Here is a 54635-nt window from a genome sequence, read left to right as displayed (position 1 = left end):
TACGCCTTGGCCTCACCGCCGAACTTGGTCGACAGCACGGTGGTGATCGCCGCCGTCAGGGTCGTCTTGCCATGGTCCACGTGGCCGATGGTGCCCACGTTGACGTGCGGCTTGGTCCGCTCGAACTTACCTTTTGCCATTGAGAAATCTCCAGAAAGAGCAATGCCCGTGATGGGGTTTTACGTCTGCACCCGGCTCCTGGGTCCCACGCCACGGGCAGCGTGAGGGGTCGGGTCGCAGACGACCGGCTTTCGCCGGCGGTCTGGATCCCCGCCTGCGCGGGGATGACGATGCTTTTACTTCGCGCGAGCCGCGACGATCGTCTCGGCGACGTTCTTCGGAGCTTCGCTGTAGTGCTTGAACTCCATCGTGTACGTCGCGCGGCCTTGCGACATCGAGCGCAGGGTGGTGGAGTAGCCGAACATTTCAGCCAGCGGAACTTCGGCCTTGATGACCTTGCCGCCGCCGGGCATGTCGTCCATGCCCTGCACCATGCCGCGACGGGACGACAGGTCGCCCATCACGTTGCCGGCGTAGTCCTCGGGCGTCTCGACTTCCACGGCCATCATCGGCTCGAGGATCACGGGCTGGGCCTTCTTCGCGCCTTCCTTGAAGCCGAAGATGGCGGCCATCTTGAACGCCAGTTCGTTCGAGTCCACGTCGTGGTACGAGCCGAAGTGCAGCGTCACCTTGACGTCGACCACCGGGTAACCGGCCAGCACGCCCTGCGTGACGGCTTCGTTGATGCCCTTCTCGACCGCGGGAATGAACTCGCGCGGCACCACGCCGCCCTTGATGGCGTCGACGAACTGGATGCCCTTGCCCGGCTCGTTCGGCTCGATCTTCAGCACGACGTGGCCGTACTGGCCCTTGCCGCCCGACTGGCGCACGAACTTGCCTTCCGCGTCTTCCACGGTGCGGCGGATGGTTTCGCGGTAGGCCACCTGCGGCTTGCCGACGTTGGCTTCCACGCCGAACTCGCGCTTCATGCGGTCGACGATGATTTCCAGGTGCAGCTCGCCCATGCCGGCGATGATGGTCTGGCCGGATTCCTCGTCGGTGCGCACGCGGAACGACGGGTCTTCGGCGGCCAGGCGGTTCAGGGCGATGCCCATCTTTTCCTGGTCGACCTTGGTCTTCGGCTCGACGGCCTGCGCGATCACGGGCTCCGGGAACACCATGCGCTCGAGCATGACGATCGACGCCGGGTCGCACAGGGTTTCACCGGTGGTGACGTCCTTCAGGCCCACGCAGGCGGCGATGTCGCCGGCGCGGATCTCGTCGACTTCCATGCGGTTGTTGGCGTGCATCTGCACGATCCGGCCGATGCGCTCCTTCTTGCCGCGGATCGGGTTGAACACGCTGTCGCCCTTCGTGAGCACGCCGGAATAGACGCGCACGAAGGTGAGCTGGCCCACGAACGGGTCGGTCATCAGCTTGAACGCGAGCGCCGAGAACTTCTCGGTGTCGTCGGCCTTGCGGGTGACCGGCTGCTCGTCCTCGTCCAGGCCCTTGACCGGGGGAATGTCCACCGGGGAGGGCATCAGTTCGATGACGGCGTCGAGCATGCGCTGCACGCCCTTGTTCTTGAAGGCGGTGCCGCACAGCATCGGCTGGATCTCGCCGGCGATCGTGCGCGTGCGCAGGCCCAGCGTGATCTCCTGCTCGGTCAGGTCGCCTTCCTCGAGGTACTTGTTCATCAGTTCCTCGTTGGCTTCGGCGGCGGCCTCGACCATCTTCTCGCGCCATTCCTTGGCGGTTTCCACCAGGTCGGCCGGGATGTCCTCGAAGGTGAACTTCATGCCCTGGGACGCTTCGTCCCAGACGATGGCCTTCATCTTGCGCAGGTCGACCACGCCGGTGAAGTTCTCCTCGGCGCCGATCGGGATCACGATGGGCACCGGGTTGGCCTTCAGGCGCAGCTTCATCTGGTCGTAGACCTTGAAGAAGTTCGCGCCGGTGCGGTCCATCTTGTTGACGAACGCGAGGCGGGGCACCTTGTACTTGTTGGCCTGGCGCCAGACGGTTTCGGACTGCGGCGGCACGCCGCCCACGGCGCAGTACACCATGCAGGCGCCGTCCAGCACGCGCATGGAACGCTCCACCTCGATGGTGAAGTCCACGTGGCCGGGGGTGTCGATGATGTTGATCCGGTGCTCGGGGAAGGACATGTCCATGCCCTTCCAGAAGCAGGTCGTGGCAGCGGAAGTGATCGTGATGCCACGCTCCTGCTCCTGCTCCATCCAGTCCATGGTGGCGGCGCCATCGTGCACTTCGCCGATCTTGTGGTTCACACCCGTGTAGAACAGGATGCGCTCGGTGGTCGTGGTCTTGCCGGCGTCGATGTGCGCGGAGATACCGATGTTGCGGTAGCGCTCGATGGGCGTTTTGCGGGCCATGATGAGTCTTTCTGGAAAAGGGCGCAGGCCCGCTCGTGGCGGGCCCGCTCCGTTAGATGGGGACGATTCTTAGAAGCGGAAGTGGCTGAAGGCCTTGTTGGCCTCGGCCATGCGGTGCACTTCGTCGCGCTTCTTCATGGCGCCGCCACGGCCTTCCGTGGCTTCCATGAGTTCGTTCGCCAGGCGCAGCGCCATCGACTTCTCGCCGCGCTTCTTGGCGGCTTCCTTGATCCAGCGCATGGACAGGGCCAGGCGGCGGACCGGACGCACTTCCACCGGCACCTGGTAGTTGGCGCCGCCGACGCGGCGGGACTTCACCTCGACCATCGGCTTCACGTTGGCGATGGCCATGGTGAAGGCTTCCAGCGGGTCGCGGCCGGGGTTCTTCTTCTCGATCTGCTCGAGCGCACCGTAGACGATGCGCTCGGCGACCGCCTTCTTGCCGCCTTGCATGATGACGTTCATGAACTTGGCAAGCTCGACATTGCCGTACTTGGGATCCGGCAGGATTTCACGCTTAGGGACTTCGCGGCGACGTGGCATTTCTAACCTCTCTATTTGCTTCAGCTGGCCCTCGAGGGACCCAGGGAGCCATCCGGCTTCCCGCTTACTCGACCCGAAAGTGGGTCACTACGCTCTTTCAGCCTGCCAGGGCCGAACGAGCACCGACAAACTACGACTGGCTGTTAGGCCTTCTTCGGGCGCTTGGCGCCGTACTTGGAACGGGACTGCTTGCGATCCTTCACGCCCTGCAGGTCCAGGGAACCGCGGACGATGTGGTAACGCACACCGGGCAGGTCCTTCACGCGGCCGCCGCGCACCAGGACCACGGAGTGTTCCTGGAGGTTGTGGCCTTCACCGCCGATGTAGGAGATGACTTCGAAACCGTTGGTCAGGCGCACCTTGGCGACCTTGCGCAGAGCGGAGTTCGGCTTCTTCGGCGTCGTGGTGTACACGCGGGTGCACACGCCCCGACGCTGGGGGCTGTTCTGCATCGCGGGGGACTTCGACTTGGTCTTTTCGACCTCGCGACCCTGACGCACGAGCTGGTTGATGGTTGGCATTGAAAAACGTCCCTAAACGTTTGTGAAATGGGAAAGCTTCTCCCGCCCCAAATTGCGGGAAAGCCCGCGAGTATATCCCGGCTGGTGGAAGCCCGCCATGCCGGAGCTCCGTCACCCCCGCGAAGGCGGGGGCCCAGGGCGTGAAAACGCCCGCCGGCGGCGGGCTCTTCCGGATCCCTCCCTGCGCAGGGATGACGCTGCGGCCCCGCTACGCGGGCGCGAGCCTCACTTGATCCACAACCGGATCGAATCCCAGGCCCGGCCGAAGACCCCGGCCTGCTCCACGCCTTCCAGCGCCACCAGCGGCACCTCGCGCAGCACCTGGTCGCCCGAGAGGATCTTGAGCGTGCCGACCTGCTGGCCCTTGGCGATGGGCGCCACCAGCGGATCGGGCCGCGCCACCTGGGTCTTGATCCTGGAACTGCTGCCCGCCGGCACCGACAGCACGATCGGCTGCGGCTGGCCCAGCTTGACCGCATCGGCCGTGCCCTTCCAGATGTGCGGGGCGAGCACCGCCTGGTTGCCGTCGAACAGCTTCAGGCCTTCGAAGGCGGTGTAGCCCCAGTTCAGCAGCTTCTGGGCCTCGTTGGCACGGGCGGTCTCGCTGCTGGCCCCCAGCACGATCGCCAGCAGCCGGCGGCCCTGCAGGTTGGGGAAATCGCGCTTGGCGGTGGCGATCAGGCAGTAGCCCGCCGCGGCGGTGTGGCCGGTCTTGAGGCCATCCACCGTCGGGTCGCGGAACAGCAGCAGGTTCCGGTTCGTGTCGTTGGCCGTCGGCGTGCCCTGGTAGCGGTACTTCTGGATCTTGTAGAAGTCCAGGTACTCCGGGAAGTCCTGCAGCAGCCGCGTGGACAGGATGCCCAGGTCGCGCGCCGTGGTCGTGTGGCCCGGCGCGGCCAGGCCCTCGGGATTCTTGTAGCCGGTGTTCTTCATGCCCAGCGCCTTGGCCTGCTGGTTCATGAGCTCCACGAAGTGCTCCACCGTTCCGCCGACGCCTTCGGCCAGCGCCACGGTGGCGTCGTTGCCCGACTGGACGATCATGCCCTTGATCAGGTCCTCCACCGGCACCTGCATCTTCGGATCGATGAACATGCGCGAACCGGGCATCTTCCAGGCGCGCGTGCTCACCGGCAGCGTCTGCTGCAGCGTGATCTTCCTGGCCTTCAGCGCGTCGAACACCAGGTAGCCCGTCATCAGCTTGGTCAGCGATGCGGGTTCGACCGGCGCGTCCGGATCGCGCGCGGCCAGCACCTGGTTGGCGCTGACGTCCAGCAGCAGGTAGCTGCGGGCGGCGACTTCGGGGGGCTGGGGAACCTGGGCCGCGGCGGCCAGGCAGAAAAGGGCGAGCAGCGGCGCCAGCAGCGCCTGCTTCCAACGAATCGTCATCCCTGTGTGCGCAGGTGGCGGACCACCAAGTTCTTCAAGAGCGGCAATTGTCCGTGAAAGAAATGCTCGACCCCGGGAACGACCGTAACCGGCAGTGACTGCGGCCGCGCCCAATCGAGCGCGGCGGCGAGCGGCACCGTCTCGTCCCGCTCGCCGTGGATGACAAGCGTGCGGTCGTGGCTTTCGGGCGGCAGCGCGGGCACCGGGAAGCGCGCCGCCGCGGTGCCCACCAGCACGACGAAGCGGATGTCGCGCTGCGTCCAGAGCGCCTCGACCGCCTGCGCGGTCACGTAGCCGCCGAAAGAGAAGCCGGCCAGCGCGAGCGCGCCATCCGGCGCGAGCTGCGCGATCAGCGACTGCAGGTCGGCCGCTTCGCCGATGCCGTTGTCGTGCGTGCCCTCGCTGGTGCCGACGCCGCGGAAGTTGAAGCGCACGGCGGTCCAGCCGCCCTGGACGAAGGCGCGCGCGAGCGTCTGCACCACCTTGTTGTCCATGGTGCCGCCAAAGAGCGGGTGCGGGTGCGAAATGAAGGCGGTGCCGAGCGGCGTGCCCTGCGGCTGGTCGCGCAGCACCTGCATGCGCCCCGCCGGCCCGGAGACTTCCAGGCGCTCGGTCTGGGCGTTCATGTCAACGACCCAGGTGCGGCGGCGTCAGGAGGCGCTCCACCACCTTGCCGTTCTTCAGGTGCGACTCGACGATCTCGTCGATGTCGTTTTCGTCCACGTAGGTGTACCAGGTGCCTTCCGGGTACACCACCGCGATCGGCCCGCCCTGGCAGCGATCGAGGCAGCCCGACTTGTTCACGCGCACCTTGCCGGGCCCGGCGAGCCCCAGCGCCTTCACCCTGGACTTGCAGCGATCGAACGCTGCCTGCGCGTCGTGGTCGGCGCAGCAGGCCTCCCCGTTCTCGCGCTTGTTCAGGCAGAAGAAGACGTGGTGGCTGTAGTACTGGTTCTCGGGCGCGCTCATGCGGGGATTGTAGGAGTCGCTTCCCGGCGCGAGAGCCGCAGCAGCACATAGACCAGCACCACGTAAGGCCAGAGCCATCCGAGCCACTGCGCCAGGCCGTGGAAGCGGATGAAACGGCCCTGCTCCCAGGCCTGCAGCGTGTCGGTGAAGTAGGCGCTGGCCGGCGCCTGGTTCAACACGCTCAGGTGAACCACCAGCGCCATCAGCAGCATGGCAGCGCAGCCGCGGCGCGGCACCGCCAGCATCAGCATCGCGAGCACCAGCCCGAACAGCAGGCCGATGCGCACCGGCAGGCTGAGCCAGGCCCAGGCATGCGTCGGCCCCCAGCTGAGCGCCGCCGACAGCGCCGTCACCGCGATGCCCAGCGCCACCGCGACCACGGCGAACACCGCGCGGCGGCCCACGCTGCGCAGGATCGTGTAGCCGAGCAGGCAGGGAATGAACGCGCCGAGCGCCACGCACAGGAGTTCCGCGGCCGGCACCAGCGGCTGCAGTTCGATCTCGCGCATCGGCAGCCACTCCAGGAAGGGCGTCTCCAGCAGCCACTCGGCGATCGCCTCTTCCAGCCGCTCGAGGACCTGGCCCAGGCCGAGCGGCACCGCCGCGGGGAACAGCAGGGCGAACGGCCACAGCGCCAGCAGCACCAGCGCGCCGCGCGCCTCCGGGATGAACCAGCGTTCGCGAAAGCGGCTCCAGTGGTCGATCGCGCCGCCCACCTCCAGCGCGGTCGCCGTGACGGCCCCGAGCAACGTGCCGAAGACGTTCAGGCCGAAGTCCACGTTGGAGGCGACGCGCGAAGGCAGGTAGTTCTGGAAGCCCTCCATCACCAGCGACAGGCCGGTGCCGGCGAGCACCGCCACCGCGATCGCCGCCAGGTTGGGATGGCTGGCGACATAGCGCACGTTGCCGCGCCGGATGAAGCTGAGCGCCAGCAGGAAGCCGAGCGGGATGTAGCCCACCACGTTGGCCGCGAGGTCGAAGCCCGTCCAGTACTTGGGCCAGCCGGCGAACAGGAAATCCCAGGGCGGGATCTGCTGGTTGCGCCAGCCCGAGAACGGGTACAGGCTGGCGTACACCACCAGCAGCGCGTAAGCACCGGAGAGCGGCCAGGCCGACGTCTTGTGCATCGTGCTCAGAAGGGCTTGACCACGACCAGGATCACCGCGCCGAGCAGGAACAGCACGGGCAGCTCGTTGAACCAGCGGAACCAGGCGTGGCTGCGGCGGCTCGCTCCCGAGGCGAGCTTGCGCAGCAGGACGGCACAGGCATGGTGGTAGCCGATCGTCAGCAATATGACAGCCAGCTTGGCGTGCATCCAGCCGGCGCCGCGGCCGATTCCGTAGCCGAGCCACAGCCACAGGCCGAGCGCCACCGCGGGCACCGCCAGCATCGTGGTGAACCGCAGCAGCTTGCGCGCCATCAACAGCAGGCGCTCACGTTCGGCCTCGGAGCCGGGCGGCACCATCGCGAGGTTGACGAAAATCCGCGGCAGGTAGAACAAGCCGGCGAACCAGCTGGCCACGAACACGATGTGGAAGGCCTTCACCCAGAGCATGGGGGACGAGTGTAAGGACCTGCTGCCGAGCCGGGTGGCGGCTCGGCCGCGCCGCGACAGGCAAAAAAAAGCCCCGGCTCCAGGGAGCCGGGGTGGGAAGCCTTTTTGCTGTCACACATCAAGGCGCCCGCTCAGGGAGGAAAAGCGGGGGACGGCAAGCCGTCCGGGGCGTAATTTAACAGCGCCGAGTTTGCCTTTCAAGGCTAAAGTCTTAAGTTCTCTGACCATCGAGCAAAAGCGCACGATCGGAGGATTGGCAACCCGAAGCGGATGCCGCGGCGCATCGGGCACAATTTTCGCCATGAGCTCCTTCCTCGCCCCCTATCCGCAAGGGCGCCCGCGGCGCCTGCGGCGCGACGAATTCACCCGCAACCTGGTGCGCGAGCACGCGGTCACCCCCAACGACCTGATCTATCCGGTGTTCGTGCTGGAGGGGCAGAAGCAACGCCAGACCGTGGCCTCGATGCCCGGCGTCGAACGCGTGAGCCTCGACCTGCTGCTGCCCGTCGCCGAGGAATGCATGAAGCTGGGCGTGCCGGCGCTGGCGCTGTTCCCGGTGATCGACGCGTCGCTGAAGACACCCGACGGCCGCGAAGCGATGAACCCCGAAGGCCTGGTGCCGCGCGTGGTGCGCACGCTGAAGAAGGAGTTTCCCGAACTCGGCGTGATGACCGACGTCGCGCTCGATCCCTTCACCAGCCACGGCCAGGACGGCCTGCTGGACGAGACCGGCTACATCCTGAACGACGAGACCATCGAGGTGCTCGTGAAACAGGCGCTCACCCAGGCCGAGGCCGGCGTCGACATCGTCGCGCCCTCCGACATGATGGACGGGCGCATCGGCGCGATCCGCAACGCGCTGGAGAACGCCAGGCGCATCCACACGCGCATCATGGCCTACAGCGCCAAGTACGCGAGCGCCTTCTACGGCCCCTTCCGCGACGCGGTCGGCTCCGCCTCCAACCTCGGCAAGAGCAACAAGAAGGTCTACCAGATGGACCCGGGCAACACCGACGAGGCGCTGCGCGAAGTGGCGATGGACCTCGCCGAGGGCGCCGACATGGTGATGGTCAAGCCCGGCATGCCCTACCTCGACATCGTGCGCCGCGTGAAGGACGAATTCCGCGTGCCCACCTTCGCCTACCAGGTGTCGGGGGAGTACGCGATGCTGAAGGCGGCGGCCAACAACGGCTGGCTCGACCACGACCTCGTGATGATGGAAAGCCTGCTGGCGTTCAAGCGCGCGGGCGCCGACGGCGTGCTGACCTACTTCGCGCTGGACGTCGCGCGCAAGCTGCGGGCCTGAGAAAGAGCGCCGTGCAGATCGTCGAGTTCGGCACCAACACCCTTCGCTTCCTCGACCAGCTGCCGGCGCAGGCGCCGCGGCAAGGTTTCATCTGGATCTACCTCGATCGCGAGACGCTCGAGGCCAACCTGCCCACGCTGCAGCGCGCCGCCCAGGCGATCGGGGGCTCGCCGGTGCTGGACCTGCACCTGCGCGACCTCGCGAACCGCTCGCACCCGTCGCATTACGACTACACCTCGATCTACGACCTGGTGATCTTCCGGCGCCTGGCCAACGAGGAGGAAGTGCGCGTGGAACTCGCGGACGAACCCCCGAAGGACCAGCCGCTGGCCACCTTCGGGCGCATCCGCACGCGCGCCATCGGCTTCGTCGTGTTCGACCGGCTGCTGATCTCCGTGCACCCCACCGGCTGCGAAGCCGCGGGCACCTTCGTGCGCCGCTACCTGGGCGACGTCGTGCAGACCGAGGGCACCACCGCCGTCACGCGCACGCGGCTGCCGGTGAGCCCGGCCGACCTGATGCTGCGCATGCTCAACATCTTCGTCGACAGCTACCTGGAGCTGCGCAAGGTGCTGAACATGGAGCTCGACACCTGGCAGAAGGTGCTGCTCTCCGCGGGCAGCCGCGGCGCCAACTGGTCGGCGCTGATGACCGCGCGCAACGCGCTGCACACGCTGGAAGACCTGTGCGAGGAGCAGAACGACGCCGTGCAGGAATGGCTGGACGCGCAGCAGGAACAACCTTCGCCGTGGATCGCCGCCTCGGAACGCGAAGGCCTGCTGGCGCGGGCGCGCGACGTGGTGGAGCACGTCCAGCGCGTGGTGCACCACGTGCGGCGCATGGAGAACAGCGCCGAGACGGCGGTGCAGATCCACTTTTCCGCCGTGGGACACCGCACCAACGAGATCATGCGCACGCTGACGGCGCTCACGGCCATCTTCCTGCCGCTGAACCTGATCGCCGGCGTGTTCGGCATGAACTTCGAGTTCATTCCCCTGATCCACGCCGACAAGGGCTTCTGGTGGACGCTGGCCTCCATGGGCCTGATCGCCATCGCGCTGGGCGTCGTGTTCTGGCGCAAGCGCTACCTGCGCAGCAGATGACATGACCGAAGCGCACCACTCCTCCAGCTACCGCCGGCCGCGCAACGTGGCCGACCTCACGCGCGACAACGTGCAGGCCATGCGCAAGCTGGAGGAGCTCGCGGTCGCCAAGCGCACCGTGGCCGACCGCGTGGCCGAATTCGTGGCGCGCTTCTGCGGCAGCATCACCTTCGTCTGGATCCACGCGGCCCTGTTCGCCGTCTGGATCGCCTGGAACGCGATCCCGCGGCTGCCGCACTTCGATCCGTATCCCTTCACCTTCCTCACGCTGTGCGTGTCGCTGGAGGCGATCTTCCTGTCGTCCTTCATCCTGATCGCCCAGAACTACGAGATGCGCATCACCGAGCGGCGCAGCCAGCTGGACCTGCAGATCAACCTGCTGGCGGAGCAGGAGAACACCAAGATGCTGCAGCTTCTCGATCGCATGGCCAAGAAGATGGGGCTGTACGACGAGGACGATCCGGAGATCCAGGTGCTGGAGCAGGCCACCCGGCCGGAGACCCTCGCGCGCCAGATCGAGGACACGCTCGTCGCGCACGAAAAGCGCAAGGCGCGCAAGTGATCCTGGTGGGCTGCGCCGGCTGGAGCCTGCCGCGCGCGGTGCAGGACCGGTTCGGCGAAGGCGATTCGCACCTGGCGCGTTATGCGACGCGCTTTCCGGTCACCGAGATCAATTCTTCCTTCCACCGCCCGCACCAGCGCTCGCTGTACGGGAAGTGGGCGGCGTCCGTGCCGGCGGGCTTCCGCTTTTGCGCGAAACTGCCGAAGACGATCACGCACGAGCGGCGCTTCGTGGATTGCGACGCGCTGCTCGCCGAATTTCTGTCGCAGGTGGACGGGCTCGGCGACAAGCTGGCGTGCCTGCTGGTGCAGCTGCCGCCCACCTCCGGTTTCGACGCGCATCTCGCGGCCACCTTCCTCGAAGGCCTGCGCGACCGCTTCCCCGGCGCGCTGGCGATGGAGCCGCGCCATGCGAGCTGGTTCGACGCGGAGGCCGACGGCCTGCTGCGCGAGCTGCAGATCGCCCGCGTGCTGGCCGACCCGGTGCGCCATGACGCAGGCCGCTGGCCGGGCGGCTGGACCGGGCGCATCTACCTGCGGCTGCACGGCACGCCGCGCATGTACTACTCGGCGTACGAGGAGGACTTGCTGCGCCGGCTCGCCAAGCGCATGCGGATCGCTTCCGCCGAAGGCGCGGAGGTCTGGTGCATCTTCGACAACACCGCCTCCGGCGCCGCCGTGGCCGACGCGCTGCGGCTGCAGCAGCTGCTAGAAGAAGGGCGCTGAGATCTTTTCGGCGGCGAACACGCGCTGCACCGCCGGCCGTTGCGCCACACGCTGCAGGTAGGGCTCGAGCTGCGGCAGGTCGCGGGCCTTGCGGCCATCGAAGTTGCGCGTCCAGCGGCACAGCGTGAACACGTAGGCGTCGAGCGCGCTGAAGTCGCGCCCCAGCATCCAGGGGCCGCCGCTTTGCGCGAGCAGCGCATCCAGCTGCTCCACCAGGCCCAGCACTTTCTGCTGCGCGACCGCCTTCACTTCGGCCGCCCCGTCGGCATTGCCTTCCTTCACCCAGCGCTCCGGATAGAAGTAGGTCATCAGCGTGGCCTGAAGCGTGTTGGTGCACCACGCGAGCCACTTGTAGAAGTGCGCGCGTTCGGGCGTGCCCAGGGGCGGGGCCAGCCTGGCCTGCAGATGCGTGTCGCACAGGTGCAGCACGATGGCGGCCGTTTCGTACAGCACGAGATCGCCGTCGGTGAGCACCGGGATCAGGCCGTTGGGATTGAGCTTCAGGTAAGCCGGCTGCTTGTGCTCGTTGCGCGTGCGGTCCACCAGCACGCGCTCGTAGGGGACGCCGAGTTCCTCCAGCACGATGTGCGGGATCATCGCCGCCGTACTGGGGTAGTAATGCAACTCCATCCTCATCCCACGTGCTGGCGGAAGAAGGCCAGCGCCCGTTCCCGCGCCAGCTTCGCGGCCTCCGCGTTGTACGAGCCGCGCTGGTCGCAGTTGAAGCCGTGGTTGGCCGGGTACACGTGCACCTCGACGTCCGGGTGCGCCCTCTTGAAGGCCTCCACGCTCTCCAGCGAGATCCACTTGTCCTGGTCGCCGAAGTGCGCCTGCACCGGGCACTTCGGCCTGCGGGCGATCTCGTCCGGCGTCGTGACGCCGCCGCCGTAGTACGGCACCGCCGCGCTCAGGCCTTCGAGCTCGCAGGCGGAGCGCCAGGTGAGCAGGCCGCCGTAGCAATAGCCGACGATGCCGACCTTGCCCGCCTTGGCCGCATGCCCGATCGCGGCCTGGATGTCCTGCATCACGCCCGGCGCGGGCAGCGCCTCGGTGGCGGCCTTCAGGGCCATGCCGGCGCTCATGTCCTCCTCGCCGTAGCCGAGCTCCACGCCCGGCTTGACGCGGTGGAAGATCGCCGGCGCGATGGCGAGATAGCCATCGGCCGCATAGCCGTCGGCGACCGAGCGGATGTGCGAGTTGACGCCGAAGATCTCCTGGATCACCACGATGGCGCCGCGCGGCTGGCCCTTGGGTTCCGCGACGTAGGCGGGGATGGCCTGGCCGTCGGCGGCCTTGAGTTCTATGGATTGGCCCATGGCGAGTCTCCTGAGGGGAATTCGTGAAGGCCGCGAGCTTCCCCCAGCCGCACGCCGCCGTCAACCTGCCTCTTTTGATCTAATGGCGGCAGCCGGCAAGAGCACGGCAATGGAGGCCTGGAGTGGACGAAGTCCTGTTGGTCACCGGCGGCAGCCGGGGTATCGGTGCAGCGACGGCGGTGCTCGCCGCGCGCAAAGGCTATGCCGTGGCGGTGAACTACACCCGCGCCGAGGCGGCGGCGCAGGAGGTGGTGCAGACCATCCGCGCCGCCGGCGGCAAGGCCGTCGCCATCCAGGGCGACGTGGCCGACGAGCAGCAGGTGCTCGCCCTCTTCGGCGAGGTCGACCGCCAGCTCGGTCGCCTGACCGCCCTCGTGAACAACGCCGGCATCGTCGACCGCCCCGGGCGCGTCGACGAGATGAGCCTGGAGCGCCTGAAGCGCATGTTCGACATCAACGTGATCGGCAGCTTCCTGTGCGCGCGCGAGGCCATCAAGCGCATGAGCACGCGCCATGGCGGCCGCGGCGGCGCGATCGTCAACGTCTCCAGCGCCGCGGCGCGGCTCGGCGCTCCCGGCCAGTACGTGGACTACGCGGCGTCCAAGGGCGCGATCGACAGCATGACCGTCGGCCTGGCGAAGGAAGTGGCCGCCGAGGGCATCCGCGTGAACGCGGTGCGGCCCGGCCTGATCGAGACCGACATCCATGCGTCCGGCGGACTGCCGGATCGCGTGCGCGAACTCGCGCACCTGGTGCCCATGCAGCGCGGCGGCAGCGCCGGGGAAGTCGCGCAGGCGATCGTGTGGCTGCTGTCGCCGGAAGCGAGCTACACCACCATGTCGCTGGTGGAAGTGTCCGGGGGCCGCTGATCGCGGCCGACCTCGAACAAGACCGCGCAAGCCGATGGACTTCAAGCCGCTGATCACGCTGCTGGCGATCGTCAACCCGCCGGCGATCATCCCCTTCTTCATCCACTACACGCAGGGCTTCTCGCGCGCCAATCGCCGCCACACGGTGCTGGTCGCGTCGTTCACGGCCTTCCTGGTGATCGCGGGCAGCGCCCTGCTGGGCATCCGCATCCTGGAATTCTTCGGCATCTCGCTGGCGAGCTTCCAGGTGGGCGGCGGCATGCTGCTGCTCACCAGCGCGCTGAACATGCTCAATGCGAAGCCGGCCGAGGTGAAGCCCGCCACCAACGAGATGGAGCAAGGCGCGGAGAAGGCCGCGATGGGCGCCAGCATCGCGGTGGTGCCGCTGACGATCCCGCTGCTCACCGGGCCGGCCACCATGTCCACCGTCGTCATCTACGCCGAGCGCGCCCAGACGGCGCTGCAGCTCCTCACGCTGGTGGGTTACGGCGTGGTGATCGCGCTGGTCACCGCAGTCTCCTTCGCGCTCGCGCACCCGATCGCGCGGGTGCTGGGGCAGACCGGCATCAACGTGCTGACCCGCCTCATGGGCCTGATCCTCGCCGCGCTGGCGGTGGAAGTGATGGCCGAGGGACTGGGCAAGCTGTTCCCCATCCTCGGCCGCGCCGTCGCCGGCGGCTGATCAGAACTCGCGCCACTCCCCGTTCGCCACGCGCGGGGCGGGCGCCTTCCACGCGGGCAGTGCGTCCACCGCCTTCGCTTCGGCGGCGGGTGGCAGCGGCACCACGCGGGCGGCGCGCGCGACGACGATCTCCGCTGACGCGGTGTCGGCCAGGCGAAAGCGCGACACGCCCTGCAGCAGCGCGGCGGCCTGTCCCTTCATCGACTCGGTCGCGGCCGCGGCTTCCTCCACCAGCGAGGCGTTCTGCTGCACCACCTGGTCCATCTGCGTGATGGCCACGTTCACCTGCTCGATGCCGTCGCTCTGCTCCTGCGAAGCGGCGGCGATCTCGGCGATCAGCGCGCCCACCTTCTGCACCGAAGCGACGATGTGGTCCATCTTGCGGCCGGCATCGGCCACCTGCCCGGCGCCCGCTTCCACCTGGCGCACCGAGTCGCCGATCAGCGTCTTGATCTCCTTCGCCGCCTGAGCGCTGCGCTGCGCCAGATTGCGCACCTCCGATGCCACGACCGCGAAGCCGCGGCCCTGGTCGCCGGCGCGGGCCGCTTCCACCGCGGCATTCAGCGCCAGGATGTTGGTCTGGAAGGCGATGCCGTCGATGACGCCGATGATCTCGGCGATCTTCTTCGAGGCGGCGGAGATGCCGTCCATGGTGTGCACCACCTGGCCGACCGCCGTGCCGCCTTCGCGCGCGACCTGCGTCGCCGCCATCGCCAGCTCGTTGGCCTGGCGGGCGTTGTCGGCGTTCTGGCCGACGGTGGAGGTCAGCTCCTCCATCGAGCTGGCCGTCTCTTCCAGCGTGCTGGCCTGTTCCTCGGTGCGCTGCGACAGGTCGGCGTTGCCCTGGGCGATCTGCGCGCTGGTGTCGGCCACCGTGCGCGCGCCGTCGGCCACTTCGCTCACCAGCTGCCGCAGGCGCTCGCTCATCTCGCCGAGGGCGCGCAGCAGCTGTCCCATCTCGTCGCGCGCGTCGCTGTCGATGTGCATCGTGAGGTCGCCCGCGGCCACGCGCCGCGCGGCGGCGACCGCTTCGCGCACCGGCTCGGTGATGGAGCGCGTGATCAGCAACGCCGCCAGCAGGGCGAACAGGACGCCGCCCGCGCAGAACGCCGCCAGCAGCTTGCGGCCGGTGGCCGCGGTGGCAGCGACCATCGCGGCGTCCTGCTGGACCTCCTGCACCACCTCGTTCGCCAGCGACTGGATCGAATTCACGTAGGTTTCGACGGCCGGCAGCATCGAGCCTTCCAGCAGCTGCGCCGCGCGCTGGTGCTCGCCCGCCTTCTTGGCCTCGAGCACCGACTTGCGCAAGTCCAGGTAAGCCGCCCGCCGCGTGCCGACTTCGGCGAACTGCGCCCGCGTCTGGGGAGAATCCAGCAGGCCTTCCACCTCCTGCTGCAGTTCGTTGATCCGCTTGCTGGTCGCTTCCAGCGCCGGCGTCAGCAGCCGCCGCAGTTCGGGATCGTCGGATTGCGTCAGCACCACGGCGCGCACGGCGTTGGACCGCGTGTGCGACAGCCACTCGCCCACCACCCGCTCGGTCTTCAGGTGCACGGTGGCCAGCTCGCTGGTGACGGCGCTCAGCTGTGCCAACCGCCAGGCGCCGACGCCGGCCATGGCGGCCAGCAACACGATCAAGGTCCCGAAAGCGATGGCCAGCCGGACACGGATGCTCATCGCGCGCCACGGGGCGGTGGTGCGGTTCGTCCCTTTTCCCACGACTTCTCTCCTACGACAACCTTGCTGCTTCCCGCGCACTTTCGGGACGTTGCAGTCGAGCATAGAGGAGCAGGGCGGGATCCGCTGTTAGGAGTTCCCGCAACGTGGCGATCGCGACACAAGCCTTGCGCGGTGCGCGGCTCGCACGTTCCGCGGAGATCCTGCTTGCATTGCCGTGCACGCGGGTGTACAAGAATCCCGCGGCGCTCTGGCAAGAGAGCGCCACACGCAACCACGGCGTGTTCTGGGCCCACCGCGTGACGACCGGGCGGTCGCCACGGCACCCACTGCGCCGCGTGCTGCGCTCGACATGAGGGAGGCCACCATGGACACCCTGGTCTTGCGGAGCTGGAAATGGCGTGCGACCGACTGGACCGCCGCGGCGGTGTCCGGTCTCGCGGCAGGCGCGGTGCTGATGGTGCTGGACCTGCTGTGGTCGAGTACCTTCAATCCCGCCGGTCCCTGGCGAACGTCGCACATGATCGCGCCGATCTTCACCGGGCGCAGCGGCGACACCTTCCATTACGCGTTCAGCGTCGGCGTGGTCTCCATCGCGCTGGCGACGCACTACGTGCTGGGCGCCCTGTTCGGCGTCATGCTGGCTGCGATCATGACGCAGCTGCACCTGGACGAAATGCCGGAGCGCGCGGCGGTCGCGGGCGCGGTGCTGGGAAGCTTCCTGTACCTGGTCAACTTCGGATTCCTGGTCCGCTTCTTCCCGTGGCTGATCGACCTGCGAGGCTGGGACACCTATGCGGCGCACGTCGTGTTCGGCGTGGTCGCGGGCCTGCTGTACTGGAGGCTCAAGAGAAGCGGCCCGGAAGCCTGAGCCATGGGCATCGCCATCGCCTTGATCGTGCTCTCGCTGGGCTCGGTGCTGTTCCACTTCCTGAGCCCCTGGTACTTCACGCCGATCGCCTCGAACTGGCACACCATCGACACCACGATCTCCATCACCTTCTGGGTGACGGGGTTCGTGTTCGTCGCGGTCAGCCTCTTCATGGCCTGGGCGGTGATGCGCTACCGGCACCGCGCCAGCGAGCGCGCCAGCTACCAGCCGGAGAACAAGCGGCTGGAATGGTGGCTGCTGGTGGTCACCGCCGGCGGCGTGGCCGCGATGCTGGCGCCGGGCCTGGTCGTGTGGGCGCAGATCGTCGACGTGCCGCAGGAGGCGCAGACGGTCGAAGTGATGGCGCAGCAGTGGAACTGGAGCTACCGCTTCCCCGGCAAGGACGGCCGGCTCGGCACGGTCCATCCGCGCTTCGTGAACGAGGACAACCCGTTCGGCCTGAATCCCGCCGATCCGCACGGCCGCGACGACATCCTGATCGCGAGCCCCGAGTTGCGGCTGCCCCTGGGCAAGCCCGTGAAGCTGCTGCTGCGATCGAAGGACGTGCTGCACAACTTCGCCGTCGCGCAGCTGCGCGTGAAGATGGACCTGGTGCCGGGCCTCGTCACCTACACGTGGTTCACGCCCACCCGCACCGGCTCGTTCGACCTCCTGTGCCAGGAACTGTGCGGCGTCGCGCACTACGCGATGCGCGGCCGCCTGGTGGTGGAAGCGCCGGAGACCTTCCAGGCCTGGCTGGACCAGCAGCCGACGTTCGCCCAGGCGAGCGTCCGGCCGGCGACCGATGTCGCCGCCGGCAAGACGTCGTACGCCACGTGCGCCGCCTGCCACGGCGCCAACGGTGAAGGCAACATCGCCCTGAACGCGCCCCGCCTGAGCGGCCAGGCTTCCTGGTATCTCGCGCGCCAGCTGCGGCAATTCAAGCAGGGCGCGCGCGGCACGCACGAGAAGGACACCTTCGGCAAGATGATGGCGCCGATGGCGGCCACGCTGGCCGACGACAAGGCGATCGCCGACGTCGTGGCCTACATCGCCAGCCTGCCCGATGCGCCGCAGGCCGCGACGATCCAGGGCAACGTCGACACCGGCCGCAGCCGCTACACCACCTGCGCGGCCTGCCACGGCGCCGACGGCCTGGGCATCCACGCCACCAACGCGCCGCGCCTGAAGGGCATGAGCGACTGGTACATGGCGCGCCAGATGCGCAATTTCAGGGACGGCGTGCGCGGTACCTCCGCGCAGGACGTCCACGGCGGCCAGATGGCACTGATCGCCAGCATGCTGGCCGACGACGCCGCGATCGGCGACGTGCTGGCGTACATCAACTCGCGTTGAACCGTCTCCGGGGAGGCTGCGGATGGCTACTCATGTTGCGCACGACGAATCGGACTTCGCGCCACCCGCCGAAGTAGGCGAGGTTGCGCTCTACCACCCGAAGACGTTCGTCGGCAAGTACATCTGGAGCCAGGACGCCAAGGTCATCGCCATCCAGTACGCCGTCACCGCCATCGGCATCGGCCTCGTCGCGCTGGTGTTCTCCTGGCTGATGCGGCTGCAGCTCGGGTTCCCCAACCGCTTCGCCTTCATCACGCCGGCCAGCTACCTGCAGCTGGTGAGCATGCACGGGATGATCATGGTGATCTACCTGCTCACCGCGCTGTTCCTCGGCGGCTTCGGCAACTACCTGATCCCGCTGATGGTGGGCGCCCGCGACATGGTGTTCCCCTACGTGAACATGCTCAGCTACTGGGTATACCTGCTCGCGGTGGTGCTGCTGGTGATCAGCTTCTTCGTGCCGGGCGGGCCCACGGGCGCGGGCTGGACGCTCTATCCACCGCAGGCCATCCTCGACGGCACACCGGGGTCGCACGGAGGGATCCTCCTCATGCTGCTGTCGCTGGCCGTGTTCGTCATCGGCTTCACCATGGGCGGCCTCAACTACGTGGTGACGGTGCTGCAGGCGCGCACCCGCGGCATGACGATGATGCGGCTGCCGCTGACGGTGTGGGGCATCTTCATGGCGACGGTCCTCGCGCTGCTGGCCTTCCCCGCCCTCTTCGTCAGCGCGATCATGATGTTCCTGGACCTCACGCTGGGCACCAGCTTCTTCATGCCCGCGCTCGTCTCCAAGGGCCAGCAACTCAATTACTCCGGCGGCAACCCGCTGCTGTTCCAGCACCTGTTCTGGTTCTTCGGCCACCCCGAGGTCTACATCGTGGCGCTGCCGGCCTTCGGCATCGTGTCCGACCTGATCAGCACGCACGCGCGCAAGAACATCTTCGGCTACCGCATGATGGTCTGGGCGATCCTGATCATCGGCGGCCTGAGCTTCGTCGTGTGGGCGCACCACATGTACGTGAGCGGCATGAACCCGTACTTCGGCTTCTTCTTCGCCACCACCACGCTGCTGATCGCGATCCCGACGGCGCTCAAGGTCTACAACTGGGTGCTGACGCTGTGGAAGGGCAACATCCACCTGAACGTGCCGATGCTGTTCGCGATCGCCTTCATCTTCACCTTCGTCAACGGCGGCCTCACCGGCCTGTTCCTGGGCAACGTGGTGGTGGACCTGCCGCTGTCCGACACCATGTTCGTCGTCGCGCACTTCCACATGGTGATGGGCATCGCGCCCGTGCTGGTGGTGTTCGGCGCGATCTACCACTGGTATCCCAAGATCACCGGGCGCATGCTGGACGACACGCTCGGCAAGCTGCACTTCTGGGTGACCTTCATCGGCACCTACGCGATCTTCTATCCCATGCACTACCTGGGCTTCATGGGCATCCCGCGCCGCTACTACGCGATCGCCGGCACGAACTTCATTCCCGACTCGGCCCACCTGCTCAACGCCTGGATCTCGATCTCGGCTTTCGTGGTGGGCGCGGCGCAGCTGGCTTTCCTCTACAACCTCGTGCACAGCTACTTCCGCGGGCGCCCGTCCGGCGGCAATCCCTGGCATGCGACCACGCTCGAATGGCAGACGCCGCAGACGCCGCCGGTGCACGGCAACTTCGGCAAGGAGCTGCCGGCCGTCTATCGCTGGGCCTATGACTACGGCGTGCCCGGCCTGAAGACCGACTACATCCCGCAGAACGTGCCGCCCTCCGAAGTGGCGGCCGAGGCCTGGGTGAACGATCCGACGCAGAGGATCCCGCCATGACCATCGGCCTCGTCTTCCTGTCGCTGCTGATGGCGGTCATCGTCGGGTGGCTGATGCGCCAGACGTGGAACGTGCAGCCCTGGGAGGCGCAGGCCGTCCTGCCGGAACTGCCCGTCGCGGCACCGGGGCCCCTCATGGCCCGGGCCGCGCTCTGGGTCTTCCTCGGCGTCGCGAGTTCGCTGTTCGTCCTCTTCATCAGCGCCTACGCGATGCGGCTGGCGCTGGCCGACTGGGCGCCCATGCCGCGCCCGCGGCTGCTGGTGCTGAACACCGCGCTGCTGGTGGGCGCCAGCCTGGTGATGGAGTGGACGGCGCGGGCGGCACGCCGGGGCGACGCCGATGCCGTGCAGCGCGGCCTGGCCACCAGCGGGCTCTTCACCTTCGGATTCCTGGCGGGCCAGCTGTTCGTGTGGAAGCAGCTGAACGACGCCGGCTACCTCGTCACGACCAACGCCGCGACGTCCTTCTTCTACCTGTTCACCGCGGTCCATGGCCTGCACGTGATCGGCGGGCTGGTGGCCTGGACGCGTGCCTGGCTGCGGGCGCGGCGCGGCGCGGATCCCGCGCGCGTGCGCCTGGGCGTCGAACTGTGCACCACCTACTGGCACTACCTGCTCGTGGTGTGGGTGGTGATCTACGCGCTGCTCGTGTCGGAAGGCATCGGGCTGGCGATCTGCTCGTCGGCCACCCTGTGACCGGCGCGACATGCAGCAAGGAGCACGCCCCATGAGCCCACCCGACGCCACCCATGCGGCCACCCTGCCCGTGGGCGCCCATGCGGCCAACGTGCCCGGACGCGAGGGGTGGGACAGCATCGTGCGCGACGCCTCCTCGGACCAGCGGCTGTTCAAGGACGTGCCCTGGGGCAAGCCGATGATGTGGATCTTCCTGCTGAGCGACACCTTTATCTTCGGCACTTTCCTGATCTCGTACATGACGGTGCGCGTGTCGACCACCGTGCCGTGGCCGAACCCGAGCGTGGTGTTCGGGCTGCACATGTTCGGACGGGAAGTCCCGCTGCTGCTGATCGCGATCATGACCTTCGTGCTGATCACCAGCAGCGGCACGATGGCGCTGGCGGTGAACTACGGCTACCGGCGCGACCGCCGCACGACCTTCTACCTGCTGCTGGCGACCGCCGCCCTGGGCGCCACCTTCGTCGGCATGCAGGCCTTCGAGTGGACCAAGCTGATCGGCGAGGGCGTGCGGCCCTGGGGCAACCCGTGGGGCGCGGCGCAATTCGGATCGTCGTTCTTCATGATCACCGGCTTCCACGGCACGCACGTGACCATCGGCGTGATCTTCCTGATCATCGTGGCGACCAAGGTGCTGCGCGGCGACCTCGACCACCAGCGCCCGGGCTTCCTCACCGGCCGCCGAGGCAACTACGAGATCGTCGAGATCCTCGGCCTGTACTGGCACTTCGTGGACCTCGTGTGGGTCTTCATCTTCGCCTTCTTCTATCTCTGGTGACACAAGGAGCCGCCATGGACCACACCGCGGAAGACCTCGCGCACCACGCCTCGCCCGGGCACGGGCATGAGCACGAGCCGCCGCCGCTGCCGGACGCCCACGGCCAGCAGCACCCGCTGGGCATCTACTTCAAGATCTGGGGCCTGCTGTTCGTGCTGAGCGCGGCCTCGTACGCAGTGGACTACTTCCACGTGCAGGGCCTGCTGCGCTGGTTCCTCATCGTCGCCTTCATGCTGCTGAAAGCGGGGCTGATCGTCTCGGTGTTCATGCACATGCTGTGGGAGCGCCTCGCGCTGCTGTACGCCATCATCGTGCCGCCCCTCCTGCTGCTCGGCCTGCTGGGCATCGGCGCGCTCGAGGCCGACTACACCTTTCTCACGCGCGGCACCTTCTTCGCGCCGTCGGCGGAGCAACCCGCGGCGCACTGAAGCGCTGGTCATCAAGGAGTACATCATGAGCAGACGTATCTACTGGCTGATCCCGACCCTGGAAGACGCGCGGAGCACCATGGGCGACCTCCTGCTTGCGGGCATCCCGGTGAAGGACATCCACTTCGTGGCGCGCGAAGACCAGGACATGCGCGGGCTGCACGCCGCCAACGTGCTGCAGACCTCCGACGTCGTGCGCGCCGCGGAGATGGGCCTGATCGTCGGCGCCGGAGCGGGCGCGCTGCTCGGCGGCCTGGTGGCGGTGCACTACCCGATCACGGGCGACGAGCCGCAGTGGGGCATCGCGGCCGTGCTGGCCGTCGTCGGCGCGATCTTCGGCACCTGGACGTCGACCATGATCGGCGTGTCGACCCCGAGCAAGCGCCTGCAGCGCTTCGAGAAGCAGATCGAAGCCGGCCAGATCCTGCTGATGGTGGACGTTCCGCTGTGGCAGGTCGAAAGGATCGAGGCGCGCCTGCAGGAACTGCATCCCGAGGCGCACCTGGAAGGGACCGAGCCGGACATCCCGGCCTTCCCCTGAAGCTCAGGGCACGCGCTTCAGCAGCGACGGCGTGACGTCGGCGGCGGAGCCCGCGGTCTTCAGCACGGCGGCTACATCGCGGCGCTCGTCGATCACTTCGACGCGGGTGATCGTGTTGAAGTCGTTGCGGTGGAAGCGCAGCGTGCCGATGTAGACGGCCTTCGCGCCGGCCGGCACGTCGAAGTAGTAGCCGCCGGGGAACCACAGGCGCTCCTGCCTCACGACGTCGAGCCAGGTCATGCCGCCGTTCAGGAAGGTACGCCGGCGCGGCACCTTCACCATGAAGGGCCGGCCCCAGTCGACCTCCAGGCTGCCCTGGAACTCGGAAGCGCGCATCTCGCCCGTCCTGATCGGCTTGAACTCCGGCCCGGTCGCCATCCACATGCGGAACATGCTTTTTTCGCCGATCACGTTCCAGCGCGAGCGCTGTTCGGTCGTATCCAGGCCGGGCACCAGCTCGATCTTGCCGATGACGACGACGTCGTCGCTGCCCGACTTCAGGTCGGTGGCCTCGGGATAGGAGTGCGGCATGGCGCAGGCTTGCAGCAGCAGCACCAGCGCGAGCGAAAGCAGGCGCTTCATCCCAGGCGCGCCAGTTCGCGCTTGATGCGTTCCACCATGACCGGCTCCTCCTGCGTCTCCTTCTCCTTCAGGATCAGTTCCAGCATCTCGCGCTTCGAAGGCGCGTTGTCCGCCGGCGTCACCTGGAACTTGCCTGCCTCGAAGAAGCCGGTCTTCTCGTTCTTCATCCTGAAGGAGCCCAGGTGGTACACGCCCGGCTGCTGGATCACCACGGCGCCGACGTCGTCGCCCTGCTTGCCGAAGTTGTAGCTGTAGAGGGTGTTGCCGCACAGGATGGCCAGGCAGGTCTGCCCCTTGATCGTGTCCAGCTTGTGCGAGCCGACCGGCAGCGCGATCGTCCAGAACACGTAGCCGTCCTTGAGCTTGCGGAAGCCGGTCGTGTAATACGGCGAGTCGGTCTTCGGCCGGTACTGCTGGATGTAGATCGCGCTGACGCGGTTGATCTCCACGTCCTTGATGTCCACCCAGCCGTAGGCGACGGAGCGGTTTTCGAAGTCCTTGACCGTCTCGATGTTCGAGCAGGCGGCCAGCAGCACGAGCGCGAGTAGGGCGGTGATCCGCTTGAGAAGTCGCATGGTTCCCTCCATGTTGTTCGTTCGAGCCCTCGATTACAGGAGAGGGGTGCGCAAGGTCCACGCGCAGGACGCCACGGATGCGCCCGGCGCGGACGGGCGGCCCCGGCGATGGGACGAGCGGCGCCCCGGTGTCCGTGAAAAATTACAGCGCCAGCCCCTGCGCCTTCGCGCCTCGCTTTGCCCCGTCATCCCCGGACTACGCCCCGCTCCGCTTGAAACCGACAGGACGTCCCTTATCATTAGCACTCGTTGGAACGGAGTGCTAACAGCAGAGCTGCCCGGCAGCGCCCCCTCCACGACAGTTCATCAGCGCTAACTTACGTTGGCGCTTTTTGATGTCCACCCCCTGCTTCCGATGAAGGAGATGCAATGAAACTTCGCCCCCTGCACGATCGCGTGATCGTCAAGCGCCTGGAAAACGAAACCAAGACGGCCTCGGGCATCGTGATCCCCGACAACGCCGCCGAAAAGCCCGACCAGGGTGAAGTGCTGGCCGTGGGCCCCGGCCGCAAGACCGACAAGGGCGACCTGATCGCCCCGAACGTGAAGGTCGGCGACCGCGTCCTGTTCGGCAAGTACAGCGGCCAGACCGTCAAGGTCGATGGCGACGAGCTGCTGGTCATGAAGGAAGACGACCTGTTCGCGGTCGTCGAGCGCTGATCCGCCCCTCCCCCGAATCAACTGAATATCCGGAGTAAAGAACATGGCTGCTAAAGACGTGGTTTTCGGCGCTGACGCGCGCCACCGCATGGTCGAAGGCGTGAACATCCTGGCCAACGCGGTCAAGGTCACGCTGGGCCCCAAGGGCCGCAACGTGGTGCTCGAGCGCTCCTTCGGCGCCCCCACCGTCACCAAGGACGGCGTGTCGGTCGCCAAGGAAATCGAGCTGAAGGACAAGCTCCAGAACATGGGCGCGCAGATGGTCAAGGAAGTCGCTTCCAAGACCTCCGACAACGCCGGTGACGGCACCACCACCGCCACCGTGCTGGCCCAGGCCATCGTTCGCGAAGGCATGAAGTACGTGGCCGCCGGCATGAACCCGATGGACCTGAAGCGCGGCATCGACAAGGCCGTGCTGGCCCTGACGGAGCAGCTGAAGAAGGCTTCCAAGCCCACGACGACCTCCAAGGAGATCGCCCAGGTCGGCTCCATCTCCGCCAACAGCGACGAGTCGATCGGCAAGATCATCGCCGACGCGATGGACAAGGTCGGCAAGGAAGGCGTGATCACCGTCGAGGACGGCAAGTCCCTCGACAACGAGCTGGATGTCGTGGAAGGCATGCAGTTCGACCGCGGCTACCTGAGCCCCTACTTCATCAACAACCCCGAGAAGCAGAGCGCCCTGCTGGACAACCCGTTCGTGCTGCTGTACGACAAGAAGGTTTCCAGCATCCGTGACCTGCTGCCCGTGCTGGAGCAAGTGGCCAAGGCTTCGCGCCCGCTGCTGATCATCGCGGAAGAAGTCGAAGGCGAAGCGCTGGCGACCCTGGTGGTCAACACCATCCGCGGCATCCTGAAGGTCGTGGCCGTCAAGGCTCCGGGCTTCGGCGACCGCCGCAAGGCCATGCTGGAAGACATCGCCATCCTGACCGGCGGCAAGGTGATTTCGGAAGAAGTCGGCCTGACGCTCGAGAAGGTGACGCTGGCCGACCTGGGCCAGGCCAAGCGCATCGAAGTGGGCAAGGAAAACACCACGATCATCGATGGCGCCGGCGCTGCTGGCGACATCGAGGCCCGCGTCAAGCAAGTGCGCGTGCAGATCGAGGAAGCCACGTCCGACTACGACCGTGAGAAGCTGCAAGAGCGCGTGGCCAAGCTGGCCGGCGGCGTTGCGGTGATCAAGGTCGGCGCCGCGACCGAAGTGGAAATGAAGGAAAAGAAGGCCCGCGTGGAAGACGCGCTGCACGCCACCCGCGCTGCCGTGGAAGAAGGCATCGTGGCCGGCGGCGGCGTGGCGCTGCTGCGTGCCCGCCAATCCGCTGGCACCATCAAGGGCGACAACGCCGACCAGGACGCCGGCATCAAGCTGGTGCTGAAGGCGGTGGAGTCCCCCCTGCGCGAGATCGTCGGCAACGCCGGCGGCGAGCCGAGCGTGGTGGTCAACGCCGTGCTGGGCGGCAAGGGCAACTACGGCTTCAACGCCGCCAACGACACCTACGGCGACATGATCGAGATGGGCATCCTCGATCCGACCAAGGTGACCCGCACCGCGCTGCAGAACGCCGCCTCCGTGGCGTCGCTGATGCTGACGACGGAAGCCATGGTGGCCGAGGCCCCCAAGGACGAGTCCCCCGCTCCTGGCGGCGGCATGGGCGGCATGGGTGGCATGGGCGGGATGGACATGTGATGTCCGCCTGAAGCCTTCCCTGCTTCAGAAACCAAAAAAAGCCCGCAGCGCAAGCCGCGGGCTTTTTCATTGCGGGCGAGAAAATTCCAGGCTGGCTACTGGTGCTACCGCTGCAGCTGTTCTGTTCGGTGTGTCTGATGTCTGCGACAGGCCCAATGTCAGCCGAGCGAACAGTCAGGCGCTAGCCTTGCTCTGCTGCCTGAGCGACACTTTCAACCAATTGCCAGTCCACGTCGTCGGGAGCACGCTCCAGAACCTTGAGACACTCCTGTTCAATGCCGGCATCAGGGCCATGGTGCGCTTGGAATCGCTTGGCGAACACGAGGATCCAGAAGTAGGCGTTATAGAACGCGATGGACTCAGACACGATATCAACGCCCAACTCGTCACGCAGCTCAGGATCGAGCAGAGCAACATAGCGAGCATACGCCAGCCTTGAGTCGACTTCCAAACTCCGCCAATTCACCGACGGCACCTTCGCCTCGAGGCGCCCAAGCAGCTTCGCGCTAATGGGCAGTTGCTTCTCAGGAATCAGAAGTTCAATCATTTCCTCACCGGTAGATGTGTCATCTGTAATTGGAATCGGCTTTGGCTGGCTTCCTAAAGAGAGCGCGCAGTTGAATTGCAGCCCGCTCAGACGATACCAGCCATTCCACATGCAGCTTGCTTGCGCTTGCGGCCTCCACCTGCCGAGTAGCCTCAGCGAGGATTTGCTGCTGCAGAAACGAAGGCTTGTCTTCGATGTAATGGATCGAGTTTTGGACTCGTAACTAATTTCCCATCCTGAACGTCTGTCCCGCGAGATTCTCGAACTGAACGTACCCACCTTTAGGGTGAGGCAAGAAGTAGCTCTCATTGCGCGCATTTACTTGAAGCTCGAACGCATCAACAGCCGGATCGATTTGCCGGACCCATTCACCCCAGTAGCCAGGAGGCGCAGGCCGGACGTTCACATCTCTGATACCCCACCGTATCGTTGTCGTGTACGTGCCAACTTCTGCTGATGCATCGCCTGCTACAGCCGCTTCTGCACGCGGTGCGGCCGCCCCATCGCTGGCAAAACCTGTCCCTCTTCCAAAAGCATTTATTAGCTTCGGCCCCCCAAAGTGCCCAGAATTTCTACCGTCAGGCCAAACGAAGGCGTGTCATACGTGGCCCGCAAGTCTGCTGGTTGTGGCAGACTGAATCCAAGGCCTCAATAGACGCTCGACCTTAAACCCGAAATCGGGTCTACCGTGTCGGCCAGTTGAAGCGTGTCGACCAACACGTTGTACCCGACTCTAGCCGTGTCTTTAGCCGCACTCCATGCGGTGCTGTTGTCGGGTGTAGTAGGCGCGAAAATCCCGTGCCACTCCAGTAATCCTTCAGACCCGTGGCAGCACGCTGTCCCAAGCTGTTGGTCACCGGTGCCCTCGGCCGGGCAGGACCTTGCGAGCCATTTGCCGCGAACTGCTGGTTAAGGATGTCGTCATCCGTATCCAGCAGGTGCGCCGGATCCCCACTTACCCCGCTGCGTCTCGCTCTCGAAGTCCTTCATGACCACTGGTTCCGCCGCCTGGGCACCACGGGTCAGGGCATTGCCCCAATCTCGAACCGTTGTCTTTAGTCCACGGCCGTCAGCAAGGCTGCCCACGGTGGCGCGCACGCTGGGCGTGTCGCTGGAGTAGTTGTTCGGGGAAGAAGCGCAAGCCTCACGCGAAGCGCGGGCCCGTTCCCAAGTGGCAGCAGCAAGTCGAAGCCATCTCCAAGCGGCCAAAGGCACGCCAGCGCTTTGTGAGCGAAGTGCTCGATACGGTGCTCGCGCAGCACTGAACGAACGAAGGGCCGCGATCAGCGGCCCTTGTCGTTTTACGTTCCCCGGTCCTTAGCGGCCAAGGGGTGGTGGAGCGCGCTCACTGGAACAGAATCGGTTGACCGACTTCAACGCTCTTTTGCGCCAGCTGTTTGAGCCTCTCGATCAGCGGCTCGCCGTCAACATCGAAGAAGCTGTCTGCGAGGGTCTCGGGCTTGATGCCAAACATTCCTGCGATTTCCTTCTTCCATGGTGAGTTGATTTCGACTGGCGGATACCGTCGCATTACTCCCTCGGCATGGCTCAACTCAGCCAGCAACGTCTTGGCCTCATCCCGGGTCCAGACCCCATCGCAATCAGAGTGACTGATCAACACAGGACACACCGTTGCGGGTTGGCCATTTTCAACGGTAGCAGTGACGGCATCTCGGAACACATTGAAGTCCGAGTACGAACCCACTTCAACGCCTTCCACTTCATCATCGCCATCGAACACGCAAAGATATAAACCCATTTCAGCTCCGCTCGATTTCCACGACTTGACCAGTGTCTCGCACGTAATCTCTCAGCGAGTCATGAACCCTCGCTTCCTTCGGTAATTCAATCACGAGCTTCTTCCCTCGACTCTGGGCCATGTACGCGAGCATCCGAATTTGGTAAGTCAGACGCAGTTCAGATACCTTCTTGATCAGGTAGACCTTGTCCGCTGTCTCGGCATCGGCTTTTGCTCCGCGAGGCGTTTGATGTTTGGTGTAGACGGTTCGCATGCGATTCAATGAGGTGTTGTGACCTTCACCCCCCAGAACTGCAGCCACTGGCGGAAGTCCGGGTTAACTGGGCGCGTAGTCTCAATCGTAAACGGCTTGTTGTCGATGGTTGCCTTGTAGGTCTCCAGCCTCAATTGATATGACGTGTTGAGCGGGCTCGAGCCGCCCTTGATTTCTAGGTAGCCAGTGATCGGATCGTTCCCATCAAAGATGATGCCCTTGTACTGGCCGCCCTTGGTTAGCTCCGGGTCGCCGACCATTGCCTTAAACGTCGTGCTCTGAACTTGCGCCTGGCTCGGCCTGAACACCGTTGTGTTCTTGTCCATGTTGAGTTGTTGGAGTCGCTGCTCTTCATGCAGCTGTCCAGCTCGCAACTGAACTGGTGAACTGGTGACCTCCTCCCCGTCAGCCGAGGCGAATGGTCTAAAGGCTGAGCGATTGGTGGTACCAGCATACCCGCTAACGGCTCCTGGCCCTAGACGCACAGAAGCATTTGAGCCGCCAAGGCCGCTCGCCGTAATCGCTTGCTCCATCGAACCTGGCCCGCCAACCGTTTCTTGGGGAGTGAGCAGGCCTTTTCCACCGGCTTCGGCGGCGCTTCGCAGAGCGCCAATAATGTTCAAGCGATCGTTTGTGTCGGTGGTGAACTGCAGCGCCGCAGCCAGCTCCGCTCTGGTGGCGAACACATCGCCTCGAGTGAGGTTTTTATCCCACGGCATGCGATTCGCTTTGTCGATCAACCTGCGCACATGCGTCGCATCACTAGCGATGTCGGAGCCGTTTCGATAGTTGTGCGAACTCGAAGTCGTTGGTCCAGACATTCCAGTGAGCTTGTCCCCACCCGCAACGAGCACCTCATCAGGATCAACCTGTCGCGGTAGTTCCCGGTCATCATTCATGAAGCCGACTAGGGCTTCGTAGGTGTCCTTTAGGTATGGATTCGCAAAGCTCGAGGCGCTCCGTGTCGGCAGGTTCATCGGGTTCATCTGCTGCAGACGAGCGGCGTGATCGTCCGAGAACGATCCGCCATCCGACGGTGAGTTCGCCGCGTCCACCAAGCCTTGTCCCAACGCATTGCCAAACGCATCAGTGGCGATCTGTTTGATCGCTACCTTACCGCCGCGTGCCGCCGCGGCGGTAACACCGGCAGTCAATCCAGCGACAGTGCTCCGCAAGGCCGTGCCCGCTTCTCTCCCAAGCTCGTGGAACATTGCTGGCCGAACCAAATTGCCAGCGGCATCCGTCTGGGGACCAAGTGCTTGGCCCACGGCATGTCCGACAGCCGCGCCCAGGCCGGAAGCTGCGACGCCGCGCCAATCGAACCGATCTTGAAGTCCAACGGCTACGCCAATCCCTTGAGTAATCGCGTTGCCGGCCATCGCGCGCGCGACAACTTGCCCAATACTAGGATTGGCCGCGGCGGCCGAGGGAGCCGCAAATGTGGCACCTATGCCAGCAGTCGCACCAGCACTGATTGCTGATAGTCCTACGCTTTTCCAACTGAATTTGTCTATTGCGCCGACCGCCAGACCGACGGCCTGCGACGCAATCGATCCAACCGCGGCCCCAATTGCAGAGCCTACAACCGATGCAACAGAGGCACTTGCAACTCCTGCCCCGATCGTTACACCAGCAGCAGAACCGCCGCCAAGCGCTGCAAGACCAGTGCTAAACACGGACGCTCCGGGCGCAACGGTTCCCAGCAGTTGGGCTGCTGCACCGGCGGTGTAGATCGTCACGATGATCGCCACAATCACCATCAACAACTGCCCCGCCCCACCACACCCCTCCTTCGCCGGCATCGGCAGATTCGGCGTCAGATCCCCCGTGATCCTGCTCGGGTCGTACGGCTTGAACGTCGAGTTGTTGTTGTGGATCGTCGAGACGCGGTTCGGGATGTTCAGCGTCTGGCCGACCTTCAGGTCGGTGCTGGTCATCACGCCGTTCGCCTCTGCGATGCGGTACCACAAGGCGCTGTCGCCATAGGCCGATTGCGCGATGCTTTGCAGCGTGTCGCCAGGCCGGGCGATGTACGTTCCGGGACTCGCGTTCGGATAGGCGCCGGTGATCGGTGCGTAGCCGAAATCGAAGTCGACGAGGTTGGCGAAGTTGGGGTAGTTGTTGACGCGCGGCTCTTTCGTGTCCACGCCCACGCCGTAGATGCCGAGCACCTCGCCATTGACGATCAGCTGACGCTGCACGTTGCCGCCCTGGTTGACGTAAAGCGCACGTCCTGAGGCGTCATTCACAAACTCCCGGTCGTTCGCGTCGTACGTCGTGTCGTCGACGGAAGTCAGATACCCGTTTTCGTCAAACTTCTGGGTGACCCATCCGGGGTCCATCAGCATGGATGTACCGCGCGTGATTTCCGCCTGGTGGCCTTCGAATCGCTTGAACTTCGTGGTCTCGTACCTGGTGGCGGTGTTCGACTTCGCATCCCGCACCACGTAACCCTTGACGTTGCCGACTTCGTCGTATCCCGGAGCAATGAGGCCCATGCCGGTTTCATTGGGATCCCAGCTGACCTGGACCTTCAAGGAGCCGTCGCTGTTGAAGACGTCCTGATGGAGGAGGCGCCCGTTCCTGTCGTACCGGTTACGCGTCTGTTCCAGTCCGTCGGACTTTCCTTGCGCAAGTCCGGCCTGGACCACCGCACGGTAGTTCGGGGGCAAGGATGCCGGTCCCGAAGACAGGAGCCGGTCCGCGGCGTCGTACCGGCGATGGTCTACCTGCACGCCATCCTTGACGACGGACCAGAGACGATTCGCGGCGTCGTAGCGGTACTCCTCGACGCTGCGGAATTTTCCCTTTTCGTACGCGTACGACGTCTCCTGGATCGCCGTTCCGTCGGATCTGAAGTCGCTGATGGGAGAGAGTCCGGAGGTAGGCCGAACGGTTTCCCTCCACGCGGTGTCGGTCTTCCGGTTGCCGTTACGGTCGTACGTGATGACGTGGCCGCGGTCCGGGCCGATCGTCCCGTTCGCGTCGTAAGCGTCGACGACCGTCTGGCGGTTCATCTTGTCGTGGAGGAAGAACTTCTCGACGCTCTGCTCCTGCGTCGCTCCGCCCACGCCGGCATAGCCAACGTAGCTTCCGACGAAGATGCGGTTCCCCACGCGGTCGTACTTCATCTGGATGTCGGCTCGAGCATCCGACACCCGCCGCAAATTCCCGATCGCGTCATATGCGAGGTGGTTGTCCTGGTAGGCGAGACCTTTCTGCATGACGCGCTCGCGGATCCTGCGGCCCGCCTCGTCGTACATGTAGGTCGAGACCTGTCCCAGCGCAGCGTCCGTGATCTGCGTCAGTTGCCCCGCCGCGTCGTACCCGTACTGGAGGTCCTGATTCCGGGTGTTGGTCTGCCGGATCAACTGCCGGGCGTTGTCATGGGTGTACGCGTAGCGCGCGCCGCCCAGATCGGTATGGTCCGTGAGCTGCCCGAAGTAGTCATAGGTCCAGTAGCTGACGAACAGATTGGCGTCCACCTCGCCGATCTTGCGTCCCTGGGCATCGAAGGCCGAGCGTGTCGTCTTGCCCATCGGCTGCTTCGTTTCGACGATGTTGCCGCGCAGGTCGTAGGTGTACGTCAGCGTCTCGCCGTTCCCGTTCGTGGACGAGATCCTTTGTCCGAGCTGGTCGTACTTCCACGTGTCCTTGACCGAAACGGTGAACGACAGGGCCTGGACGTCGTTGCCGACGTTGGAGTAAACGGGCAGCGGCCCCTTGTCGACCTCGAGCAGGTTGCCCATGGCGTCATGGCGGAAACCCACCGCGTGCCCCTCGGCATCGACCGTGCGCGTACGCCGTCCCAAGGCGTCGTAGGTGTACGTGACGACGCCGGTGTCGGCATGCAACTCCTGTACGAGATTCCCTGCGGCGTCGAACGCCTGGCCGTTCACGTTGCCGTTCGCATCGCGCACAGCAACCTGCCGTCCCAGTGCGTCGAAGTAGATTTCGGTAACGGGCGCGCCGAGGTCGGATGCCTGCGGCTGCACCTGCTTGATCATCTGGTTGTTGGCGTTGTACCGGTAGGTCGTGACCCACTTTTCCGAACGGGGATCCGTGATGCTCACGACGTTGCCCCAGCGGTCCGTGTTCTGCTTCACGACTGGCCGGAACCAGCGGTTGCCGGTGTACTGGCCTGGCGCCTGCGTCAGGGTCGCGCCTTCGATGGTGCTCACCGCAGCCGACGCCGTCGGCGTCGTCACACTGAAGGAGTAGGTGGTGGGAACCTCCTGCGTCCAATAGCCGGGCGTGTAGGGCGGCGTCGTGACGGTCAGGGTGCGGGCGCCCGTCGATGTCGCGGTATACGTGGCCGTCGCAAGCTTCGGGTGCAACGTATTGGTCGCGTAGAGCTCGATGTACCAGGTTCCGAGGCCGAGGGACTGGAGCCACGCATGCTGCTGACCCGAGTAGGCGCCGGAGAACACCAGGCTCTCCTGGTCGTAATTTTCGATCGCCAGCGTGACCCAGGTCGAACCGTTGTACGCCCGCGCGAGATTCGCATTGCACGCATCCCACGACAGCATCACGTCCGGGGGAGGCGGGCGGAGCAAGGAGGAGAATTCCGTCGAGGTGTCGTACAACGTGAGATACAGCCCGGTGATATTCGGCGTCCCGGAAGGCGGCACGTAGTACGAGGGCTGCCCCGCGACCACGCTGAAGGTGCCCGTTGCGTGATGCGTCGGTACGCCCTGCCCGCCAGTGCTCCAGAGCAGTTCGAACTCGTAAGTGCCAGCCGCCAGCACTGAACAATCCACGCCGTCCCTCGTGCCACTGGCGAAAACCTGCACTGCGAGGCTGCCCCAGGCCTGGCTGCTGCCAGCGGGCCGGTAGCGCAACACCTGTCCGGTCGAGATGCCCTGATGCGCCCAATTCAAGACGCCGGCTTTCTCGACCCGGTAATCCCCCATGGATCGGTTGAAGGTGAGCGGCGTCGTGATCGCCGCCAGCGGCGGCATGGAGATGGATACCGTTCCCGAGGCGACGAGGCGTCCCTTGTTGGCATCCATGAGCGGATCCAGTCGCGGATCGACGACGACCGCCCTGTACTCGAAGTTGCCGATGCCGAGTCCAGTGGCGTCGTACCGGTGCGAGAGTCCGAAGTCAGGCAAGGTCGAAGCGGGCACCGAGCTCCAGGTGCTCGCGCCCACGGGCCGCGTCTGCAATACCAGGACCAAGGCCGGGTCCGCGGGCGCACCCACGATCAATTCGTTCGCCCCGTATCCCGGCGCCTGGTCGAGGACGACCGTCCAACCTTTTTCCACGTTGCGTTTCTGGACGCGCACCCGGGTGACCTGCCCGATGCCTCCGTCATCCGGCGAGGTTGCCGTTTCCGCCCACGAGAACGTGCCGCCGCGGGCGTAGGCATCGCCGTTGAGGAGCGCCGTCTGGTACGTGCGCGTCACGCCGCCCGTGTAGGTAACGGGCTCGAACATGAAAAGCTCGTCGTTGAACCCTCCTCCGTGCTGGACACTGGGCGTCTTGTATTCGATGGTGACCATCAGGTCACCGCTGCCCAGGATGGAGAGGTCGTTCCAGCCCAGGGTGACCTGGTTCGTTCCAAGCCACGTCTCGACGGACACCAGGTCGCCGACCGGCGTGGCGCTCTGGAAGGCGTGGGTGACCAACTGCCGCTGGACCAACACGCTGCCCTGCGTCTGGGGCCGGATGGCTTCGGTCCGGCCGGTGACGTGGCCGAGGGCGTCGTAGGTCGTGTCGACCCTGCGCGTATTGGCATCGCTCGCGGCGAGCTGCGCGTTGGAATAGTTCTTGATGTCCTGGTTGAAGCCACCGGACCCGGAGCTGCGGATCTCGGACGTGACGTTGCCCTGCAGGTCGTAGAGCCGGATCTTGTCGACGCCGTCTCCGCTGTTCGTTCGCCACAGGCGACCTGCCGTGTCGTACTCGAAATACTCCGGCTCGCCTCGCGTACCTCTCCGAGTGATCTCGCCGAACGCGTTGAACTGCTGCGTCGAGTACACCAGCCCGGCCTCGGCTTGCGAGAGGACGTTCACCCCCGAGCCGCTAGCGTTGGCGAGGGAGCCCGACCACTTGGTCAGCCATGTCGTTCCCGAGAGCTGGTAGATCCGGATGCATGTGACCTTGTCGGTGGCCACGTGCCAGGTGACTTCCGCGCCGCCAGCCGCCGCAGACGCGGACAGGTCCTTGGTCGCAGTGGCGATGTGCGCGTCCTGCGTCTTGAGGCCGCCTTCCGCGTCGTACCCCTCCATCGCCAACGTCAGGTAATCGACCTCCACGCGCACGGTTCCGCCCTGCACGTCGACGATGTCGGACCACTCCAGGAGCATCCTGTAATCAATCGGGGACGACGTCATGAGCGGATTCGGATCCGGCGTGTAGGTCGCCTTCACCCCTCCCTGCACGAGCGTCGTCGACGCCGGAGTGCGGGTTTCGACCAAGTGACCGACTGCGTCGTAGACGTTCACCTCGAAGCGAGTGCGCGTCTGGTTGTCGCCGCCAGTCACGCCCCGCCAGCTCTTGGCGAGATTGCCGTACGCGTCGTAGGAGGAAAACGCCAGGTTGCCGTTGGCATCCTGGACTTCGAGCACACGACCCAAGGCGTCGAAGCGGGTGATGGTCTGCCGGTCGGCATCGACCCGCGCCGGCTCGATGGGAGCGGTCGCGGTCGGCGTCGCGGGCGTCGCGTACTCGACCCTGGCGATCTCGTTGCCGTACGCATCGCGCCTGAACACGGTCAACGACTTGGTCGCTCCGGAGAACGGCGTGGCCACCGCCTGGATGCGCCCCAGCGCGTCGTAGTAGGTCCACGTTGCCTGACCGGTGGCGTCGACCACTTGCGTCTGGTTGCCGACGAAGTCATAGGCATAGGTGGTCGTGAGGTCGCCCCAGGCGCTCGATCCGTTGGCCGCGGTGCTGTACTGGACGCGCACCCGCGTTTCCTTGGTCTTCTGGTTGAGCGCGTCATAGGTGAACGTGGTCGTGCGATCCTCATCCACCGCCGCGGGCGCGTTGCCATAGGAGGCAAGCGTCCAGGAAGCGGCCGGCAAGGCCGTTGCGTACTCCTTGACCTTCGCCAGGTTGCCGAAGCGGTCGTACTCGCGGGTGGTCAGGAATCCCGCGGCGTCGACCACGGCCTTTTCCTGTCCGAGCTGGTCGAAGTAGTGGGTCGTCGCGTACCAGGACGCGCCGGTGTTGTTCCTCACCTTGCCGACCTGGACGAGGTCGCCAAAAGCGTTGTAGGTGTTGCGCGTACGGGCCGCCGCAAGGAAGCCCTGCGTAGGGAGGGTGGCATCGAAGACGAACTGCTCGGGCTGGATCGTCTCCACGAGCCGGCCGAGCCGGTCGTAAGTGCTCGTCACGGTACGGTCGCCGGCGTGGCTGAAGGTCGCCCCGCCGAGCAAGGCCGCCACCTCGGATTTGGCAACAGCCTGCGAGGCCGTCGATACCGAGCGTGACGCGAGGGTCGTCCTGCTTGCGTAGCGCGTCAACGTCAATGCGTCGCCGAAGGCGTTGTAGCCGTAGCCGGTCACGTAGCCGAGCGCATCGATCTCGTAGACGACCCGCCCGGCCAGGTCATAGGCCTTCTGGGTGAGCGCGCCACCCACGTCGCGGTTCGCCACCGCATTGCCGAAGGTGTCGTAGTAGGTTCGCGTTTCCAGCGACTTCAACGTGTCGAAGCGAGGATGCACCCCCAGTTCGTATTTCGTGAAGTCGTCCGCGGTGGCGTCGTAGACACCAACCGGCGGGAACCGAACCCGGGTCTGCCTGCCCGCCGCGTCGTATTCGTAGACGGTGGAGCGCTGTTCGGGCCGCCCCGAGGCTTCCACCCGCTCGAGAAGGTTGCCGAGGGCGTCGTAACGCATGGTGGTGTCGATGCGCGCGCCCGGCGACGGCGTCGTCGTGAGCGTGAGGGTCGAGCCATCGAAAGCGGAATTCGTGAGGTCCACCTCGGGCGAAGTTTCCTTCACCAGCCTGCCCGCCGCGTCCCTGACGTAGGTCCAGGTCGCACCCTTCTTGTTCACGAAGGTGAGTTGATTCCCGTTCCCGTCATAGGTCCACGATTCGGTGTAGTTCAAGGCGTCGGTGGTGCTCGTGCAGTTGCCCGCCGCGTCATGCGCGTGCTTCTCCCACCGATCGGTCGCGCTCTCCAGCAGCGCGTCGAGTGCCGTCATCGTCGCCGCAACACCTGGCGCCAGTTCCTGCTCGAAGCGGCGCGTCTCGAGCAGGCGGCCCGCGCCGTCGTACCGGTTGCGGGACACCCTGTTCAGGGCGTCGACCTCGTAGGCCCGTCGCCCCGCGGCGTCATAGGCATAGCGGGTGCTTCGGTCCGCCGCCAGATCGGCCTTCACGAAAGGGAGCAATGAATCGATGCTGGTGATCGAAGGCAGCTCGGAGACCTTCACCGGCGTTGCATAGGCCGTGCGCTTCACGACGTTTCCCGCGCCGTCATACACGCTCTCGACGGCAGCGCCCTCTGCGCCGATGAACAGCACTTCCCGGCCGGCCGCGTCGAAGGCGTGACGCATGGACCGGTCTTGAGCGGAGTCTGGCTTGAGCAAGCCTCGCACCGCAGCTTCCGCCGTCGCGGCCTTCATGTCGGGCAGTGACAAGATCGGCGCGGAATAGGCGAGCTCCCGCACGACCCGGCCTTCGCCATCGCGAACCTGTTCGACGACGGCATTGGTTGGGTCGATCCTGAAAGTGAGGCGACTCGCGCGGTCGTAGGCATAGGAGGTGACCCGGTCGCGACCGGTCGTCGGCATCGCCGCGGCGTCCCCGTTGGCGGGGAGCGTCGTCCAGTAGGCGATCACCTGCGCGAGGTTTTCGCCGGAGTAGATGCGTTTCCGCACCGCGCCCGTTCCATCCGTGGTCGTCACCAGCCGGTTGCCGGCGTCGTAGGTGTTCCGCTCGACGGCGTCGACATCCGCATTGGCGAGCGCGGGCAGAGCGGCAAGGATCGCGGACTCGGCCAAGGCCACCTCGGGCGGCAGCGTCTTCGCATAGGCGCGCCGTTCCACGACATTGCCGTTGTTGTCGTACCTGTACGAAACGACGGCCCTCGTACCGTCCACGGTGTAGCTCACACGATTCAGGGCGTCGTAGAGCGAAGTCACACGCTGATCGCGCGCGTCGTCGGCCACGACGGCAGGCAGCGTACCGCGCACCCAGGTGACGAGGTCGATGCGGTTGGCGTAGCTGACGCGGCTGATGACGTTCCCGTTGGCATCGCGGGTGTAGCGGGAGACGTCACCCACGCCATTCACCGTGGCGGCCAGTCGTCCGTCCTTGTCGTAGACGCTGTGCTCGACCCTGTCCGCCGGATCGGCAATGACGAGCGCCTGGACCTGGGGCGCCGTCGGACTGGCGCCGAGCGCGCCCGGAGCGATCCTCTTGACAAAGGACGTGGCGCGGACGAGGCGTCCCACCGCGTCATAGGCTTCCTGCCGCACCTCGCCCAACGCGTTCACCGTGTACACGCGACGATCGCGGCCGTCGTAGACGTATCTGGTGACCTGGCCGTTGGCATCCGTGCTGGACGTCACGTTGCCTTTTCTGTCGTACGCCCAGGCGCGCACCAGGTTCAGCTTTCCCGGATCGACGGTCTCCTGCTTGCGCCGTCCCAGGGCGTCGTAGGCGTAGCGCGTCACCGTGCCACTGGGCGTGGTGACCGTCAGGGTGTTGTCGCGCCCGTCGTAGCTGTAGACGGTCTGCAGCTTCAGGCCCGCCGGATCGACGGTCTGCCTCCACACGCGGCCCTTCAGGTCGTACTCGATGGCGGTGACCCCCTGGTTGGGATCGGTGATCACGACGCGCTGTCCCTTGGCGTCGTAACCGTAGGTCGTCTTCAGATCGAGCCCGCCGGGATCCAGCGTCCGGGTGAGGACGCGGCTGGCCGCATCGTAGGTATAAGCGACCTTCTTTCCGTTCGCGTCCCAGGCCTCCATCAGGCGTCCGGAGCTGTCATGGACGTTGGTCGTCGTCGCGCCCGTCGGCGCCGTCGTGGTCCGCAGGCGCCCATTTGCGTCATACACGTACGTTGTCGTCTGCCCCTTGCCATCCGTGACGCCCTGGACCTCGCCGTGACGGTTGTACGTGGTGGTCGTGACGATGCCCTCCGGCGTGGTCACCTTCATCGTGCGCGCGGACTTGTCGTATACGTACCTCGTGATGTTCCCGGCCTCGTCCGTGCTCGTGAGCACGCGGGAGAACGCGTCGAAGGTGCTGACCCGCTTCGAGAACAGGGGAGCCAGCAAGGTGACGACGCGGCCCAGCCTGTCGTACGTGCGCACGGTTTCGTAGCCATTCGCGTCCACGCTGCGCGTGACGCGTCCGAACGCGTCGTACACCGCCGTGGCGACGGCATTGATCTGCGCTTCGTCGGCCGCTGTTTTCGTGCGTAGCCCGCGCCGGTCCACCGTGTAGGTCTCCAGCAGGTTGGTCTCGACGTCGGTCAGCTTGCGGCCGATCTCGTCCCCGAAGGCGTTGAACGTGGAGGATGCGACCGTTCCAACGGCATCCGTGGTGCTCGCGAACTGCCCGTCGCGCGTGTAGGCGAAGGTCGTCCGGCTGTCGCGGGTCGCGTCTGCGATGGCCGCGAGCGCGGTGGTGAGCGTCGACGGAACGAGGCCGCCGGCCAGTCCCGCGAGGGAGACGGGCGTGCCGTACGCTATGCGCTCCACCGCCCTGCCTCGCGCGTCGTAGCGCGTCTCCTCCACCTCGCCGAGCGCGTTCACCCGGTGCGTCAGCGCGCCATCGGCGTCGTAGAAAAAGAGCCTGCGCTGGCCGGCCGGGTCCGTGCTGGAGGTGCGGCGGCCGGCGGCATCGTAGGTGTGGGACGTCCCGTACTGCATCCAGATCGCATCGACCTGCGCCTGCGTTTGGCCGCCGGTGAGTTTCGACGCACCCTCGGCGGAGAGCTCCGCGACGAGGCGGCCCTGTACGTCGTAGCGCGCCAGCAGCGTGCGGACTTCCGTGGTCCCCAGGGCCTTCTCGGTGGACACCAGGTTGCCGGCGGCATCGTAGGTGTGGTTCGTGACCGTGCCCTCGGGGTTGGTTTCCTGCAGCAGGCGTCCGAGGAGGTCGTAGGCGCGGGTCGTCACGTGGTCCTGCTGCGGCGCGGCAGGCCGGATCGCGGCAACCGTCGTGGATGGACTCACAGGCAGTCCGATGCGGGTCACGTACTTGATCGAGCGGGCAACCAGGCCGTTCACGTCGTAGACGTTCTCGGTCAGGTAGCCCATGCCGTCGATTTGCGCGGTCACCTGTCCCTTCGCGTCGTAGAGCGTGACTTCCCGTATGTCGCCGCCCGAGTTGGCGGCAGGTTGCAACTGCGCCAGGGTCCCGGACGCCCGCAGCGCGGCGTCCGTCGCATTGGCGTAGGCGATGCGTTCGCTCAATTGCCCGGCCGGGGTGTACTTGAGGACCGTCAGGTAGCCTTCCGCGTCGAGCGTGCCGGCCAGGCGGCCGTCAGCGTCGTAGAAGTTGCGCGTCGAGCGATCCTGCGCCGAAGCGGCCGGCGAGGGCACGCCGCCCGCCACAGGGCTGCCTGTGCTTCCGTCCGTGGGAATCGTGTTCGCGTAACGCATCACCTGCACGACCCTGGAAGCGCCGTCGTAGCGCGTCTCCGTCACGGCCGCACGCCCGTCGGTGCCGACTTGCTCCGCCACGCGCACGAGTCGTCCTGCCGCGTCGTACTCCCGCCAGCTCGTCTGGTCCGCGGGACTGGTCGCCGGTCGGATCATGGCCAGGTCGACGGACAGCACCGGATTGCCCGCGACGTCCACGAGTGCGGCCGTGGAGACCGCATTGCCTCGCTGCACTGTGGAGACGAGCCGTTCCGAGCGGTCGTACACGTATTCCGTGAACGTGCCGTTGCCGTCGATGTCGGCCAGCTTGAGGCCGTTGTCCTGGTAGAGGATCCAGCTGCGGACGCCCGTCGGATCCTGCGTCATGCGCAAACGGTTCGCCACGTCGTAGAAGTACTTCGTCTCGCCCAGCGCCACACCGGCCGTGGAGGACTCGGACACGGAGAACAGGCGGCCGGCGGCGTCGAAGCTTTGTGTGGTGACGCGGCCGCCGACAAGCGTGACCGCCGTCTTCCTGGCGGCGTCGTCGTACGCAGTAACCGTGGTTCGACCGAGTGGATCGGTACTGGTCAGGACGCGATCGAGCCCATCGTAGGTGTAGGTGGTGGAACCGTTGCCCGGCGAAATGGCCTGCAGCAGGCGACCCGCCTGGTCGTACACGAACTGCGCGATGGATCGGCCTGCGTCCGCGATGCCGTCGCCGGTCGTTGCCGACACATTCGCGTACGTGGTACGGGTCTGGAGTTGCCCCCGGGCGTCGTAGGCGAAGTCCGCCCGTTGCGTTGCACCGAGGTTCTGCGTTGCCCTCCACGCGGCGAGGTCCGCTTCCGCCAGCGCCGCTTGCGGCGCCAGCCCGGACACGGGATAGAGGCCGCTCGCATACGTGATCGTGGCCGCCCGCTCGCCGAATCCGTTGTAGCGGTGTTCCGTCACGTTGCCTTCCGCGCTCACCACGAAACGCAGGCGGTATCCGGTCGCGTCGTAAACGTAGCGTGTGGTCTGCGGCGATGCGGGCTGCGCGACACCCGCACCGTCCGGGTCTGGAAGCAGATACACCGCCTCGGCCAGCAGCTGGTTCCGGCTGTCGAACGTCCTCGTGACCGTGTTGCCCGCCTGGTCGCGCTGCAGCACCTGGTTGCCCTGTCCGTCGTACTCGAAGACGACGATGCGGCCCTCGCCATCGGTCACGGACAGGACATCGCCGTTGGCGGCGTAGCTGAACTGGCGCGTGGCACTGGCTCCGGCCACCGGCGGGGCGACGATGCGCGTGAGCTGCTTCGACGCGTCGAATTCGTACCGCGTGGTCAGTCCGAGGGCATCGGTGACGGTGGCATAGCCATCGCCGTAGGCGAAGTTGGTGGTCTGGTTGATCGCGTCGCGGATAGCCGCGACCTTGTAGTTGCCTCCCCCGATGTCCACATAGACGATGGCCAGTGACGTGCCGTCGCCTTGCGTGATGCTGGCGACCCGCGTGCTCGTGCCGTCGTAGGTGTAGCGGGTCTGGTAGGTTTTCCCATCGTCGATGCTGTTGTCCGCGGGAGTGAGGTCGACCGTGACCGTCTCGAGGCGATTGTTCGCGTCGTAGCCGTAGCGAACCCGTGTGGCCGTAGCGCCGCTCGTCACCGTGCGCACTTGCGCAAGGTTGTTGCCGGTGTAGTCGTAGAAGACGGTTTCGCCCGACGCCGTCGACACGGAAGCCAGCAGGCCGGACGCCGAGTAGGTATAGGTCAGCGTGTTGCCGCTCGTGTCCTCGCGGGACAGGATGCGAAAGGCGCCGCTCGCTTCGTACCGCTCGGACACGCCCGTCGTGCCGTCGCGGTACTCGAACTGATCTCCCCCGGCGATGGAGGCGATCGTGTCGAACGCGCCCGCGCCTTCCCCGGAGACATACAGTCCGCGGCTGCTGTCATAGGCGAACGCCGCCGCACTGCCGTCCCTGTCGTACCGGTACAGCGTGCTGCCGGACGCATTGACCGGGCCGACCAGCTTCAAAGCGAGCTGGTCCGCCCGCCACTGGTCGCCGTTGTCGTCGGCCAGCGCGCCGCTGCTGTTGTACGTCCGCAGGACCGACTGGTCGGCACCGCGCGCGGCGAGGTAGTCGTCCTGGTTCTGGATGACCAGCGCGCCGGTGGAGACGTTGACGAACACGGACTGGCCGTTCCTGCCTTCGGACGCATTGCCGGTGACGCCGGCCTGTCCGAGCACCGCGCGTGAGCCGAGCTCGAGACCCGCCCTGAGGCCGCTGACGATCGCTACCATGTCTTGACTCTGTGGTGGAGTTGAGGGGCCGCGGCATCACCGAGGTGAGCCTCCGTCCCCACTACATCCACAGGTCACGCGCCGGATTTAGGGCGGCCTGCCAATCCGGTGAATGAATCACTCAATTTGCCGCCGAAGAACCCCGGACGGTCCAGCAGTCGCAGCGCGAGGCGTTGCACGGCCTGCGCGTCGCCGGCGGTGCCGGCGAGCAGCGCCCGCGCGTAACGCGCGGTCAGGTTGTTCGCGTCCAACCGGTCGGCGGCCTCCAGGTGGTGCTCTGCCTGCGCCACCTGCCCGTCGAGGGCGAGCAGCATGCCGACGGCCCCATGGCTTTCGGCGAAATTGCGATCGAGCGCCAGGGCGTGCTGGAATGCCTCCAGCGCCTGCGCGCGCCCGCCCTGCAGGAGTCGCGCCCAGCCCAGGGCATGCCAGGTTCCGATGTGGGCCGGCATGTACTGCACGGCGGTTTCGAGCTGCTTCTGGGCCAGCGGCAAATCGCGCGCTTGCAGGCTTGCGAGACCGAGCACGGACCAGGTACGGCCATCGCTGCGATTCAGCTCCAGCGACCGTTGCAACAAGCCGCGGGCATGTTCGGTGTGTCCTTCCGCCAGGGCCACGTAGGCCGCGGTCACCAGTCCCTCGGGGACGGGCCGGTCCGCCCGGAGCGAGGCCTCCGACCAGTGCTTCGCACGCTCGAAGTCGCTCGCATCGAGAGCGACGAGACTGGCGACCCCCAGCGCCGGCGGAGCCAAGCTTCCCGCTGCATGCCGGCGCTGCGCCCAATCGAGGGCATCGTCGACCCGTTGCAGACGGTGCGATGCGCGCAGCCACAACACCTGCAGGGCGGCATCGGAATCCGCCGGGGTCTCCTCGCCGTCGATCCATGGCTGCAGCAGCGCGCGGCAGGCCGCGAAATCACCCTGGAGCAAGCGGACGTAGGCGAGATCGTGGGCGAGCACAGGCGAATCCCCCAAGGCCCCCTGCAGCGCCTCGAGCAGCTCCGCGGCGCGCTGCAGGTCACGCAGTGCAATGCACAGCCGCGCGCGCCGGAACTGCCAGGCGGGTTGGGCCAGGTGCTCTTCCTCGGCGAGCCTGGCGAGCTGTGCCGCGGAATCCCAGGCGCCGCTCGACAGGGCCTCGTCGAACGCATCCGCCAGCAGCAAGCCGTTGTGCGGATCGTCCTGGAGGTAACGCTGGAGGCGGCCCAGCCGGGTCTCGGCAGTGGGCGTGGCGGCGTTCTTCATGGCGAAGCAGAGGCTAGCGCTGCGCAGGGCGCCTGCGCAGACCTCCTGTTCACCGTCTTTTCAGCGCTTTTTTCACATTGCCAGGCGGGCCTGCCTTCGCGCAAAGTTGCGCAGCGCCCGCGCTAAACAATTCCCGCATCCTCCGGATGTATTCCGATGACCCCCAACCCCTTCGAACAACTGCTCCAGGAAGGCCTGGCCGCCAGCCGCTCCGACCAGACCGAAGCGGCCCTGGCGCTGTTCGCACGCGCCAGCGAGGCGGATCCGGCCTCCGGCTTGCCGCACTTCCTGATCGGCTCCGAACAGGCGAGCGCGGGCAACTTCCAGGCCGCGGAGCTGTCCTTCGCCTGCGCCGTCCTGCTCGCGCCCGCCTTCACCCTGGCCCGCTACCAGCTCGGACTGTTGCAATTCAGCTCGCAGCGCGCGCCGCTGGCCCTGCTCACCTGGCAGCCGCTGTTCCAACTGCCGGAAGAAGACGCCCTGCACCACTTCGTCCACGGCTTCGCGGCGCTGGCGCAGGATGCCTTCGACGAAGCGCTGCAGCACTTCCGCAGCGGCCTGGCCTGCCAGCCCGCCAACCCGGCGCTCTGTGCCGACATCCTGCAGGTGATCGATGCGATCGAGCGGCTGGGCCGTCCGCAGCCGTCTTCACCGAATGAGGGCCTCGCCGACCACGTCCTCCTCTCCGCCTATGCACGCGGAGTGCATTGAGCCGTGACGAGCATCGATCCCCGTCGAGGCATCGACGCACTATTGCGCGATCAGCTGGGGCGCCTGCGCGAGCGCGGGCGTGCGACGAAGTCCGGCGACATCCACGCTCGCAGCCAGGACGCGCAGGCCAACGAGCTGCTGTCCACGCGGCTGGCAGCGCTCGATCCGGCCGATCCGGACCGCAAGCAGAAAGCGGTGCTTCTCTTTCTCGAATCCGAACTGGCCCGCGAATTCGGCCCCGCGATCCTCAACGATCCCGCGTTCTCCGGCATGCTCGATGCCATCCACGGCCAGATGCGCGCGGACGCACAGGTGGGCCAGGCCATGGAAAGCCTCGGGGACTGGCTGGTCAGCGGCAAGCTGCCGTGAAGCACGGGCCGCCTGCAGCCACGAGCATCAAAGCTCGATGAGGACCACCGGCGCTTCGCCGGCCTGCAGCATTTCGATCTCCGCGGCCGCTGCCTTGCTCAGGTCGATGATGCGGTCCCGCACGTGCGGGCCGCGGTCGTTGATGCGCACCACCACCTCGCGTCCGTTCTGCACATTGCGCACGAGGACGCGCGTGCCGAACGCCAGCGTGCGGTGCGCCGCCGTCAGCGCGTTCATGTCGAAGCGCTCGCCGCTGGCCGTGCGCTTACCGTGAAAGCCCGGCCCGTACCAGGAAGCCTTGCCGCGTCCGAGTTCCGCGCTCGGCGCCTTCCAAGATGCCGGCGCCTCCGGTTCCGGACGGGTGAGGTTCGGCCGCGTGGAGCATGCCGCCAGCACGGCCGCCAGCGCCACCGCCATGCAGCCGGATCGCAGCAGGCGCGCCGGATGCGTCAGGCGCACCATGCCACCTTGCGACGGATACAGGAAGCAACGAGAGTGTTCACGGCAGCATTGTAGGAAAGCCGCGGCTCCGTCCCTCGGCCGCACGTCCTTGCGCGTGCCCGCGCGGAGGATGCGCAACACGCCGCATGAATGGCAACAGAGTGCTCGCCTTCCTGCTGGCCCGGTGTGTCCCACACGAAAGGTCGACATCAGCGGCTCGCGGCCGCCCATCGCTGCCCTTACCTTCGATGCACCTCAGACAAGGAGCATTCATGAACAAGCGCACCACCGCCCTTTCCATCGCCGCGATCCTGGCCGCCTCGAGCGTGGCCGTGTACGCCCAGAGCTACAGCGGATCCAGCGACCCGAAGGGCGTCCCCGGCGTGGAAATGAACGTCGGCAAGAACGCCAACGACGGCGGCCTGCCCGGCGTGGAGATGAACGTCGGCCGCGATGGCGACCAGAAGAACATCGACACGAAGACCTCGGGCGCCGGCACCGACAAGACCACGATGGACGGAAAGTCCACCATGCGTCCGATGCGCAAGGATCGCGGCTGACGTTGCGATCGGGTGCCGCATCCCGGCACGACCGGGAGCGGTGCCCCAGGAGGCCGGCCCGCGGCCTTTTCCCCTCACGAGTGCAGCCCGAACAGCCGCGGGTCGTACGACCATTTCCGCAGCTTCCTGGCCGTCATGCCTCGGCAGAGCGGATGCCCAGGGTTGATCAACACGTTCCGTTCTTCCGGCACGATCACGGACGGAACCACGAGCACGGGGCTGTCGCCGGCCGAGAGCCAGGCGTCACCGAGATCCAGCGAGACCTTGCCTTCCGGCAAGGCATCCCAGCCGACGGGCAGGGATGGAGCCGTGTGTTCGGTGCGCGCCGACCAAGCCGCCGCGGGCAGGTCGATCCGTACCAGGTAGCGGTTCATCGGCAGCGACCCCAGCTTCGAATGGACCACCGTCTCCAGGCACGCCAGCGCCGCACTCGATGACGTGTAGAGGACTGCGTGACCTTTGCGGTTCCACCGCCCGCCGGTGGCCTTGGCTCCGGCGCCAGTGAGGTCGTCCGCCGTGTACTCCGGGGCGTCGACCGCGATGCGCCACAGCGTGAAGCCGCCGCTCACGCGTACGCGCCGCTTTGCGCCCGGGCCAGCACGTTGGAGACGATCGATTGGCCTTCGGCCGTGTCCATCAATTCGCCAGGCTTTCGGCCGCCGAGTGCCGGCAAGGGCTCTTCGAGCCAGCGCGCCACCCATTGCGCGGCGCTGAAGCCTGCAAGGTTCCCCGATTCCTTGACCATCGCCTCGACCTGGCCCACCAGGCGGGCGATGCCCAGCACGCGCTCGCTCTCGTCCTTGGACAGCGGCTTCGACTCGCTCTTCCTGCGGTTGAAGGTCGCCGTCGACAGGCCCAGCGTGGGCAACAGCCATTCCTTGGACCTGCCCATCTCCGCCGCGATCTCGTCGACGAAGGCCGCGGGAATGCCGCTCTTGATCGCCTCCACGCGGGAGATCGGATCCGCGTGGAAATAGACGGTGAAGGACTTTGCCTTTCCCGCCTTGGGCGGCTCGAAGCGGAGCACCTCGTACCGCGTGCGGGGCTCGGCCACTCCAGGCCGGCGCGAGGGGGCAGCACTCGAGGCCGGGTTACGCCTCGCGCCGGGGGACTTGCTTGCTCGTGCGACCATCTCTTTCCCTCGCGGATCCGCTCATATGAGTATTGATCCTAGCTCATTTGATGGAAACGTGCATCCTCCCATGACTGAGCCAGAGCGCATGCATGGCCTTGACGAATTGCGCCGCCTCCACAGTGAGAGAGGGGCTTGCGCCGCCGACAGCCATTGCACCGCACCCCGCATCCGGCGAAGAAAACACCAGCGCGTCGAGCAAATGCGATGAGGGCACCCCCGCCAGCGCGTACGCCGTCGTGTCCACCACGCTGAAGTCCGCACGCTGACCTGCGGCCAGCCCCGCGAGCGGCAATCCCGCCGCCGCGCTCCCGCCCGCGAGGGCCCGCTCGAACAGCACGCCCGCCGTGCTCTCCTGGCCCGCCGCCCGCGCGGAAACGTTGCGCTGCCGCAGCGCGAAGCGTTGCGAGTATTCCAGCAGCCGCAATTCCTCGGTCCAGCGGCGCGTAACGTGGCTGTCCGAGCCGATGGACCAGGCGCCGCGCAGCGCCAGCCAGTGCGGCAGGTCGAACACGCCGTCGCCCAGGTTCGCTTCCGTGCTGGGGCACAGCACGATGGAAGCGCCGGTGCGCTGCAGCGCGTCCATCTCCTCGCGCGAGGCGTGCGTGGCATGCACCAGGTTCCAGCGGGCATCCAGCTTCGCGTTCTGCAGCAGCCATTCGATCGGTCGCTGCCCATGTTCGCGAAGGCAGTCGTCCACTTCCTGTTGCTGCTCGGAGATGTGGATGTGCACCGGCATGCCGGCCGCGTGCGCCGCCTGCGCCGCTTCTTGCAGGGCGCCCGGGTCCACCGCGCGCAGCGAGTGCAGCGCGATGCCGGCCGTGAGCGTGCCGTCGGCGGGCGCGAGCTTGCGCACGGCTTCCGCGATGCGCAGCACCGATGCGGGCGTGGAGGCGAAGCGGCGCTGGTCCTCGCGCAAGCCCTTCGCACCGAAGCCGGACCGCATGTAGAGCGTCGGCAGCAGCGTCAGTCCGATGCCCGCAGCCTGCGCCGCGCGCACCAGCGCCAGCGACATCTCCAGCGGGTCCGCATAGGGCTTGCCGTCCACGTCGTTGTGCAGGTAGTGGAACTCGCAGACGTGTGTGTAGCCGGCTTGCAGCAGCTCCGCGTAGAGGAAGGTGGCGATCGCCTCCAGCTGCTCGGGCGTGATGCGCAGCGCCGCGGCATACATGCGGTCGCGCCAGCTCCAGAAGTCTTCGCGGCCCTGCGCGCTGCGTTCGGTGAGTCCGGCAATGGCGCGCTGGAAGGCGTGGCTGTGGCCGTTCACGAGGCCGGGCAGCGCCGGGCCGGCCAGCGCCTGCGCGTCTTGCCGCTCCTGCGCCGTGCAGCCGGCGCGCACCTCGCTCCAGCGGCCGTCGTCGCCGGCCACCAGCAGGACGTCGCGCGCCCAGGCGCCGTTCACCCAGGCGAGCGGCGCGAACCAGCGGCGGCCTTCACGCATACAGCTTGCGGCAGGCGCCGAACGCGGCCTCGACCATCGCGCGCACCACCGGCTGGATCTCGGCGGCGCGCTCCGGCTCGTAGTTCCAGGGCGGCGCCTCGCGCATGTAAAGGACCTGGCACATCTCCAGCTGCACCGCGTGCACGTGCTCCGCGGGCCGGCCGTACTGGCGGGTGATGTAGCCGCCCTTGAAGCGGCCGTTCAGCACGTGGGTGAAGCGCGGGTCTTGCGCGGCGGCGTGCTTGACCGCCTCGCCGATCGAAGGATGCGCGCTCGCGCCGCCGGCGGTGCCGATGTTCAGGTCCGGCAGGCGGCCTTCGAACAGCCAGGGGATCTCGGCGCGGATGCTGTGCGCGTCCCACAGCAGCGCGTAGCCATGCTGCGCCTTCAGCCGCGCGAGCTCGGCCTGCAAGGCCTGATGGTAGGGCGCCCAGTAGGTTTCGCGCCGCTGCGCTCGCTCGTCGGCGGCCGGTGCGCCGCCCTCGGCGTAGAGCGCATCGCCGCTGAAGAAGCGCGTGGGGCACAGCTCGGTGTTGGACGCGCCGGGATACATCGGCGCGTCGTCCGGCGGGCGATTGAGGTCGATCACGTAGCGCGAGACCGTGGGTTGCAGCACGCTGGCCCCGAGCTCCTGCGCGAAGGCATAGAGGCGGTCGAGATGCCAGTCGGCGTCTTCCACTTCCAGCGCGCGCGGCACGTAGCGGCCGCGCAGCGCCTGCGGGATCTCAGTGCCCATGTGCGGGATGCTCACGAGCAGCGGCACGCTGCCTTGTTGCAGCTTGAAGTTCATCGGATCTGTCCTTCGACGTAGGTGGCGCGGCAGGGATTGGCTCCCAGCGCATAACTCAGTTCGGCCGGGCTCTGCACATCCCACAGCACGAAGTCGGCGCGGCGGCCCGCGGCCAGCACGCCGCGGTCGGCGAGGCCCAGCGCGCGGGCGGCGTTGCGGGTGGCGCCGGCGAGCGCCTCTTCCGGCGTCAGGCTGAACAGCGTGCAGGCCATGTTCAGCATCAGCAGCAGCGAGGTGCACGGTGACGTGCCCGGGTTGCAATCGGTGGAGACGGCCATGGGCACGCCGTGCTGGCGCAGCAGGGCGATGGGCGGCAGGCGCGTCTCGCGCAGGAAATAGAAGGCGCCGGGCAGCAGCACCGCCACGCTGCCGGCCTGCGCCATGGCGCGGGCGCCGGATTCACCCAGCCACTCCAGGTGGTCGCAGCTGAGCGCGCCATAGGAGGCGGCGAGCTCGGCGCCGGCGCTGTCGCTCAGTTGTTCGGCGTGCAGCTTCACCGGCAGGCCGAGCGCGCGCGCTTCGTCGAACACTGCGCGCGTCTGCTGCGGGCTGAAGCCGATGGTTTCGCAAAAGGCGTCGACGGCATCGGCCAGGCCCGCGCGGTGCAGCTCGCGCATCATGCGCCGCACTTCGGCGATGTAGTCGTCGGCCCGTCCCTTGAATTCGGGCGGCAGCGCATGGGCACCGAGGAAGGTGGTGCGCACCGCTACGTGCTCCAGCACACCGAGCTGCCGCGCGACGCGCAGGCATTTGGCCTCGGCCTCCAGCTCCAGTCCGTAACCGGACTTGATCTCGAGGGTGGTGACGCCTTCGGCCAGCAGTTCGCGCAGGCGGCGGCGCGATTGCGCGAGAAGTTCGTCTTCGGAGGCCTCGCGCGTCGCCTTCACAGTGGAGACGATGCCGCCGCCGGCGCGCGCGATCTCCTCGTAGCTGGCGCCGTTCAGGCGCGCCTCGAACTCGCGCGCGCGGTCGCCGCCGTAGACCAGGTGCGTGTGGCAGTCGATGAGGCCAGGCGTGACCAGGGCGCCCTCGGCATCGTGTTCGCTGGCGGCGCTGTGCAGCGCCGGCGGGAGGTCGGTCCTGGGGCCGACCCAGGCGATGCGGCCGTCTTCGACGGCAAGCGCGCCGTCCTCGACCAGGCCGTAGGGCACGCCGGCGTTCGCCGCCATCGTGGCGATGCGCGCATTCGTCCAGACCTGCGTGTTCATGTGCGGACCTCCATCCAGAGCGCGTCGGTGCCGGTCACGGCGATCTCCGCTGCGGTCGAAGACAGGCACCAGGCGAGATGACGTGCAGGAACTTCCATGATCGCGCCGCCGGACTGCACGCGTGCGGGTGTGTCGTGCGCATGGAGCGCGAGCAGGGCGAAAGCCGGCGATCGGATTTCCAGCGCGCCCTCCACGCGCTGCATGCGCGCGGCACCGGGCGGCGCCATCAGGTTCAGGTCGCGCGTCGGGCCTGCCACCAGCTGGCATTCGACCGCCGCGTCGCCGTCGAACCGCAGCGGCGCTCCTCCACGCGTGACGCGATGCGGCGCACCATCGATATCGAGCAGCACGCCTTCGCCGGCCAGCACCGCGAACCAGCGCTCGATGCCCGCGAAGCGCGAGAACGGACCCGCCTCCTCGACGTCCGCCACCGAGATGCGCACGCGCCAGTCGGATGCGGACGGCCACGTCAGCAGCTCGCGCGTGACACCACCGCCGTTGCGCCAGGGTTGCGGCACCGCGTGATCCAGCGCGACGAGCTGCCAGTTCATGCCTGGAACTGCCCGTTGAAGCTGTAGCGCGTGCCCGGATAGATCTGGCGCGCGATGCTCGCCACGTTGGCGCCGCTCACGGTGCGCCGCATCATCGCGAGGCAAGGCTCGCTGGCGCGGATGTCCAGCGCTTTCGCTTCCTCCGCGCTCGGCAGGCAGGCCTCGATGCTGTAGCTGGCTTCGGTGAGCGGTGCGTGCTGCAGCAGGTGCAGCGTGGGCGAGGTGCTGCCGAAATCGGTGTCGAGGTAACCGGGCGCCGCCTGCGGATTGACGTAGCGGTCCTCGTACTGGATCGGCACGCCGTTCTCCAGGTGCACCAGCACCGTATGGAACACCCGCGCGCCCTTGCGCAGGCCCAGCGCCTCGGCCACTTCCGAACCGGCTTTCTCCTGCGCGACCGTGATCACGCGCGTGCTGTGCACGTGGCCGCGCTCCGCCACTTCCTCGTGGATGTCGCGGATGACGAGCTGCGAGGAGATGCGATGCAACTCGGCCACGCGGGTGCCGGACCCCTGCACGCGCGTGACCAGCCCTTCCGTGGCCAGCTCGCGCAGGGCACGGTTGGCCGTCATGCGGCTGATCGCGAATCGCTCCATCAGGGAGGCCTCGCTCGGCACCACGTCGCCCGGCTTCCATTCGCCGCTCGCGATGTGCTGCCGGATCCAGCCCTTCACCTGCTCGTATGCCGGCCGTTCGTCTTTTGCCATGGGGCGCGAGCATACCCCAGTTGACACAGCTTGTATAGACAACTATGCTCCCGCCGAAATCGAGCTTGTATAGACAACTCACGCCCGCCCACCCCGAACCGGAACCCCGCATGTCCGACCTTTCGCAAGCATCCTTCCTCGCCGCCGGGCCGCGCCCGGTGCGCGCGCCGCAAGGCAAGCAGCTCAGCTGCGCCAACTGGCAGATCGAGGCCGCCTACCGCATGATCCAGAACAACCTGGATCCGGCCGTGGCCGAGCGGCCCGACGACCTCGTCGTCTACGGCGGCATCGGCAAGGCCGCGCGCAACTGGCCGGCCTTCGAGGCCATCCTGGCCACGCTGAAGAAACTGCGGGCCGACGAGACGCTGCTCGTCCAGTCGGGCAAGCCGGTCGGCGTGTTCCGCACCCACGCCGGCGCGCCGCGCGTGCTGATCGCCAATTCGAATCTCGTGCCGCGCTGGGCCACGTGGGAACACTTCAACGAGCTCGACCGCAAGGGCCTGATGATGTACGGCCAGATGACGGCCGGCAGCTGGATCTACATCGGCACCCAGGGCATCGTGCAGGGCACCTACGAGACCTTCGCCGAGGCCGGCCGCCAGCATTACGACGGCGATCTTGCCGGGCGCTGGGTGCTCACCGCGGGCCTCGGCGGCATGGGCGGCGCGCAGCCGCTCGCGGCCACCTTCGCCGGCGCCTGTTCGCTCAACATCGAGTGCCAGCAATCGCGCATCGACTTCCGCCTGCGCACGAAGTATCTCGACAAGCAGGCGAAGGATCTCGACGAGGCGCTGGAAATGATCCGGCATCACACCGCCCGCAAGGAAGCCGTGTCGATCGGCCTGTGCGGCAACGCCGCGGAGATCGTGCCGGAACTGGTGAAGCGCGCGCGCTCCGGCGGCCCGCGGCCCGACATCGTCACCGACCAGACCTCGGCGCACGACATCATCAACGGCTACCTGCCGATCGGCTGGACGGTCGAACAATGGCAGGCCGCGCAGAAGGATGCTTCTCAGCACGATCGCCTGAAGCAGGCCGCGGGCGAGTCCTGCGCCGCGCACGTGCGGGCGATGCTCGCCTTCCACGCGATGGGCGTGCCCACCGTCGACTACGGCAACAACCTGCGGCAGGTGGCGCAGGACTTCGGCGTGCAGGACGCCTTCGCCTATCCCGGCTTCGTGCCGGCGTACATCCGCCCGCTGTTCTGCCGCGGCACCGGGCCCTTCCGCTGGGTCGCGCTGTCCGGCGATCCGGAAGACATCCGCAAGACCGACGCGAAGATGAAGGAGCTGTTCTCGCACGACAAGCACCTGCACCGCTGGCTCGACATGGCCGGCGAGCGCATCAGCTTCCAGGGCCTGCCGGCGCGCATCTGCTGGATCGGCCTGGGCGAGCGGCACGTCGCCGGCCTCGCCTTCAACGAGATGGTGAAGAGCGGCGAGCTGAAGGCGCCGATCGTGATCGGCCGCGACCACCTCGACAGCGGCTCGGTCGCTTCGCCCAACCGGGAGACGGAAGCGATGCAGGACGGCAGCGACGCGGTGAGCGACTGGCCGCTGCTGAACGCGCTGCTCAATACCGCGAGCGGCGCTTCCTGGGTCAGCTTCCACCACGGCGGCGGCGTCGGCATGGGCTACTCGCAGCATTCCGGCGTGGTGATCGTCTGCGACGGCACGGCGGAAGCGGCGGCGAAGCTCGAACGCGTGCTGTGGAACGACCCGGCCACCGGCGTGATGCGCCATGCGGATGCCGGCTACGACATCGCCAGGCAGTGCGCGCGCGAGCACGGCCTCAACCTGCCCATGATCGGATGAACGTGGCGGAACAAGAGTTGCTCCATCCCGGCGAGATCACCCTCGCCCAGTTGCGGCGCCTGTGCGGCCGCGACGAACTCGCGGTCGCCCTCGATCCGTCCTCGCGCGCGGCAATCCGCGCCAGCGCGGAACTGGTGCGGCGCGCCACCGAGGGCGACGCACCGGTGTACGGCGTCAACACCGGCTTCGGCAAGCTGGCGACGCAGCGCATCGCGCGCGAAGACCTCGCGCTGCTGCAGTTGAAGCTGCTGCGCTCGCATGCGGTCGGCGTCGGCGATCCGTTGCCCGCCCGCGTGGTGAAGCTGGTCCTGCTGCTGAAAGCGGCAAGCCTGGCGCGCGGCTTTTCCGGAGTGCGCGAGGAAGTCGTCGACGGCCTGCTCGCGCTCTACAACCGGGGCGTGGTGCCGGTGATCCCGAGCCAGGGCTCGGTCGGCGCGTCGGGCGATCTCGCGCCGCTCGCCCACCTGTGCCTGCCCCTGATCGGCGAAGGCGAGGCTGTCCACGAAGGCGTGCGCATGCCCGGCGGCCAGGCGCTGGAGCGCGCGGGACTGCGCGCGCTGCAGCTGGGCGCCAAGGAGGGCCTGGCGCTGATCAACGGCACGCAGGTGTCCACCGCGCTGGCGCTCGACGCCCTGCTCGGCGTCGACAAGCTGTTCGAAGCCGCGGCGATCACCGGCGCGCTCACGCTCGACGCCGCGCGCGGCAGCGACGCCCCCTTCGATCCGCGCATCCACGCGGTGCGTGGCCAGCCGGGACAGATCGACTGCGCCGCTGCCTATCGCGCCCTGATGGTCGGCAGCGACATCCGCCGATCGCACCTCGAAGGCGACGACCGCGTGCAGGACCCCTACTGCCTGCGCTGCCAGCCGCAGGTGATGGGCGCCTGCCTGGACCAGATGCGCTATGCCACGCAGGTGCTGATGCGCGAGGCGAACGCGGTGACCGACAACCCGCTGGTGTTCGCAGAGGGCGGGCACATGGTGTCGGGCGGCAACTTCCATGCGGAGCCGGTGGCGCTCGCGGCCGACGCACTGGCGGTGGCCATCGCGGAGATCGGCGCGATCTCCGAACGGCGCGTGGCGATGCTGGTGGACACGGTGGTGTCGCGCCTGCCGCCTTTCCTCACGCCGGAGCCGGGCCTCAACTCCGGCTTCATGATCGTGCACGTCACGGCCGCCGCGCTCGCCTCCGAGAACAAGTCGCTCGCCCATCCGGCGAGCGTCGACAGCCTGCCCACCTCCGCCAACCAGGAGGATCACGTGAGCATGGCGACCTTCGCGGCGCGCCGCCTGCAGCCCATGCTGAAGAACACGGCGCACATCGTCGCCATCGAGCTGCTCGCGGCGGCGCAGGGCATCGAGTTCCTGCGGCCGCTCACCAGTTCGCCCGCGCTCGAGGGCGTGATGCGCCTGGTGCGCAGCGTTTCGCCCGCGATGATGTCCGACCGCAGCCTGGCGCGCGACATCGAGGCGATGCACCACCTGGTGGCGGCCGGCGACATCGGCCACGCCACCGAGCAGCACATCGCGGAACTCCATGCCTTGCGGCTGGCGTGATCCGCACATGAAACCCGATCCCCCTTCCCCACCGGAGCCACTCATGAAAAAGCTCTTCACCCTCACGCTGCTGGCGCTCGGCATCGCGAGCGCGCACGCGCAGGAAACCAAAGTC

Annotated in this window: 49 protein-coding genes (1 of these 49 cut by a window edge); 21 read left to right on the top strand and 28 right to left on the bottom strand. The window is 66.8% G+C overall.

The features are described 5' to 3' along the window. The 10 genes from VF522_RS06470 to VF522_RS06425 form a co-directional block, all read right to left on the bottom strand. On the bottom strand, positions 1 to 140 hold a 140-nt coding region (locus VF522_RS06470; protein ID WP_330907415.1), incomplete at its 3' end, for a GTP-binding protein. Between the two features lie 156 nt (positions 141 to 296). Next, entirely contained in the window at positions 297 to 2399 is a 2103-nt protein-coding gene (fusA, locus tag VF522_RS06465; protein ID WP_330907411.1) for an elongation factor G, read from the bottom strand. Between the two features lie 69 nt (positions 2400 to 2468). Beyond that, entirely contained in the window at positions 2469 to 2942 is a 474-nt protein-coding gene (gene rpsG / locus VF522_RS06460) for a 30S ribosomal protein S7 (RefSeq protein WP_201674570.1), read from the bottom strand. Between the two features lie 143 nt (positions 2943 to 3085). Next, positions 3086 to 3463 (bottom strand): 30S ribosomal protein S12, encoded by a 378-nt coding sequence (rpsL, locus tag VF522_RS06455; RefSeq protein ID WP_017759704.1) that lies wholly within the window; start codon positions 3461 to 3463, stop codon positions 3086 to 3088. A gap of 225 nt (positions 3464 to 3688) precedes the next feature. Then, a complete protein-coding gene (locus VF522_RS06450) occupies positions 3689 to 4849 on the bottom strand; it encodes a D-alanyl-D-alanine carboxypeptidase family protein (RefSeq protein ID WP_330907410.1) in 1161 nt (386 codons plus the stop codon). Beyond that, on the bottom strand, positions 4846 to 5475 hold the full coding sequence (locus VF522_RS06445; protein ID WP_330907409.1) for an alpha/beta hydrolase: 630 nt from the start codon (positions 5473 to 5475) through the stop codon (positions 4846 to 4848). Before VF522_RS06445 ends, VF522_RS06450 begins: the two co-directional genes overlap by 4 nt. 1 nt (position 5476) lies before the next feature. Next, positions 5477 to 5818, bottom strand: a complete 342-nt coding sequence (locus VF522_RS06440; protein WP_330907408.1) for a (2Fe-2S) ferredoxin domain-containing protein — start codon at positions 5816 to 5818, stop codon at positions 5477 to 5479. Next, positions 5815 to 6945, bottom strand: coding sequence for a VanZ family protein (locus VF522_RS06435; RefSeq protein WP_330907407.1), 1131 nt, complete (start codon positions 6943 to 6945; stop codon positions 5815 to 5817). Before VF522_RS06435 ends, VF522_RS06440 begins: the two co-directional genes overlap by 4 nt. 5 nt (positions 6946 to 6950) lie before the next feature. After that, positions 6951 to 7373, bottom strand: a complete 423-nt coding sequence (locus VF522_RS06430) for a CopD family protein (RefSeq protein ID WP_330907406.1) — start codon at positions 7371 to 7373, stop codon at positions 6951 to 6953. A 111-nt stretch (positions 7374 to 7484) separates the two neighbouring features. Next, the gene (locus VF522_RS06425; protein ID WP_330907405.1) at positions 7485 to 7676 is read right to left on the bottom strand and encodes a hypothetical protein; all 192 of its coding nucleotides are present in this window, start codon (positions 7674 to 7676) and stop codon (positions 7485 to 7487) included. Between VF522_RS06425 and hemB the strand changes: the two genes are divergently transcribed. The 4 genes from hemB to VF522_RS06405 are packed head-to-tail and all read left to right on the top strand — an operon-like array spanning position 7675 to position 11069. Next, a complete protein-coding gene (gene hemB / locus VF522_RS06420; protein ID WP_330907404.1) occupies positions 7675 to 8679 on the top strand; it encodes a porphobilinogen synthase in 1005 nt (334 codons plus the stop codon). The genes VF522_RS06425 and hemB overlap by 2 nt on opposite strands. 11 nt (positions 8680 to 8690) lie before the next feature. After that, positions 8691 to 9782: a magnesium transporter CorA family protein gene (locus VF522_RS06415; RefSeq protein ID WP_330907403.1), complete on the top strand. Its 1092-nt coding sequence runs from the start codon at positions 8691 to 8693 to the stop codon at positions 9780 to 9782. Between the two features lies 1 nt (position 9783). Continuing rightward, positions 9784 to 10344: a DUF1003 domain-containing protein gene (locus VF522_RS06410; protein ID WP_330907402.1), complete on the top strand. Its 561-nt coding sequence runs from the start codon at positions 9784 to 9786 to the stop codon at positions 10342 to 10344. Beyond that, the gene (locus VF522_RS06405; protein WP_330907401.1) at positions 10341 to 11069 is read left to right on the top strand and encodes a DUF72 domain-containing protein; all 729 of its coding nucleotides are present in this window, start codon (positions 10341 to 10343) and stop codon (positions 11067 to 11069) included. The genes VF522_RS06410 and VF522_RS06405 overlap by 4 nt, the downstream gene beginning before the upstream one ends. Here VF522_RS06405 and VF522_RS06400 read toward each other — a convergent pair. Together VF522_RS06400 and VF522_RS06395 are read right to left on the bottom strand one after the other, a co-directional pair. Further along, complete coding sequence (locus tag VF522_RS06400; RefSeq protein ID WP_414709463.1) at positions 11052 to 11699, bottom strand: glutathione S-transferase family protein; 648 nt, start codon at positions 11697 to 11699, stop codon at positions 11052 to 11054. The two genes, VF522_RS06405 and VF522_RS06400, sit on opposite strands and share 18 nt — an antisense overlap. Before the next feature lie 2 nt (positions 11700 to 11701). Beyond that, a complete protein-coding gene (locus VF522_RS06395; protein WP_330907399.1) occupies positions 11702 to 12385 on the bottom strand; it encodes a dienelactone hydrolase family protein in 684 nt (227 codons plus the stop codon). A 122-nt stretch (positions 12386 to 12507) separates the two neighbouring features. Here VF522_RS06395 and VF522_RS06390 point away from each other — a divergent pair, with 122 nt between their 5' ends. Both VF522_RS06390 and VF522_RS06385 read left to right on the top strand, forming a co-directional pair. Then, positions 12508 to 13254: an SDR family oxidoreductase gene (locus tag VF522_RS06390; protein ID WP_330907398.1), complete on the top strand. Its 747-nt coding sequence runs from the start codon at positions 12508 to 12510 to the stop codon at positions 13252 to 13254. 34 nt (positions 13255 to 13288) lie between these two features. Then, positions 13289 to 13936, top strand: coding sequence for a MarC family protein (locus VF522_RS06385; RefSeq protein ID WP_330907397.1), 648 nt, complete (start codon positions 13289 to 13291; stop codon positions 13934 to 13936). Here the strand turns inward: VF522_RS06385 and VF522_RS06380 are convergent, their stop codons facing one another. After that, positions 13937 to 15610 (bottom strand): methyl-accepting chemotaxis protein, encoded by a 1674-nt coding sequence (locus VF522_RS06380; protein ID WP_330907396.1) that lies wholly within the window; start codon positions 15608 to 15610, stop codon positions 13937 to 13939. Between the two features lie 367 nt (positions 15611 to 15977). On the opposite strand from VF522_RS06380, the gene VF522_RS06375 reads away from it, so the two are divergent. Genes VF522_RS06375 through VF522_RS06345 form a run of 7 tightly spaced genes read left to right on the top strand, consistent with a single transcriptional unit; the run spans position 15978 to position 22104 of the window. Continuing rightward, the gene (locus VF522_RS06375; protein ID WP_330907395.1) at positions 15978 to 16481 is read left to right on the top strand and encodes a hypothetical protein; all 504 of its coding nucleotides are present in this window, start codon (positions 15978 to 15980) and stop codon (positions 16479 to 16481) included. Between the two features lie 3 nt (positions 16482 to 16484). After that, positions 16485 to 17837 (top strand): c-type cytochrome, encoded by a 1353-nt coding sequence (locus VF522_RS06370; protein ID WP_330907394.1) that lies wholly within the window; start codon positions 16485 to 16487, stop codon positions 17835 to 17837. Positions 17838 to 17859: 22 nt separating this feature from the next. Further along, positions 17860 to 19662, top strand: coding sequence for a cytochrome c oxidase subunit I (locus VF522_RS06365; protein WP_330907393.1), 1803 nt, complete (start codon positions 17860 to 17862; stop codon positions 19660 to 19662). Then, positions 19659 to 20357 carry a cytochrome c oxidase subunit 3 gene (locus VF522_RS06360; protein WP_330907392.1) on the top strand — a complete coding sequence of 233 codons (699 nt, stop codon included), beginning with the start codon at positions 19659 to 19661 and terminating at the stop codon, positions 20355 to 20357. The genes VF522_RS06365 and VF522_RS06360 overlap by 4 nt, the downstream gene beginning before the upstream one ends. 31 nt (positions 20358 to 20388) lie before the next feature. Further along, a complete protein-coding gene (locus VF522_RS06355) occupies positions 20389 to 21135 on the top strand; it encodes a heme-copper oxidase subunit III family protein (protein WP_330907391.1) in 747 nt (248 codons plus the stop codon). Positions 21136 to 21149: 14 nt separating this feature from the next. Beyond that, entirely contained in the window at positions 21150 to 21563 is a 414-nt protein-coding gene (locus VF522_RS06350) for a cytochrome C oxidase subunit IV family protein (RefSeq protein ID WP_330907390.1), read from the top strand. 25 nt (positions 21564 to 21588) lie between these two features. Continuing rightward, complete coding sequence (locus tag VF522_RS06345; RefSeq protein WP_330907389.1) at positions 21589 to 22104, top strand: DUF1269 domain-containing protein; 516 nt, start codon at positions 21589 to 21591, stop codon at positions 22102 to 22104. A 3-nt stretch (positions 22105 to 22107) separates the two neighbouring features. Here VF522_RS06345 and VF522_RS06340 read toward each other — a convergent pair whose 3' ends face one another. After that, the gene (locus tag VF522_RS06340) at positions 22108 to 22686 is read right to left on the bottom strand and encodes a hypothetical protein (RefSeq protein ID WP_330907388.1); all 579 of its coding nucleotides are present in this window, start codon (positions 22684 to 22686) and stop codon (positions 22108 to 22110) included. Beyond that, positions 22683 to 23261 (bottom strand): hypothetical protein, encoded by a 579-nt coding sequence (locus tag VF522_RS06335; RefSeq protein ID WP_330907387.1) that lies wholly within the window; start codon positions 23259 to 23261, stop codon positions 22683 to 22685. The genes VF522_RS06340 and VF522_RS06335 overlap by 4 nt, the downstream gene beginning before the upstream one ends. 369 nt (positions 23262 to 23630) lie before the next feature. Here VF522_RS06335 and groES point away from each other — a divergent pair, with 369 nt between their 5' ends. Together groES and groL are read left to right on the top strand one after the other, a co-directional pair. Next, positions 23631 to 23921: a co-chaperone GroES gene (groES, locus tag VF522_RS06330; protein ID WP_330907386.1), complete on the top strand. Its 291-nt coding sequence runs from the start codon at positions 23631 to 23633 to the stop codon at positions 23919 to 23921. A gap of 43 nt (positions 23922 to 23964) precedes the next feature. Next, on the top strand, positions 23965 to 25608 hold the full coding sequence (gene groL, locus VF522_RS06325) for a chaperonin GroEL (RefSeq protein WP_330907385.1): 1644 nt from the start codon (positions 23965 to 23967) through the stop codon (positions 25606 to 25608). 181 nt (positions 25609 to 25789) lie between these two features. Here the strand turns inward: groL and VF522_RS06320 are convergent, their stop codons facing one another. The 5 genes from VF522_RS06320 to VF522_RS06300 all read right to left on the bottom strand — a co-directional run bounded on the left by VF522_RS06320 (position 25790) and on the right by VF522_RS06300 (position 43240). Beyond that, the gene (locus tag VF522_RS06320; RefSeq protein WP_330907384.1) at positions 25790 to 26266 is read right to left on the bottom strand and encodes a hypothetical protein; all 477 of its coding nucleotides are present in this window, start codon (positions 26264 to 26266) and stop codon (positions 25790 to 25792) included. A gap of 1234 nt (positions 26267 to 27500) precedes the next feature. After that, a complete protein-coding gene (locus VF522_RS06315) occupies positions 27501 to 27914 on the bottom strand; it encodes an Imm70 family immunity protein (protein WP_330907383.1) in 414 nt (137 codons plus the stop codon). A gap of 1 nt (position 27915) precedes the next feature. After that, positions 27916 to 28167 (bottom strand): hypothetical protein, encoded by a 252-nt coding sequence (locus VF522_RS06310; RefSeq protein ID WP_330907382.1) that lies wholly within the window; start codon positions 28165 to 28167, stop codon positions 27916 to 27918. A gap of 5 nt (positions 28168 to 28172) precedes the next feature. Continuing rightward, positions 28173 to 41996 (bottom strand): LysM peptidoglycan-binding domain-containing protein, encoded by a 13824-nt coding sequence (locus tag VF522_RS06305; RefSeq protein ID WP_330907381.1) that lies wholly within the window; start codon positions 41994 to 41996, stop codon positions 28173 to 28175. Between the two features lie 74 nt (positions 41997 to 42070). Then, positions 42071 to 43240, bottom strand: a complete 1170-nt coding sequence (locus VF522_RS06300; RefSeq protein WP_330907380.1) for a hypothetical protein — start codon at positions 43238 to 43240, stop codon at positions 42071 to 42073. 156 nt (positions 43241 to 43396) lie between these two features. On the opposite strand from VF522_RS06300, the gene VF522_RS06295 reads away from it, so the two are divergent. Both VF522_RS06295 and VF522_RS06290 read left to right on the top strand, forming a co-directional pair. After that, positions 43397 to 43951 (top strand): hypothetical protein, encoded by a 555-nt coding sequence (locus tag VF522_RS06295; protein WP_330907379.1) that lies wholly within the window; start codon positions 43397 to 43399, stop codon positions 43949 to 43951. A gap of 3 nt (positions 43952 to 43954) precedes the next feature. After that, on the top strand, positions 43955 to 44320 hold the full coding sequence (locus VF522_RS06290) for a hypothetical protein (RefSeq protein ID WP_330907378.1): 366 nt from the start codon (positions 43955 to 43957) through the stop codon (positions 44318 to 44320). A 27-nt stretch (positions 44321 to 44347) separates the two neighbouring features. Here VF522_RS06290 and VF522_RS06285 read toward each other — a convergent pair whose 3' ends face one another. Then, positions 44348 to 44902, bottom strand: a complete 555-nt coding sequence (locus tag VF522_RS06285; protein WP_330907377.1) for a septal ring lytic transglycosylase RlpA family protein — start codon at positions 44900 to 44902, stop codon at positions 44348 to 44350. Positions 44903 to 45033: 131 nt separating this feature from the next. Here VF522_RS06285 and VF522_RS06280 point away from each other — a divergent pair, with 131 nt between their 5' ends. Continuing rightward, positions 45034 to 45321 (top strand): hypothetical protein, encoded by a 288-nt coding sequence (locus tag VF522_RS06280; protein ID WP_330907376.1) that lies wholly within the window; start codon positions 45034 to 45036, stop codon positions 45319 to 45321. Between the two features lie 74 nt (positions 45322 to 45395). Here VF522_RS06280 and VF522_RS06275 read toward each other — a convergent pair whose 3' ends face one another. From VF522_RS06275 to hutC, 7 genes are all read right to left on the bottom strand, one after another. Next, on the bottom strand, positions 45396 to 45890 hold the full coding sequence (locus VF522_RS06275) for an RES family NAD+ phosphorylase (protein WP_330907375.1): 495 nt from the start codon (positions 45888 to 45890) through the stop codon (positions 45396 to 45398). Next, positions 45887 to 46375: a type II toxin-antitoxin system Xre/ParS family antitoxin gene (parS, locus tag VF522_RS06270; RefSeq protein ID WP_330907374.1), complete on the bottom strand. Its 489-nt coding sequence runs from the start codon at positions 46373 to 46375 to the stop codon at positions 45887 to 45889. Before parS ends, VF522_RS06275 begins: the two co-directional genes overlap by 4 nt. A 121-nt stretch (positions 46376 to 46496) precedes the next feature. Further along, complete coding sequence (locus VF522_RS06265; RefSeq protein ID WP_330907373.1) at positions 46497 to 47894, bottom strand: formimidoylglutamate deiminase; 1398 nt, start codon at positions 47892 to 47894, stop codon at positions 46497 to 46499. Next, positions 47887 to 48684, bottom strand: coding sequence for an N-formylglutamate deformylase (hutG, locus tag VF522_RS06260; RefSeq protein WP_330907372.1), 798 nt, complete (start codon positions 48682 to 48684; stop codon positions 47887 to 47889). The genes VF522_RS06265 and hutG overlap by 8 nt, the downstream gene beginning before the upstream one ends. Beyond that, positions 48681 to 49892, bottom strand: a complete 1212-nt coding sequence (gene hutI, locus VF522_RS06255; protein WP_330907371.1) for an imidazolonepropionase — start codon at positions 49890 to 49892, stop codon at positions 48681 to 48683. The genes hutG and hutI overlap by 4 nt, the downstream gene beginning before the upstream one ends. Continuing rightward, entirely contained in the window at positions 49889 to 50443 is a 555-nt protein-coding gene (locus tag VF522_RS06250; RefSeq protein ID WP_330907370.1) for a HutD family protein, read from the bottom strand. Before VF522_RS06250 ends, hutI begins: the two co-directional genes overlap by 4 nt. Beyond that, positions 50440 to 51150 carry a histidine utilization repressor gene (gene hutC / locus VF522_RS06245; protein WP_330907369.1) on the bottom strand — a complete coding sequence of 237 codons (711 nt, stop codon included), beginning with the start codon at positions 51148 to 51150 and terminating at the stop codon, positions 50440 to 50442. The genes VF522_RS06250 and hutC overlap by 4 nt, the downstream gene beginning before the upstream one ends. Before the next feature lie 110 nt (positions 51151 to 51260). Between hutC and hutU the strand changes: the two genes are divergently transcribed. The 3 genes in view from hutU to VF522_RS06230 are tightly spaced (at most 43 nt apart) and all read left to right on the top strand, a layout consistent with a single transcriptional unit that may run on beyond the window. Continuing rightward, entirely contained in the window at positions 51261 to 52964 is a 1704-nt protein-coding gene (gene hutU / locus VF522_RS06240; RefSeq protein WP_330907368.1) for a urocanate hydratase, read from the top strand. A 2-nt stretch (positions 52965 to 52966) separates the two neighbouring features. Next, positions 52967 to 54520 (top strand): histidine ammonia-lyase, encoded by a 1554-nt coding sequence (gene hutH / locus VF522_RS06235; RefSeq protein ID WP_414709462.1) that lies wholly within the window; start codon positions 52967 to 52969, stop codon positions 54518 to 54520. Between the two features lie 43 nt (positions 54521 to 54563). Beyond that, a protein-coding gene (locus VF522_RS06230; protein WP_330907366.1) for an ABC transporter substrate-binding protein crosses the window boundary here: on the top strand, positions 54564 to 54635 show its start. The gene runs 873 nt beyond the window's last position; the window shows 72 of its 945 coding nt (coding positions 1-72); its start codon is at positions 54564 to 54566; the stop codon falls past the right edge of the window.

Origin of the sequence: Ramlibacter sp. (genome assembly GCF_036383835.1) — a bacterium.
In the GTDB taxonomy this organism is placed as follows: domain Bacteria; phylum Pseudomonadota; class Gammaproteobacteria; order Burkholderiales; family Burkholderiaceae_C; genus Ramlibacter.
This window is presented reverse-complemented; position numbering and strand designations above follow the sequence as displayed.

Excerpts from the sequence above, each read along its gene's own strand:
- VF522_RS06435 (WP_330907407.1), bottom strand. The coding sequence starts at position 6,945 with ATGCACAAGACGTCGGCCTGGCCGCTCTCCGGTGCTTACGCGCTGCTG.
- fusA (WP_330907411.1), bottom strand. The coding sequence starts at position 2,399 with ATGGCCCGCAAAACGCCCATCGAGCGCTACCGCAACATCGGTATCTCC.
- rpsG (WP_201674570.1), bottom strand. The coding sequence starts at position 2,942 with ATGCCACGTCGCCGCGAAGTCCCTAAGCGTGAAATCCTGCCGGATCCC.
- VF522_RS06300 (WP_330907380.1), bottom strand. The coding sequence starts at position 43,240 with ATGAAGAACGCCGCCACGCCCACTGCCGAGACCCGGCTGGGCCGCCTC.
- VF522_RS06320 (WP_330907384.1), bottom strand. The coding sequence starts at position 26,266 with ATGTGGAATGGCTGGTATCGTCTGAGCGGGCTGCAATTCAACTGCGCG.
- VF522_RS06340 (WP_330907388.1), bottom strand. The coding sequence starts at position 22,686 with ATGAAGCGCCTGCTTTCGCTCGCGCTGGTGCTGCTGCTGCAAGCCTGC.
- rpsL (WP_017759704.1), bottom strand. The coding sequence starts at position 3,463 with ATGCCAACCATCAACCAGCTCGTGCGTCAGGGTCGCGAGGTCGAAAAG.
- hutU (WP_330907368.1), top strand. The coding sequence starts at position 51,261 with ATGTCCGACCTTTCGCAAGCATCCTTCCTCGCCGCCGGGCCGCGCCCG.
- hutC (WP_330907369.1), bottom strand. The coding sequence starts at position 51,150 with ATGGCAAAAGACGAACGGCCGGCATACGAGCAGGTGAAGGGCTGGATC.
- VF522_RS06265 (WP_330907373.1), bottom strand. The coding sequence starts at position 47,894 with ATGCGTGAAGGCCGCCGCTGGTTCGCGCCGCTCGCCTGGGTGAACGGC.
- VF522_RS06450 (WP_330907410.1), bottom strand. The coding sequence starts at position 4,849 with ATGACGATTCGTTGGAAGCAGGCGCTGCTGGCGCCGCTGCTCGCCCTT.
- VF522_RS06360 (WP_330907392.1), top strand. The coding sequence starts at position 19,659 with ATGACCATCGGCCTCGTCTTCCTGTCGCTGCTGATGGCGGTCATCGTC.
- VF522_RS06445 (WP_330907409.1), bottom strand. The coding sequence starts at position 5,475 with ATGAACGCCCAGACCGAGCGCCTGGAAGTCTCCGGGCCGGCGGGGCGC.
- VF522_RS06350 (WP_330907390.1), top strand. The coding sequence starts at position 21,150 with ATGGACCACACCGCGGAAGACCTCGCGCACCACGCCTCGCCCGGGCAC.
- VF522_RS06385 (WP_330907397.1), top strand. The coding sequence starts at position 13,289 with ATGGACTTCAAGCCGCTGATCACGCTGCTGGCGATCGTCAACCCGCCG.
- VF522_RS06345 (WP_330907389.1), top strand. The coding sequence starts at position 21,589 with ATGAGCAGACGTATCTACTGGCTGATCCCGACCCTGGAAGACGCGCGG.
- VF522_RS06355 (WP_330907391.1), top strand. The coding sequence starts at position 20,389 with ATGAGCCCACCCGACGCCACCCATGCGGCCACCCTGCCCGTGGGCGCC.
- groES (WP_330907386.1), top strand. The coding sequence starts at position 23,631 with ATGAAACTTCGCCCCCTGCACGATCGCGTGATCGTCAAGCGCCTGGAA.
- groL (WP_330907385.1), top strand. The coding sequence starts at position 23,965 with ATGGCTGCTAAAGACGTGGTTTTCGGCGCTGACGCGCGCCACCGCATG.
- VF522_RS06295 (WP_330907379.1), top strand. The coding sequence starts at position 43,397 with ATGACCCCCAACCCCTTCGAACAACTGCTCCAGGAAGGCCTGGCCGCC.
- VF522_RS06365 (WP_330907393.1), top strand. The coding sequence starts at position 17,860 with ATGGCTACTCATGTTGCGCACGACGAATCGGACTTCGCGCCACCCGCC.
- VF522_RS06375 (WP_330907395.1), top strand. The coding sequence starts at position 15,978 with ATGGACACCCTGGTCTTGCGGAGCTGGAAATGGCGTGCGACCGACTGG.
- VF522_RS06370 (WP_330907394.1), top strand. The coding sequence starts at position 16,485 with ATGGGCATCGCCATCGCCTTGATCGTGCTCTCGCTGGGCTCGGTGCTG.
- VF522_RS06430 (WP_330907406.1), bottom strand. The coding sequence starts at position 7,373 with ATGCTCTGGGTGAAGGCCTTCCACATCGTGTTCGTGGCCAGCTGGTTC.
- VF522_RS06380 (WP_330907396.1), bottom strand. The coding sequence starts at position 15,610 with ATGAGCATCCGTGTCCGGCTGGCCATCGCTTTCGGGACCTTGATCGTG.
- VF522_RS06410 (WP_330907402.1), top strand. The coding sequence starts at position 9,784 with ATGACCGAAGCGCACCACTCCTCCAGCTACCGCCGGCCGCGCAACGTG.
- VF522_RS06280 (WP_330907376.1), top strand. The coding sequence starts at position 45,034 with ATGAACAAGCGCACCACCGCCCTTTCCATCGCCGCGATCCTGGCCGCC.
- VF522_RS06425 (WP_330907405.1), bottom strand. The coding sequence starts at position 7,676 with ATGGCGAAAATTGTGCCCGATGCGCCGCGGCATCCGCTTCGGGTTGCC.
- VF522_RS06335 (WP_330907387.1), bottom strand. The coding sequence starts at position 23,261 with ATGCGACTTCTCAAGCGGATCACCGCCCTACTCGCGCTCGTGCTGCTG.
- hemB (WP_330907404.1), top strand. The coding sequence starts at position 7,675 with ATGAGCTCCTTCCTCGCCCCCTATCCGCAAGGGCGCCCGCGGCGCCTG.
- VF522_RS06250 (WP_330907370.1), bottom strand. The coding sequence starts at position 50,443 with ATGAACTGGCAGCTCGTCGCGCTGGATCACGCGGTGCCGCAACCCTGG.
- hutG (WP_330907372.1), bottom strand. The coding sequence starts at position 48,684 with ATGAACTTCAAGCTGCAACAAGGCAGCGTGCCGCTGCTCGTGAGCATC.
- VF522_RS06310 (WP_330907382.1), bottom strand. The coding sequence starts at position 28,167 with ATGCGAACCGTCTACACCAAACATCAAACGCCTCGCGGAGCAAAAGCC.
- VF522_RS06305 (WP_330907381.1), bottom strand. The coding sequence starts at position 41,996 with ATGGTAGCGATCGTCAGCGGCCTCAGGGCGGGTCTCGAGCTCGGCTCA.
- VF522_RS06315 (WP_330907383.1), bottom strand. The coding sequence starts at position 27,914 with ATGGGTTTATATCTTTGCGTGTTCGATGGCGATGATGAAGTGGAAGGC.
- VF522_RS06400 (WP_414709463.1), bottom strand. The coding sequence starts at position 11,699 with ATGGAGTTGCATTACTACCCCAGTACGGCGGCGATGATCCCGCACATC.
- VF522_RS06395 (WP_330907399.1), bottom strand. The coding sequence starts at position 12,385 with ATGGGCCAATCCATAGAACTCAAGGCCGCCGACGGCCAGGCCATCCCC.
- hutI (WP_330907371.1), bottom strand. The coding sequence starts at position 49,892 with ATGAACACGCAGGTCTGGACGAATGCGCGCATCGCCACGATGGCGGCG.
- VF522_RS06440 (WP_330907408.1), bottom strand. The coding sequence starts at position 5,818 with ATGAGCGCGCCCGAGAACCAGTACTACAGCCACCACGTCTTCTTCTGC.